We start from the raw sequence: 55,690 nt of genomic DNA on the forward strand, positions 1-55,690 counted from the left end.
CCAGCCGGCGCGCCCGCCGCCAGCCGCGCCCCGGTGGTCAGCGAGCCGGACGCCACCGAGGCCGCCAAGCTGCGCGGCACCACGGAGAAGCTGTCCCGGCTGCGCAAGGTCATCGCCACCCGGATGGTGGAGTCGCTGCAGGTCTCCGCGCAGCTCACCGCCGTGGTCGAGGTGGACGTGACCCGGGTGGCCAACCTGCGGCAGCGGGCCAAGGCGGACTTCAAGGCCCGCGAGGGCGTGAACCTCACGTTCCTGCCGTTCTTCGTGAAGGCCGCGGTGGACACGCTCAAGCTGTTCCCCCGGCTGAACGCCTCGCTGGACACGGAGAAGGCCGAGGTCACCTACCACGACGCCGAGCACATCGGCATCGCGGTGGACACCGAGCGCGGCCTGGTGGTGCCGGTGATCCACGATGCGGGCAACCTCAACCTGGCCGGCATCGCGCGGTCCATCGCCGACCTGGCCGGGCGCACCCGCAACAACAAGGCCAAGCCGGACGAGCTGGCCGGCGGCACGTTCACGGTGAGCAACATCGGTTCGTTCGGCTCGCTCACCGACACGCCGATCATCAACCAGCCGCAGGTGGCCATCCTGGGCACCGGCGCGGTGGTGAAGCGGCCGGTGGTGATCACCGACGACCTGGGCCAGGACAGCATCGCCATCCGGTCCATCGCCTCGCTGGTGCTCACCTACGACCACCGGCTGGTGGACGGCGCGGACGCCGGGCGCTTCCTCTCCGCCGTCAAGCGGCGCATCGAAACCGCCGCCTACGAGGCCGAGCTGGGGCTCTGACCCCGGGACCGGGTCCGCGGCTCAGAGCAGCGCGCGGACCCGGTCCAACCGGTCCCGCCACCAGCGCACCCGCTCCGGGTCGGGGTGGGTGAACCGGTCCAGTAGTTCCGGGTCGGGCGTGGGCGAGTGCCGGGGCACCGGTAGGAAGCCGTCCACGAGCTTCGGCGGCTCCGCAACCAGGTCCCCGTCGAACAGCGACTGGGTGCCCAGCCCGCAGGCCAGCTCCAGGCCGGGCAGCGCGCCGGCCAGCGCCAGCTGTGCGGCCATGCCCACCCCGGTCTCCAGCGCGGACGACACCACACACGGCAGGCCCGCCGCCCGGACCACCCCCAGCGCCCTACGCACCCCGCCCAGCGGTGTGCACTTGATGACCGCGTAGTCCGCCGCGCCGGCCAGCGCCACCCGGGTCGGGTCCTCCGCGCGGCGGATGGACTCGTCGGCGGCAATCGGCACCCGCACGAGCCGGCGCAGCTCGGCCAGCTCCTCGACGCCCGGGCACGGCTGCTCCGCGTACTGCAGCCCGCCGGCCGCGCGGTCCAGCTCGGTCAACCGGCGGACCGCCGTCGGCACGTCCCAGGCCCCGTTCGCGTCCACCCGGACCGCCCCTTCCGGCCCCAACGCGGCGCGCACGGCGGCCACCCGGGCCACGTCCTCGGCCGGCGAGCAACCCGGGTCGGCCACCTTCACCTTGGCGGTGGCGCAGCCCGAAGCGGCGACCAGCTCACCGGCCCGCTCCGGGGAGACCACGGGCACGGTGACGTTCACCGCGACCCGCTCGCGCACCGGCTCGGGCCAGCCCAGGGCGGCCTGCTCGACCGCGGTGGCCAGCCAGCCGGCCGCCTCGGCGTCGTCGTACTCGGGGAACGGGCAGAACTCGCCCCAGCCCAGCGGGCCGGGCAGCACCATGCCCTCGCGCACCTGGATGCCCCGGAACCGGGTCCGCAGCGGGATCGCGTAGACCCGGGCCGCGCCGAAATCCACCCGGGCCGCCGCCCGCCGTACCTCCTCGGAGATCGTCACCCGCATTTCATACCGGAAGGGCGCCCCGAGTTGTCCCGGGCGCCACGGGTGCGAAAGCATCACCCGCATGCGCGTCATGATCGCCGGTTCCTCCGGTCTCATCGGCACCGCCCTGGCCACCCACCTGCGCGGCACCGGGAACGAGGTGCTGCGCCTGGTCCGCCACGAGCCCCGGGCCGCCGACGAGCGCGGCTGGGACCCGCCGGCCGGCCGCATCCAGGACGGCGCGCTGGACGGGGTGGACGCCGTGGTCAACCTGTGCGGCGTCGGCATCGCGGACCGCCGGTGGAGCGGCGCGCGCAAGCAGGCCCTGCGGGACAGCCGGGTGGAGCCGACCGAGGTACTCGCCGCCGCCGTCGCGGCCGGCGGCATCCCCACCATGGTGAACGCGTCCGGGATCAACTACTACGGGGACACCGGGGACACCCTGGTGGACGAGACCGCCGCCAAGGGCCCGGGGTTCCTGGCCGATCTGTGCCGGGACTGGGAGGCCGCCACCGCGGCCGCCGCCCAGGCGGGCAGCCGGGTGGTGCTGCTGCGCAGCGGCGCGGTGCTGGCCCGTTCCGGCGGCCTGCTCGGGCCGTTGCGCCTGCTGTTCTCCCTGGCCCTGGGTGGGCGGCTGGCCGGCGGCCGGCAGTACATGCCGTGGATCTCCCTGGACGACGAGATCGGCGCGATCGCCTTCCTGCTGACCCACCCCGAGGTCATCGGCCCGGTGAACCTGGTCGGCCCCCAGCCGGCGACCAACGCCGAGTTCACCGAGGCGCTGGGCAGCGCGGTGCGCCGGCCCACGCCGTTCCCGGTGCCGGCGTTCGTGCTCAAGGCGGTGCTCGGCGAGATGGCCGAGGAGCTGGTGCTGACCGGCGCCCGCGCGGTTCCGGCGGTGCTCACCGAGCACGGCTACCAGTTCCGGCACGCCACCCTGACCGAAGCGATGGCCGCCGCGATCCCCCGATAGCCACCGGCCCGGCGTAACGTGACCTTGTGACCCTCACCAGCACCCTTTCCTGCCGGGCCAGCGCCGATCCGCTGGTCGAGCAGCGCCTCGGCACGATCGAGTACACCGCCGCCTGGGACCAGCAGCGCGCCCACGCCGCCGCCCGCGCGGACGGCACCGGGCCGGACGTGTTGATGCTGCTCGAGCACCCGTCCGTGTACACCGCCGGCCGGCGCACCCGGGACTGGGAGAAGCCGATGGACGGCACTCCGGTGGTGGACGTGGACCGGGGCGGCAAGATCACCTGGCACGGCCCGGGCCAGCTGGTCGGTTACCCCATCGTGAAGCTGGCCGACCCGATCGACGTGCTGGAGTACGTGCGCCGCCTGGAGGAGGCGCTGATCACCGTGTGCGCGGAGTACGGCCTCACCGGCTACCGGGTGGACGGGCGCACCGGCGTGTGGCTGGCCGCCGACGAGCTGCGCATCGAGCGCAAGATCGCCGCGATCGGGGTGCGGGTGCAGCGGGGCGTGACGCTGCACGGGTTCTCCTTCAACTGCAACCCGGACATGGGCGAGTGGAACCGGATCGTGCCCTGCGGCATCACCGATGCCGGGGTCACCTCGCTCACCGCCGAGCTGGGCCGCCCGGTCGAGGTGGCCGAGGTGATCGACCGCACCGCCGCCGCCGTCACCGACGCCCTCAACGGCCGCCTCCCGGTGACCGACCACTCCCTCCGCTGAGCGTTTCGGCGGCGCCGGTTCTTTTCGAACGTCTCTGAGTGAGCATCTTGGAACTCGGCTTCGCTCGGTGGGGGTGCTGTGGGGGCCGGGCTGAAGGTTGAGCGGCGGTTTGAAGATCAGCTTGGACGGCGGGAGTTGGGCTGGTCTGCCGCGGCTCGGGTGCCGCTCGTTGCGTTTGGTCGACGGGGGCGTTTCATGGTCACGTAGCGGTGAGAGACCCTTTGACGACTGGAAACGTCTCTCGCTGCGACATGACCATGAAACCAGGGCCGAGCACGTCCAGCTCGTCACTTCTGTTTCACGAGGGGTACATGGTGGGGGTTGGGGCAAGATCGAATCCCTATGCGCCGACGGGCGGGCGAGGGTAGCCGTGAGTGTCTGACCAGCCTCACTACCGACGCTCACCTCCAGAGCGCGGCTACCCGGGCGGGTTGTCCTTGCGCAGGCCCTGCATCATGCGCGAGATGACCAGCTCGAACTCCTCGCGCACCCGTGCCGGGTCGGGCGCCACGCCCATCGCGGTGGCGGCGCCGGCCAGCGCGCCGGAGATGGTGCGGGCCAGCGGGTCGATCGGCAGCCGCTCGATCACGCCGGCGTCCATCAGCTTCTCCATCATGGAGGCGATGAGGCCGAGCGAGTACTGCTCCTCACACCGCCACCAGTCGCCGAAGCCCATCACGTGCGGGCCGTCCTGCCAGACCACCCGCCGGTAGGCCGGCTCCAGACACATGTCCAGGAAGGCGCGTAGCGCCTCCCGGCAGGCGTCCCACGGCCCGTTCCCGCTGGCCGCGACCACGCGCGCCACCAGCCGCTCGTGGACGTCCCGCTCGATCTGGTCGAACGCGGCCGCGAACAGCGCCTTCTTGCCCCCGGGGAAGTGGTGGTACAGCGCGCCCTTGGTGACCCGGGCGGCGGAGGCGATCGCCTCCAGCGCGGTGTCCGCGTATCCGTGCTCCGCGAAGAGCTCGAGCGCACTCGCCACCAGCGCCGCGCGGGTGGTCTCGGAATATTCCTCGCGGCGGGAGCGCCGTTCCACCTGGTGGCGAGACCTCATCGTCGGCATGACGCGGATCATATTACCTGGCGTCCCCGGTCCATACCGCTGGTATGTTGAATGTCATCCGGTACGGAACGTGCCGGTGGCACGGACCTCCCGGTCCACCGACCCTCAGGGGGTAGGAACCATGACTACCAAGGTGAACCCCAGTTATGCCGAGCTGAACGCCGTCCTCGACCGGGTGGCTCAGCACCCCGCCGCCGTCGCCGAGGTGACCGAGCCGCAGCTGCTCGGCCTGCAGCGCCGGTGGGTCACCGCGCTTTCCGCGCGGCTGGACGAGGCCATCGAGTTCGCCGGCGCGGTGCCCATGGTGGACGCCGTGGCCATCTCCTGGCGCGCCCTGGCCGACCAGCACCGCACGCTGCGCGAGGTGCTGGACACCCGCGCCGCCGACTCGCCCGCGCTGGTCGGCGCGCTGGCCAGCGAGCACCGGATGCTCGCGGTCGGCGCCGGGATCGCCGGGCTGGACGCGCCGGTCGAGGAGGCCCGCCGGCTGGGCCGGGCCTACTACGAGCTGATCCGCTCCGGCCGCACCGAGCTCACCGACGACCTGGCCCGCGAGCTCACCCTCGCCTAGCGCGGAACGCGCTTGCCGAGCGTGCGCCCAGTCAGGCGCACGCGGGAGACGCCAGACACCGCATGGTTGCCCGGCCGCGAGTTACAGTGGCCGGGTGACCATGACGCAATCGGGAGAGCGCAAGCTGCTCCGGCTCGAGGTTCGCAACTCGGAGACCCCGATCGAATCGAAGCCGCCGTGGATCCGTACACGGGCGAAGATGGGCCCCCAGTTCACCGAGCTCAAGAGCCTGGTGCGCACCGGCGGGCTGCACACGGTGTGCGAGGAGGCCGGTTGCCCCAACATCTACGAGTGCTGGGAAGACCGTGAGGCCACCTTCCTGATCGGCGGAGAGCAGTGCACCCGGCGCTGCGACTTCTGCCAGATCGACACCGGCAAGCCGGCCCCCCTGGACCGGGACGAACCCCGGCGGGTCGCCGAGTCGGTGCGCACCATGGGCCTGCGCTACTCCACCGTCACCGGGGTGGCCAGGGACGACCTGCCGGACGGCGGCGCCTGGCTGTACGCGGAGACGGTCCGCCAGATCCACCAGCTGAACCCGGGCACCGGCGTCGAGCTGCTGGTCCCGGACTTCAACTCGGTGGACGACCAGCTCGCCGAGGTGTTCTCCAGCCGCCCCGAGGTGCTCGCGCACAACCTGGAGACCGTGCCGCGCATCTTCCGGCGCATCCGCCCGGGGTTCCGCTACGAGCGCTCGCTCGAGGTGCTGACCAAGGCCCGGCGGGCCGGGCTGGTCACCAAGTCGAACCTGATCCTGGGCATGGGCGAGACGCCCGACGAGGTCACCGAGGCGCTGCGCGACCTGCACGAGGCCGGCTGCGAGATCGTCACCATCACCCAGTACCTGCGCCCGTCCAAGCGGCACCACCCGGTGGAGCGCTGGGTGAAGCCGGAGGAGTTCGTCGCGCACTCCGCCGACGCGGAGCGCATCGGTTTCTCCGGCGTGATGGCCGGTCCGCTGGTGCGTTCCTCGTACCGGGCCGGCCGGCTGTACGCGCAGGCCGTCCGCCGGCGCGGCGAGGAGCTGCCCGAACAGCTGGCCCACCTGGCCGACGAGGGACCCGCCCGGCAGGAAGCCGCGTCCCTGCTGGCCCGCTGATCTTCCCGGCGCCGTATCCTGGAAATATGGCCGCCCAGTCAGCAAAAGCCCAGAAGGACAAGGCCGCGCGCGCGGAAGCCAAAGTCGCGCGCAAGGCCGCCTCCAAGCAGCGCCGTCAGCAGCTGTTCCAGGCGTTCAACATGCAACGCAAGCAGGACAAACTGCTGATCCCGCTCATGGCGGGCTCGGTGGTGCTGTGCACCGCGCTGGCCTTCGGCATCGGGCTGATCTTCTCGATGCAGTGGCTGCTGCTGCCGCTGGGCATCGCCACCGGCATCCTGCTGGCCATCTTCATCTTCGGCCGGCGCATCCAGCGCACCGTGTACAGCCAGGCCGAGGGGCAGCCCGGCGCGGCCGGTTGGGCGCTGGACACCATGCGCGGCCAGTGGCGGGTCACCCAGGGCGTCGCCGGCACCACCCACCTGGACGCGGTGCACAGGGTGATCGGCCGGCCCGGGGTGATCCTGGTGGCCGAGGGCGCGCCGCACCGGGTGCGCCAGCTGCTCGCCCAGGAGAAGAAGCGGGTGGCCCGGCTGATCGGGCACATCCCGATCTACGACATCATGGTCGGCGACGAAGAGGGCCAGGTCCCGCTGCGCAAGCTGCAGACCCACATCGCCAAGCTGCCGCGCAACATCACGCCCAAGCAGATGGACATCGTGGAGGGCCGGCTGGCCGCGCTCACCGCGCGGGCGGCGGCGATGCCGAAGGGGCCGCTTCCGCAGGGCGCGAAGATGCGGAACGTCCAGCGGGCGGTTCGCCGGCGCTGACCGGGCCGGGCCTGCCGGGGCGAGCACGCGGCCGCACGCTCACCAGCAGCACGCCCAACCCGCCGAGGGCCAGCCCGACCAGCTCCAACCGGGTCAGCACCGCCCCCAACAGGAGCCAGGACATCACGGCGGTCACCGCCGGCGTGAGAAAGAACAGCGCGCCGACCTGGCTGGCCGTGCCGGTGCGCATCATCAGGTTGAGCAGCACGAACGTGCCGATCGAGTTGACCACCACGATCCACGCCAGCGCGGCGCCGAACGAGGGCCAGTCGGTCACCCCGGTGTGCTCGGTGAGCAGCGAGGCCAGCCCGACCAGCGGCGCGCCGGCCAGGAACTGCACGGCGGTGCCGGCGAACACGTTCATGTCGGCCACGAACCGCTTCTGGTAGATCGTCCCCACGCTCAGCCCGAGCAGCCCGAACACCGCGAAGATCACCGCCGCCGGCGCGAAGGACCAGCGGTCGGACACCGCCAGCAGCACCCCGGCGGTACCGATCCCGAATCCCCACCACTGCAGGCGGCGGATCCGCTCCCCCAGCAGCGGCGCGGCGAGCAACGCGATCAGCGCCGGGTTCAGCCCCTGCACCAGCGCCACCACGCCGCCGGGCAGGCCCTTGGCCATCGCGGTGTACATGGTCCCGAACTGGACCGCCTGGATCAGCAGGCCGCTCACCGCGACGTGCCCGAGCTGCCGGCCGCGCGGCCAGCGTGCCCGGGTCAGCACGGCGATCAGGGCCAGCAGCCCGCCGGCGCCGGCGAACCGGGCGAAGGTGAGCAGCAGCGGCGGCGCCGCCCCCACCCCGATCACCGCAGCCACGAACGCGCTGCTCCACAGCAGCACGAACGCCGTCGGCGCGAACCTGCGCAGTGCCCCACCCTCAACCGTCACGTCTCCGAAGCTAGGTCGGCGGTGAGTAACCTGTCAAAGGGGTTATGATGAAGGTCATGCGTTACGAACTCGGCTCCGGCAACGTCGCGTTGGACCTGGCCGGCACGGTCAGCCACCGGCACGCCGAGGACCGCCACGACCGGCTGCCCGACCCCGCCGCACTGGCCGCCTGGACGGTCCGGACCGGACTGGTGGACCAGGCTCCCCCGGCCGACGCGGCCGGCCTGGCCGCCACCACCGAGCTGCGCGAGGCGGTGTACCGACTGGCCAGGGCAACGCTCGAGGGGCGCACCGGGGAAACCGGCGACCGCGAGCTGGTCAACCGGGTCGCCGCGCTCCCCCCGGTCCGGATACGCCTCTTGGGAGGCGGCGGACTGGCCAGGGAGGGCGACCTCACCGCGGTCCGCGCCACCGTGGCCATCGCGGCGATCGAGCTGCTCGGCGGCCCCGACGTGGCCCGACTGAAGGCCTGCGGTGCCCACCCGTGCAGCCGGCTCTACGTGGACCGCTCCCGGCGCGGCGACCGCCGCTGGTGCGACATGTCCGGCTGTGGCAACCGGGCCAAAGCCGCCGCCTACCGCCGCCGCAAAGCCGCCGCTGAGACGGGCCGGGCGGTCGGCGCGTGACTTGTGGATCTTTCGGGTGGTCGGGCGCGGGTCTAAAGATCAGCTCAGACGGCGCGGCCCAGGGGTCCTCCGGCCGGGGTGCCGCCTGTCACCTCGGGTTGCGGAACGTCGCCAGGTGCCCCGGGTTCGAATTCATCGAGTGGCAGCGCCGCGGCTCGGCCAGCCGGCGCACTCAGGTGAGCGACCACTCCGAGTGACCGTTGCGTGATAGGTGGGACATATGTGGCGACAGGTCGGCGACGCCGGTCCGCCCTGTGCGTCGAGGGCAAGCTGAGTCCGGCCTGGTCGCGCCGGCCACCGGACTGAGCTTGCGCTCGGCGGCGAGGGCCGAGCACGTTCGGTAACCAACGGATCGGAACGGGCGGCACCCCGGCCGGGCAGAAACCCGGGCCGCGCCGTCTGAGCTGATCTTTAAACCCTCACCCGCCCACCCGAGTCAGCGGGTGCGCACGACCACCGTGCCGACCAGGCGGTCGTGGATGCCGCGCCCGTCGGCGTCGTTGATCACCGCCGGCAGGATGAAGAACAGCAGTGCGGTGCGCAACAACGCGCGCGGCACCCCGACGTATTTCGCTCCACCCAACCGGGCCACCCGGAGCCCGAACACGGTCATCCCGGGCGTCATGCCGAACACCGAGGTGGGAATCACGGTGAGCAGCGCCCAGGCCAGCAGGCTCCAGTTCCCGGGCACCGCCGGCGCGGTGAACCCCCACGCCAGTGCGGCGCTGAGCAGCAGGTCCACGGCGAACGCCACTGCCCGCCGGCCCAGCCCGGCCACCGACTCCGGCCCGTGTTCCGGCAGGCCGAGCCGCTCGCCCGGGTAGCCGTCCTCGGCCGGTGACGGGCCGGCCCCGGGTAGCCACGATTCGGTCCACCTCGACACGGAAACAGCCTAGTCGGGCGGCCGTGGAGGTATTGTCACCGGTTGAGCGGCGCCGGCCGTTAACACGCGTGAAACCTACGAGTGATGAACGGGCAACACGGCGCACATACGTTCGCCGCAGTTCGGCCGAGGGCGCACGCCGGTGTGCGGGGCCTCGGCGCGTCCAGCACTGACGAGTCGAGTAACGAGGGAGCCAGCGAGAGTGTTCAGCAACTCCGACGAGGTCTTGCGCTTCATCGCCGACGAGGAGGTGGAGTACGTAGACATCCGGTTCTCCGACCTGCCCGGCGTCATGCAGCACTTCACCGTGCCTGCCTCCGCGTTCACCCAGGATGTCTTCGACGAGGGCCTCAACTTCGACGGTTCCTCGGTTCGCGGCTTCCAGTCCATCCACGAGTCGGACATGGCGCTGTTCCCGGACACCGCCACCGCGCGGCTGGACCCGTTCCGCAAGGCCAAGACGCTCAACGTCAACTTCTTCGTGCACGACCCGCTGACCGGAGAGCGGTACAGCCGCGACCCGCGCAACGTGGCTCGCAAGGCCGAGGAGTACCTGGCCGCCTCCGGCGTGGCGGACACCGCCTACTTCGGCGCCGAGGCCGAGTTCTACATCTTCGACTCGGTGCGCTTCGGCTCCGACCCGCACCAGCAGTACCACCACATCGACTCCGAGGAGGGCTGGTGGAACACCGGCGCCGAGGAGGGCGGCCGCAACCTCGGCTACAAGGTCAACTACAAGGGCGGCTACTTCCCGGTGCCGCCGGTGGACCACTACGCCGACCTGCGCGACCAGATGACCACGAACCTGATCAAGAGCGGGTTCACCATCGAGCGCGGCCACCACGAGGTGGGCACCGCCGGCCAGGCCGAGATCAACTACCGGTTCAACACCCTGCTGCACGCGGCCGACGACCTGATGCTGTTCAAGTACATCATCAAGAACACCGCGTGGGAGGCCGGCAAGACGGTCACCTTCATGCCCAAGCCGCTGTTCGGTGACAACGGCTCCGGCATGCACTGCCACCAGTCGCTGTGGAAGGACGGCTCGCCGCTGTTCCACGACGAGTCCGGCTACGGCGGCCTGTCCGACACCGCCCGGCACTACATCGGCGGCATCCTGCACCACGCGCCGAGCCTGCTGGCGTTCACCAACCCGACGGTGAACTCCTTCCACCGGCTGGTGCCGGGCTTCGAGGCGCCGGTGAACCTGGTGTACTCGGCCCGCAACCGGTCCGCCTGCGTGCGGATCCCGCTGTCCGGCAGCAACCCGAAGGCCAAGCGCCTCGAGTTCCGCTGCCCGGACTCCTCCGGCAACCCGTACCTGGCCTTCGCCGCGATGATGATGGCCGGCCTGGACGGCATCCGGAACAAGATCGAGCCGCCGGCCCCGATCGACAAGGACCTCTACGAGCTTCCCCCGGAGGAGGCCGCCGAGGTGCCGCAGGTGCCGGCCAGCCTGGAGGCTGTGATCAACCGGCTGGAGGAGGACCACGACTACCTGCTCGAGGGCGGCGTGTTCACCCCGGACCTGATCGAGACCTGGATCAGCCTCAAGCGGGAGAACGAGATCGACCCGCTCCGGCTGCGCCCGCACCCGTACGAGTTCTCCCTGTACTACGACGTCTGATCGACCCGGTCGGCCGTTCGCCCGGAGACCCGGCACCCCGTTCGCGGGGGCCGGGTCTCCGGCATTTCAGGCGCCGATGTCGAGTGCGTCCAGGTCGTCGATGGCGTGGGTCATCCGGCGGATGAACTCCCGGGACGCGGCGGGCGGCTGCATCTTCGGCGCCTCCGGCGGCTGCCCCAGGGTGCCGGTCCACCAGGCGAGCGCGTTGAACAGGTTCCGGCGGTAGAGCCGCCAGGCGGTGTCGAAGTCCACCTTCGGCGCGCCGGCGGCGTGCAGCCGGTCGACATAGTAGGCCACCAGGTCGCGCTCCCAGGCCCGGCGGTTGTCCACCGACAGCGCGGTGGAGATCCCGTAGGCCAGGTCGCGGCCCCAGTTTCCCTTGCAGGCGCACTGCCAGTCGTTGAGCCCCATCTCCCCGTCGGCGTCGATGTACCAGTTCTTCAGGTGCACGTCCGAGTGGATGAGGGTGCGCGGCAGCCCGGCGTGCTCGGCGACGCTGTGCAGGGTGGCCGGCCAGATCTCGCCGGCCCGGGCGAACAGCCTCGGCGGGATGACGTCCTCGGCCTGCCGGAACCCGCGCGCGCAGGCCGGCCCGAAGCCGGCGGCGTCCACGGTGATCGCGAAGTAGTCCTCCCAGGTGTTGTACTCGTGCAGCGCGGTGGTCAGCTCCGGGCTGTCGTAGTACCGGGCGTGCAGCCGCGCGAGCTGCCGCAGCTGGCTCTCCACCTGGTCACGGGTGAGGTCCAGCTCGTGCGAGCCGAAGGTCACCCGGTCGGCGAGGTCGCGCATGATGATGATCGAGTTGAAGTTCTCCGGGTGGTGGGCGACGAACAGCGGGTGCGGGGTGCGCACGTCCAGCGTGGGCAGCACGGTGTTGTAGAAGACCGCCTCGGCGGCGATCCCGCCGTTCATACCGAGCAGGTAGCGACTCTCCAGCGTCATGGTGCTCTTGCAGAACACGCTGGCCGGCAATTCGGCGGCCCGGCCGGCCTCGTTCCACTCGAGGAAGATGTGCCGCCGGCTGGAGGTGCCCTCGTCCTCCTCCCCCAGCCGGTGCGCGGTGACCTCGGCCCCGGGGGCGTCCGCGGCGAGTACGGCGGTCAGCCAGGCCGGGGTGATCTCCGCGTAGCTCAGCGGAAGCTCGTCGGGCCGGCCGAGCGTGCGGCCCCGGGCCTGCTCGACCTCGTCGGCGTAGCTCTTCTTGATCTGGTCGAAGGTGACGGTCATCTGGCCAGGTTGGCGAACGGGCGCCGGATGCTCCATGGCCGGCCGGCCAACGCTCGCCGCCGCACGGATAGGCAACGCTCCCGAAAGGACGGTTGTGCGGCCGGCGCTATCCGTGCTGGAGTATTCGCGTTGTCCAATTCAGCGCAGACCAAGGACGAGGTTCGCCGGCTGGCCCGCGAACTGCTCCCGCGTGCCCTGGACATCTCCGCCCGGGTCACCGAGCACGTGTTGCAGGCCGTGCCCGAGCTCGCGCCGGCCGGGACACCGGACGCGGTGCGCCTGGTCCGGGAGAGCACCGACCAGAACATCGGCGCCATGCTGTCCACGCTGGGCTTCGGCATCACGCCGACCACCATCGAGGTGCCGGCCGGGACCCAGGACCTGCTGCACAACCTGACGGCCGGCGGCGGCGACGTGACCCACCTGCTGCGCGCCTACCGCGTCGGGCACCAGCTGCTCTGGCACCTGTGGAGTGAGCACGTCACCGCCGAGATCCGGGACGCCGCCGCGCTCGGCCCGGTGCTGGACGCCTCCTCCACGCACCTGTTCGACTTCATCGACCGCACCTGCCAACGGATCGTGCGGGGCGCACCCGAAGCCTGGCCCGGGCGCCACCCGGCCGCACCCGCCGACCGGCGCCAGGTGGTGCGGTCGCTGCTCGGGTCCGCGCCGATGGACGTGCGGGGCGCCGGCGCCGGGCTGGGCTACGACATCAGCCAGCACCACGTGGCGCTGCTCGCCGCGCCGGTCACGGCGACCGCCGACGTGCGCGGCGCGCTCGACCGGCTGTTCTCCGGCGTCCCGGCACGCCCGTTCGTGATCCCGTCCGGCGACGGCAGCTGGTGGGCCTGGCTCGGGTTCCCGGCCGCTCCCGGCGCCGATACCCTCGCCGCGATCGCCACCGCGCCGGTCGACTCCGTGCTGGTCGGCATGGGTGAACCGGGGCGCGGCCGGGACGGGTTCCGCCGGTCGCTCGCCCAGGCCCGGGAGGCCGAGCGGATCGCCCGGCTGCCCCAGCGGGTGGATGCCGGCGTCACACGGTTCCGGGACATCGAGATCGCGGCGATGCTGTGCGGCGACCCCGACCGGGCCCGCGCGCTCGCCTCGGACCGCCTCGGCGCACTCGCCGGCCGGGACGAGACCGGCCGGCGGCTGCGCGAGACGCTGCGCGCGCTGCTGGCGAACGGGTACAACCGCGGCCAGGCGGCGCGGGCGCTGCACATCCACCACAAGACCGTCGCCTACCGCATCAACCAGGCGGAACAGCTGCTCGGCCGGCCGATCACCGAGGACAGCTACGCCCTGGAAACCGCGCTGCTCATCGACCACACGCTGCACGGGCCGTGAATCCGGCGAAATTGACGCTGGGAGTTGTCGGGGTGGGGAGCTAGGTTACTCGCCGTGAGTACCGCCACGATTGATGATGCCTTTCGTGATCAGGTCGAACCGCTCCGGCGGGAGATCACGGCACACTGCTACCGGATGCTGGGCTCCGTGCACGAGGCGGAGGACCTGGTACAGGAGACCTACCTGCGGGCCTGGCGGGCCTTCGACAGCTTCGAAGGCCGGTCCTCGGTGCGTACGTGGCTGTACCGCATCGCCACCAACGCCTGCCTGACCGCCCTGGAGCAGTCCCAACGGCGCCCGCTCCCGACCGGCCTCGGCCAACCCAACTCCAGCCCGGTCGGCGAGCTGGAGAGCCGCCCGGAGCTGCCCTGGCTGGAGCCCCTGCCCGACTCACTGGTCTGGGGCGAGCCGGACGTCGACCCGGCGGAGCAGGCGGTGACCAGTGACAACATCCGCCTGGCCTTCGTCGCGGCGCTGCAGCTGCTCACCCCCAAGCAGCGGGCGGTGCTGATCCTGCGCGACGTGCTGGCCTGGCGGGCCAGCGAGGTCGCCAAGGCACTGGAGATCTCCGAGGCGGCGGTGAACAGCGCCCTGCAGCGGGCCCGCGCACAGGTCGCGGAGCATGCCCCGGAGCGACCCGAGCTGCCCGACGACGACCGTTCCCGGCAGCTGCTGGACCGCTACCTGGCCGCGTTCCACGACTACAACGTGGACCGGATCGTGGAGCTGCTCACCGAGGACGCCGTCTGGGAGATGCCGCCGTTCACCGGCTGGTTCCGGGGCCACAAGGACATCCGGCACCTGATGACCGCGCAGTGCCCGGCCAAGGGTCCGGGCGACATGCGGCTGCTGCCCACCTCGGCCAACGGGCAGCCCGCGTTCGGCGCCTACCACCGGGGGCCGGACGGGGTGTACCGGGCGTTCCAGCTGCAGCAGCTCAGCATCGGCCCCGACGGAATCGACCACGTAGCCTGCTACTTCGACCTGACGCTGTTCGCCAAGTTCGGCCTGCCGGAGGCGCTAGCGGAGGAGTAACGGCGCGAGGTCGCCGAGCAGCCACCAGCCGCCGAGGACCAGTGCGCCCAGTGCCACCAGGGTGAACACGCCGACCCAGAACCAGGCGGGCAGGCCGGTCAGCCGGGCCAGCTGGTCGGCGTCCGAGTCCAGCTCGCGCCTACCTCGGCGGAGCTGCCATCGCCGGCCGGCGGCCAGCTCGCGCACCGCGCGCAACCCGCCGAGCAGCAGGAACCAGGCCAGCGCGGCACAGAACAGGCGCTGCGGCGGCGGGGAGCCGTACCAGGCCACCGCGCCGACGATCCCGCCGGTCACCAGCACCGCGAGCACGCCGAACACGTTGCGCACGTACACCAGGGTGGCCAGCAGGAACAGCACGCCGGCCCACAGCAGCACGCGGGTGAACCGCTCGGTGACCAGCCAGGCGGCGAGCAGCCCGACCAGCGCCGGGGCGGGGTAACCGGCGAAGCTGGTGAACACCATGCCCGGTCCCCTGGTCCGGCCGACCGAGACCGTCACGCCCGAGGTGTCCGAGTGCAGCCGGATACCGGACAGCCGGCGCCCGGTGAGCACCGCGGCGATCGCATGCCCGCCCTCGTGCGCGATGGTCACCGCGGTCCGGCAGATCCGCCACAGGCCGCCGTGCGCCACCAGCACCAGCGCGACCAGCGGGGCCACCAGGGTGGAGAGCTGTTGCGCGGCCAACGTCAGGTCGCGGCCGGATCGCGGCGCACGGTCTCGGGGCTGAACGCGGGCAGGCACACCGCCACGTACTCGCAGCCCACCACGCCCGGCGAGCTGTACCGCACCCACTCCCCCGGCGCGGTGTGCACCGCCTGGCCGGCCCGCACGGTGAGCGTGCCCCGCTCGTGCTCGACCACCAACTCGCCGCGCAGCACCACGGTGAACTCGTCGAAGAGCGGGCGCTGCCCCGGCTCGACCCAGCCGGCCGGGCTGTGCATGTGCGCCACGGACAGGCGTGACTCGCCGGTGTTGACCCGCCCGACGAACTCCTCGATCGTCTTCGGCGGCTGGCCAGCGGCGTCGACCCTGCTCGGGCTGGCGATGAGCGTCGGCATGGATTCCAGTGTGCCGGGCCCGCGGGGCCGACGATCAACGACCTGCCGAGAACGCTTAGGGTGCCTCATTTCGCGATAGCGAACGACTCGTCCGGACCGGGGTCGACGCGCCCGCCGGGCGAACACAATTGCTACGTGATTCGCCCAGACGGTCCGGACCGGATCTCCGTGCGTGACGGCCTGGACACCGACCACGACGGCCGCCCGGACACCGTGGCGTTCCGGCTCGGCGAGGACCCCGCCGTGGCCGCCGACACCGACGGGGACGGCTACGCCGACCTGATCATCCGATTCGGCCCGGACGGCGGCGCAATCACCTACGAGCTGGACGGCGAGCTGTGGGACGTCCCCCTCGGCGACGGCTGGACAGCCGCCGACCTGCCCTAGTGCCCTGAGGACGCTAGCGCTCCGCGCGCCCGGTGACCGCCAGCCCGACACCGAGCCCGATCATGGTCAGGCCGCCGGTGCCGCCCAGCACCGCCAGCCGCCGGGGTGAGCGGGCCAGCCAGGTCCGCGCCGTGCCGGCCATGATGCCCCACAGGCTGTCCAGCACCAGGGCGGCGAGCACGAACGTCAGGCCGAGGACCACCATCTGCACCGGCACCCCGCCGGCCTCGCGGTCCACGAACTGGGGCAGCACGGCGCCGAAGAACACCAGGGTCTTGGGGTTGGTCAGCCCCACGACGAAGCCCTGGCGGAACACGTGCCCGGCCACACCGGCCGGGGCCGCTCCGCCGATTCCCGCGCCGATCGCCTCGGACAGCCGGCCGCGCTCCCGGAAGGTGCGCACACCCAGGTACACCAGGTAGGCCGCGCCGGCCAGCTTGATCGCGGTGAACAGCAGCACGGACCGTTCGACCAGGCTGCCCAGCCCGAAGGCGACCAGCAGGATCACCACACAGACGCCGGCCGAGTTGCCGACCACACTGCCCAGCGCGGCCCGGCGGCCGTGCGCGATGGCCCGGCTGACCACGAAGAGCACGGACGGTCCCGGGATCAGCACCAGCACCACCGAGGCGACCGCGAACGCGAGGAGGTTGTCCAAGGGAGGCACACCACCAACCTAACCGGCCGGGCCACCGGGTTTAGCTGTCGTAGAAGATGCGCTCGACCACGGCGCGGGCCCGCCGGGTGATCCGGCGGTACTCGTCGATGAACTCACCGGGATCTCCACCGGCCGGGTAGCCCAGCGCGCGGGCCACGGCGGCCAGCTCGCGGCCGGACCGGGGCAGCTGGTCGGACGGCTTGCCGCGCACCAGGGTGACCGCGTTGCGGGCCCGGGTGGCCATGGTCCAGCCGGCGGCCAGGGCCTCCGCGTCGGACTCGCCGACCAGGCCGGCCTCCGCACACTCGCGCAGCCCTTCCAGGGTGGACGTGGTCCGCAGCTCGGGCACGTCCGCCGCGTGCTGCAGCTGCAACAGCTGCACGGTCCACTCCACGTCGGCCAGCCCGCCGTGGCCCAGTTTGGTGTGCGTGGCCCGGTCCGCACCCCGGGGCAGCCGCTCCGCCTCCACCCGGGCCTTGATCCGGCGGATCTCGATGACCTTGGCCGCCGCCAGGCCGCCCTCCGGGTAGCGGATCGGATCGATCATTCGCCGGAACCGCTCACCCAGCTCCGCGTCGCCGGCCAGCGGGCGGGCGCGCAGCAGCGCCTGCGCCTCCCACACCTCGGACCATTTGGCGTAGTAGGCGCGGTAGGACTCGGCGGTGCGCACCAGCGGGCCGTTGCGGCCCTCCGGGCGAAGGTCGGCGTCGATCTCCAGCGCGGGGTCCGGGCTCGGCGCGCCCAGCAGCCCGCGCACCCGCTCCACGATCCCGGTCGACCAGCGCACCGCCTCGTGCTCGTTCGCTCCGCCGATCGGCTCGCAGACGTACAACACGTCCGCGTCCGAGCCGTAGCCCAGCTCCGCGCCGCCCAGCCGGCCCATGCCGATCACCGCCAGCCGCGCGCGCGGCTCACCCGGCGTGGCCCGGACCACCGCGTCGAGCGCGGCGCGCAGCACCGCGGACCAGACCTCGCTGAGCGCCGCGCACACCCCGGCCTCGGGCAACAGGCCGAGCAGGTCGGCGATGGCCACCCGGAGCAGCTCGTGCCGGCGCAGCGAGCGGGCCGCCGCCACCGCGGCCGCCGTGTCGTCGTAGCGTCCCACCGTGGTGCACAGCGATGCTGCCACCTCCGCCGGATCCCTGGTGGCCAGCGGCGCCCCTTCGGAGGTGTCCGCGAGCAGCCGCAGCACCTCCGGCGCGCGCACCAACAGATCCGGTACCAGCGCCGACGTGCCGAGCACGAACATCAGCCGCTGGGAGACCGCGCCCTCGTCGCGCAGCAGCCGCAGGTACCACGGGGTGTCGGCGAGCGCCTCGGAGACCCGCCGGTAGGCCAGCAGGCCCCGGTCCGGGTCGGCCGTGTCGGCCAGCTGCTCCAGCAGCACCGGGAGCAGCGTGCGCTGGATGGCCGCCGCCCGGGACACGCCGCCGGTCAGCGCGCGCAGATGGGTCAGCGCACCCTCCGGGGACGCCCAGCCCAGCGCGGACAACCGGCGCGCGGCGGACTTCTCGGACAGCCGCAGCGCCTCGCCGGGCAGCTGCGAGACCGCCTCCAGCAGCGGCCGGTAGAACAGCTTCTCGTGCAGCCGCCGGACCCGCTTGGTGTTGGCCCGCCACTCGGAGAGCAGCACCCCCACCGCGTCCCGCCGGCCGTCCGGGCGCAGCTTCGCCGCCCGGGCCAGCGCGCGCAGCTCGGCGGTGTCCGTCTCGGCCGGCAGCAGGTGCGTGCGCCGCAGCCGGGCCAGCTGGACCCGGTGCTCGAGCAGGCGCAGGAACCGGTAGGAGGCGGCCAGGTTGGCCGCGTCGTCGCGGCCCACATAACCGCCGGCGCCGAGCGCGGCCAGCGCGGCCAGCGTGTTGGGCGAGCGGATCTCCGGGTCGGCCCGCCCGTGCACCAGCTGCAGCAGCTGCACCGCGAACTCCACGTCCCGCAGCCCGCCCCGGCCCAGCTTCAGCTCCCGTTCGGCGTGCTCCGGCGCGATGTGCTCCTCCACCCGCCGGCGCATCGCCTGCACCTCGGCGACGAAGTCGTCCCGGTCCGCCGCCGCCCACACCATCGGGGTGATGGCCTCGGCGTACGCGGCCCCCAGCTCCGGGTCCCCGGCCACCGGCCGGGCCTTGAGCAGCGCCTGGAACTCCCAGGTCTTGGCCCAGCGCCGGTAGTAGCTCAGGTGGCTGTCCAGGGTGCGCACCAGCGCGCCCTGCCGGCCCTCCGGGCGCAGGTTGGCGTCCACCGGGAAGCAGGCCTCCCCGGCCACCCTGGTCAGGGTCGAGGCGAGCCGGGTGGTCACCGGGTCGGCCGGTTCCGCCACGAAGATCACGTCAACGTCGCTGACGTAGTTCAGCTCGTTGCCGCCGCACTTGCCCATGCCGATCACCGCCAGCCGGGGCGCGTCCCCCGGCGGCAGATCGGCCGGCAGCACCTCGGCCAGCGCCACCGCGTGCGCGGCGCGCAGTGCGGCGCACGCCAGGTCGGCCAGCTGGCCGGCCACCACGTCCACGCTGAGCACCGGCAGCTCCGGCTCGCACACGGCGGCCAGGTCGGCGGCGGCGATGTCCAGCAACGCGTCCCGGTAGGCGTCGCGCAGCGCCTGCACGGCGTCCTGGCCGGTCAGCTCGGCGCGGGCGGCGCCGGCCGGGGCCGAGGGGTCCCCGCCGACCGCGCGCAGCAGCTCCTCGGTGCGCTCGGCCGGCCCGGGCCCATCGCCGGTCGGCTCCGGGTCATCGGAGGCCAGCCGGGACCACCGGTCGGGATGGGTGATCAGGTGATCGCCCAGCGCGGTGGAGGCGCCGAGCACGGACACCAGCCGGCCGCGCAGGCCGACGTCCGCGCGCAGCGCCGCCTCGCACGCCGACCAGCCCTTGCCGGCCGCCTCGGCCAGTCGCTCCAGCGCGCGCAGCGCCTGGTTCGGGTCCGCCGCCCTGGCCAGTGCCCACATCACCGGTTCGGCGCCCGGCGCGGGCTTGCCGTCCCGCCACCAGCCCAGCCGGGCGAGGGTCTGCTCGCTCCACGGCTCGGTGAGCCCGAGCCGGACCAGCGAGGCCGACCTGCGCCGCTCGGTTACCGGTTCGGACACTGGTTTGGACACGCCCTAGTGACCGAAGACCCCGACCAGGGTGGCACGGGCCAGGGTGTGGCCGAACAGGTTGAACCCGAGGAACGCCGGCGTGGCGGTTTCCGGCACCTCGAGCTTCGGCACGTCCACCGCGTGCACGGTGAAGTAGTAGCGGTGGTCGCCGTGCCCGGGCGGCGGGCCGGCCCCCACGAAGCCCTTCATGCCCGCGTCGTTGGCCAGGGTGAGCGAACCGGCCGGAAGATCGGAGCCGCCCGGGGCCCCGGCCCCGGTGGGCAGCTCGGTGACGTCGGCGGGGATGTTCAGCACCGCCCAGTGCCAGAACCCGCTGCCGGTCGGCGCGTCCGGGTCGTAGCAGGTGATCGCGTAGCTGTGCGTGCCCTCCGGCGCACCGGACCAGGCCAGCTGGGGTGACACGTCCTCGCCGCCCGGCACGCCGAACGCGCCGCTGCGCTGGCTGGGCGCCAGGGTGCCGCCGTCGGTCACATCGGTGCTGGTGACCGTGAACGACGGCACCTCCGGCAGGAAGTCGTGCGGACCGGGCGGCCTGCTCATTACGTGCCTCTCCTCCTGTGCGGGTACAGCCTGCGCCCGGCAACCTATCGCGTCCGGAGGCGCCCTGCCCAGGAGGAGAGGACCGGACAATCAGGCCACGATCAGGTACACGCCGTAGATCACGACGAGTCCGAACACCACGAAGCAGATACCGGCAACCGCGGTCGCCATCCCCGAGGAGAGCGGCCCGCGCGCCCCCTCGGGGGCATCGCCGTCCAGCACGGCCGAACGCGCCGCGAGGCCGGTGATGCCGAAGGCGAACAGCACCACCAGCGCCACGGTCAGGCCCACACCGATCAGGAACACCTCGAGCAGGGAACCCCAGGCAATGTTCATCGGATGTCTCCCCTCAGACCGTCGCGGCCGGCTGCTCGGCCGGTGAAGGCACGTCGTTGACGTTGCTCGCGGTGACCGGCTGGCGCCGCGAGGCGATGTAGAACCCGAGGCCCACGGCCACGCCGGCGGCAGCGACCAACACGGTGCCGACCACGCCGCGCTCCGCCACCAGGCCGGCCAGCGCACCGACGATCGCGGCGGCCGGCAGGGTGAGCAGCCAGGCCATGACCATCCGCCCGGCCACGCTCCAGCGCACGTCGGCCAGCCGCTTGCCGGCGCCCGCGCCGAGGATCGACCCGGAGGCCACCTGGGTGGTGGACAGCGGGAAGCCCATGTGGCTGGACACCAGGATCACCGCGGTGCTGCTGGTCTCCGCCGTGAAGCCCTGCGGGGTCTCCATCTCGTAGAGGCCCTTGCCCAGCGTGCGGATGATCCGCCAGCCGCCGAGGTAGGTGCCCAGCGCGATCGCCAGGCCGGCGCTGATGATCACCCACAGCGGCGGGGCGGAGCCGCTGGGCAGCAGGCCCCCGGCGACCAGGGTCAGGGTGATGATGCCCATGGTCTTCTGGGCGTCGTTGGTGCCGTGCGCCAGCGAGACCAGCGACGCGGAGACGATCTGGCCGGCCTTGAAGCCCCGGGCCACCACGTCCGGCCGGGACCGTGCGGTGATCTTGTAGGCGCAGAAGGTGGCGGCCAGCGCGGCGAGCCCGGCCACGACCGGCGCCGCGACCGCCGGCACCAGCACCTTGGCCACGACGGCGCCGAACTTCACCGCGTCCGCGCCGGCGGCCACCCAGGTGGCCCCGATCAGGCCGCCGAACAGCGCGTGCGAGGAGCTGGACGGCAGCCCCACGTACCAGGTGGCCAAGTTCCACAGGATGGCCCCGACCAGGCCACCGAAGATCACCGTTGGGTTGATCTTGGAGTCGTCCACCAGCCCGCTGGAGATGGTCTTGGCCACCTCCACCGAGAGGAAGGCACCAACCAGGTTCAGCACCGCGGAGACGGTGACGGCCACCTTCGGCGCCAACGCCCCGGTGGCCACGGAAGTGGCCATGGCGTTCGCCGTGTCATGAAATCCGTTGGTGAAGTCGAAGATCAGCGCGGTCGCCACGACCACGACGATGATCAGTGAGATGTCCACCGGTTTCCCCTCGGACGGGAGTTATCCAATCACCCGGCAGAGTGGAACGCGGAGATGAATTCCCCATGAACAGGGAGCGTCAGAGCACCGGCAGGTACGTGGCGAGTTCGTAGGGGGTCACGTTGCGCCGGTAGGCGTCCCACTCCGAACGCTTGTTGCGCAGGAAGAAGTCGAAAACGTGCTCGCCGAGGATCTCCGCCACCAGCTCGGAATGGTCCATCACGCTGAGCGCCTCGGTCAGGTTCTGCGGCAGGGTTTCGTAACCCATCGCGCGCCGCTCGATCTCGGTCAGCGACCACACGTCGTCACCGGCCGGCTCGGGCAGCTCGTAGCCCTTCTGCACCCCGGTGAGGCCGGCGCCCAGGATCGCCGCGAACGCCAGGTACGGATTGCAGGCGCTGTCCAGGCTGCGGATCTCCACCCGGCGGGAGGAGGCCTTGCCCGGCGAGTACATCGGCACCCGGACCAGCGCGGACCGGTTGGCGTGCCCCCAGCACACCGTGGTCGGCGCCTCACCCCCGATGACCAGCCGCTTGTACGAGTTCACCCACTGGTTGGTGACCGCGGTGATCTCCCGGGCGTGCCGCAGCACGCCGGCCACGAAGGCCTTCCCGGTCTCGGAGAGCTCGTAGGGGTCGCTCGGGTCGTGGAACGCGTTGCGGTCGCCCTCGAAGAGGCTGAAGTGGGTGTGCATGGCCGAGCCGGGGTGCTCGGTGAACGGCTTGGGCATGAACGAGGCGCGCACGCCCTGCGTCATGGCCACTTCCTTGACCACGTAGCGGAAGGTCATGATGTTGTCCGCCATGGTCAGCGCGTCCGCGTAGCGCAGGTCGATCTCCTGCTGGCCCGGCGCGCCCTCGTGGTGGCTGAACTCCACCGAGATGCCCATCGACTCCAGCGTCTCGATCGCGTTCCGGCGGAAGTGCGGCGCGGTGTCGTGGCTGGACTGGTCGAAGTACCCGCCGGAATCGGCCGCCACCGGCGGCCGCCCGTCACTGGGCAGGTCCTTGAGCAGGTAGAACTCGATCTCGGGGTGCACGTAGCAGGTGAACCCGGCCTCGCCGGCCCGGCTCAGCGCCCGGCGCAGCACGTGCCGGGGATCGGCCCAGGACGGCGAGCCGTCCGGCATCGTGATGTCGCAGAACATCCGCGCCGAGTAGTGGTTGCCGTCCGGCGTCTCCCAGGGCAGCACCTGGAACGTGCCCGGGTCCGGCTTGGCCACCATGTCCGACTCGTACACCCGGGCAAAGCCCTCGATCGCCGAACCGTCGAAGCCGATACCTTCGGCGAAGGCCCCCTCCAGCTCGGCCGGCGCGATGGCCACCGACTTCAGGTAGCCGAGCACGTCGGTGAACCACAGGCGCACGAAGCGGATGTCCCGCTCCTCCAGCGTGCGGAGCACGAACTCCTGCTGACGATCCATGTCCGAAGCCTAGGAACGCCGTGTTACATCTATGTTTCCGGCCTGCTCAGCACGGGTTTCGATGCCGAGGACAATCATCACTCGATCGTGGAAATCCAAGGGCCTCTCGGCCTCCCGCCGGGGGTCGGGTCCGTGCGGCGACGGCGGCCAGAACTAGCGGATCTCGACCGGTCAGCTCTCCGGCTTGACGAACTGCTTCGGCGCACCGGAGTCCTTCGCCCCGCCGCATTTCTGGTCCACCGAGACCTCCTTGCCGCCGTTGAAGGTCATGCCGACGAACACGTTGTCGCTGAAGGTGTTGTTGCAGCCCGAGGCCTCCGTGCCCGTGATCACGTGCGTCTGGAAGCCGTCCACCAGGTTCGTGCTGCTGCCGCTCGTGGTGTTGTTGGTGATCTCGTAGTTCGTGCCCTTCACGTCCAGCACCGAGTCGGCGTAGTTCTTCCCGGAGACCGCCGAGCCGTCGAACTTGTTGCCCGCGATGAGCCCGCCGCTGGTCTCCTCCTTGACGTCGATGTTCTCCGCCGTGATCGACTTGAAGGTGTTGTTCAGCGCCTTGTTGTTGTTCGACCGGTCCGGCTTCCCCCCGGACTTCTTGCCCCAGTTGGATTTCGCCGTGCCGAAATAGACCCCCTCACCGAACTCCGGGCTCTTCGTCCCGGTGTTGTGGATCAGCGAGTCCTGCACCACGTTGTCCGAGCTGAAGTTGAGGAAGTGCACCGCCTCCATCTCGGTGTTGCCGACGGACAGCCCGGAGAGCACGGTGTGGTTGGTGCGGTCGGCCATGACGCCCTTCTGTCCCCCGGTCACGCTGAACCCGACCAGCTGCCAGTGGTCGGCGCCGTCCAGGTGCAAGGTGTAGCCGGCGCCGGAACCCCCGTCCAGCACCGCCTTGCGGGAGCCCTTCAGGGTGATCGGGCCGTCCTCCTGCCCGGCCACGTTGGCCACGAACCGGCCGGTGTAGGTGCCGTCCGCCAGTTCGATCGTCTGGCCTGGCTTCGCGCCGCTGAGCGCCTGGCTGAGCGAGCCGGCGTCGGTGACCTTGACGGTGTCGCCGTTGCCGGCGCGAACCGGGACGGACCGCAACGACCCGTTGCCCGGCGCCCGGGGCGCCGACGAACCGCTCTCAGGGGCCGCCTGGTCGGCCGGGGCGGAGGTGCCGGCCCCGCCGTTCGGGTCCGGAACCACGATGATGATCGCGCTCAGCGCGGACAGCACCACACCCAGCCCGGTCACGGCCCGCCCTGCGGCTTCGGGCCCTCGTAGCCCTCTTTCGAGTTCTCCGACATGCCGACGGCGGCCTTGATCCCGCCACCCAGGATGTTGGCCTTGACCTTCGCGCCGGTGGAGTTGATGTCCAGCCCGATCGCCTTGTCGGCGTTGCCCTGGAACTCGTTGTTGTTGATCGTGATGTTCTGGATCGCCTCGATCATCAGCCCCTGCGAGGCGCCGAACTGGCAGTAGTTGTTGCTGATGGTCCAGTTCTCCGACTTGCCGGGACCGCCGCCCCCGTCGCCGACGTCACCCGGCCCCTCCGCCATGATGCACTGGTTGTCGATCTTCTCGCACTTGTTGCCGTCAACGATCAGGTTCGAGGTGGGCGGCCCGCCGCCGCTGGTGAAGGTCTGCATGCAGTCCGCGTGCGCACCGCCGGTGTTGGTGATGTTGGTGATCGTGTTGTGCAGGATCCTGAGGTTGTCGCCGAAGAACCGGATGCCGTCGTAGTCACCGCCGGTGGGGTGGCTCACCGTGTTGTTCTGCACGGTGATGTTCTTCCCCTTGATCTCGATACCCGGAGCCTTCGGCCCCTCCATGGTGAACCCGTCCACCACCACGTTGTCCGCCTCCACGGTGAGGCCCTTGACGGCGGTCTTGCCGTTGCCGATGACATACACCGGCTTGTCGGCGGTGCCGCCCTTCTTGATCTCCAGGCGGGCCGCGCTGGCCTGTCCGGACACGCAGATCCGGTCTCCGGCGGCCGCACCGCTGACCGCCTGGTTCAGCTCGGCGCCGGTGACCTGCTTGGTGCAGTTGACCTGCTTCGGGGTGCTGGCGCCGGGTGGGCCGCCCGGCGCGTCCGCCGGGAGACCCTTCACCGCCCCGGTGCCGCCCGGGCTCCCGGTGCCCCCGCCGGCTCCCCCGGTACCGGTCCCGCCGGTGCCGGTCGACTCGTTGCTGGCCTTCTCGTTGGTGCTCTTCTCGCTCGTGCTCTTCTCGTCGCCGCTCTTCTCGTCGCTGCTCTTCTCGTCGCTGCTCTTCTCGTTGGTGGTCTTCTCGCTGTCGCTGTCCTTGCTGTCGCTGTCCTTGTCGCCGGACTCGCTGTCGCCGCTCGGCTTCCGGGTGGAGCTGGGGCTGGAACGGGAGCCGCCGTTGGAGCTCTCGCCGGACCCGGCGGACGCCCCGTCCGACTTGTTTACCTCGGGCAACACCCGGCCGCCCGACTCCGGACGCGACGTGGGTTCCTCGGTTGCCCGGGGCTTGGCCTGTTCGGTGCTCGGCGTGCTGTTCGAGCCGCCCGGCGGGAGCACCCGCGCGGTCGGCGCCGGCGGCTCGGGCCGTCCGAGGTTCCCGCGCACACAGATCACGTCGTTCGGCCCGGCGGTGGCGAGCGCATCCTTCAGCCCGGCCTCGTCGCTGACCTGCTTGGTGCAGTTGATCTGGGCGATCACCCCGTTGCCGGGGTTGGCCGGCTGGGCCGGGGCGCCCGCGGCGGGGGTCTTGGGGGTCGTCGGGCCGGACTCGGTGTTGGCCGGCGCGCCGCCCGACTCGGTCGTCGCGCCGCCCGTGTTGGTGGATCCGCCGGGCGTGTTCCGGCCGCTCGGTCCGGCGCCCGGGGAGTTGTCCGAGTCCGACGACGTCCCGGATGAGCTCGACGAGTCGCTCGAGCCCTTGTCGCCCTTCTTGTCGTCCTTCTTGTCGCCGGAGTCGGAGTCCTCCGAGTCGGAGTCCTTCGAATCCGAGTCGCCGGAGTCGGAGTCCTTCGAGCCAGAATCCTTCGAGTCGGAGTCGGAGTCCTTTGAGTCCGAATCCTTTGAATCCGAGTCCCCGGAATCCGAGTCCTCGTCGTCAGAGTCCTTTGAGTCCGAGGAGTCGCTGTCCTTGTCGTCGTCGCTGTCCTTCTTGCTCAGCGCGCCGAAGTAGCCGCCGCCGGCCGGGTGCCCCTGCTCCGCGCCCGGCCCGACGACCGCCGTGAGCGTAGCCAGGAAAACCACGATCGCCGTGAACACACCTCCGGCCACGGCAGCCTTGCGCGCCATCCCGCCCTGTTCCAGGCGTAACGGGATCCCGGCGCGTCGCATGCCGAACAGGGAACACCCGTTCGTGGCCGTGCTGAACAGGTTCGGGCATGATCGTGTGCGATCGCAAACGCATTTCCGGGTCGACCACCCGGATGGCAGGCAGGCGCGGCTGAGTGACGTGCCGCTGCCTCGGTGCGCCGTGGCCGATCGTGATCGCCGTCTATGGCGCTTTAGCGTCGATTTTCGAGGCTAAAGCGCCACAAACAGCGATCAATCCGGGGCTACTTCCGGATTCCATGATCATCAGGGCGTCACGGGTGACCCAGAGGTCAGCTGGGCGCCACCTGGCACTGCGCGCCCTCCGCCGGCAGCTTCAGGTCGACCAGGTAGGCGGACACGATGTCGTCCACGCACGGCGTGCCCTGCAGGGCGACGGTGTGCTGTGAACCCTGCACCGACAGCAGCCGGGCGTTCAGCCCCTTGGCCAGGTTCACCCCGGCCTGGTACGGCGTCGCCGGGTCGCCGGTCACCGAGACCACCATGACCTGGGGCAACCCCTGGACGTGCGGCTCGTGCGGCTCGCCGGTGTTGGGCACCGGCCAGAACGCGCAGTAGTCGCGCGCCGAGTTCGGCCCGTGGCCGTCGTCCCGGAACGGGGCGACCTGGCGCGCCCGCTTGTCCGCCTCGAGCACCTCGGCCGGATCGGTGACCGGCTTGTCGTCCACACAGCCGATCGCGGTGAAGGCGTCCAGGGTGAACTGGTACGAGCCGTCCTCCTGGCGTCCCTCGTAGGCGTCCGCGAGGAACATCAGGATCTCGCCCCGCCCGGCCGCCAGGTCGGAGAGGCCGCGCTGCAGCACCGTCCAGTACTGCTCGGTGTACAGCGCCTGGATCACGCCGGTCATCGCGTCGTTGTAGGACAGCTTCCGGCCGTCCGGCAGTGCCACCGGCTTCTCGATCAGGGGCAGGACCAGGCGCTTGTACGCGTCCGTGGCTGCCTTCGGGTCCGCGCCGAGCGGGCAACCGGGCTTGGTCGCGCAGGAGGCGGCGAAGGCCTCGAACGCCTTCTGGAAGCCCTCCGCCTGGGCCACCGCGCGGTCCAGCAGCTTCTGGTCCGGGTCCAGCGCGCCGTCCAGCACCAACGCGCGCACGTTGGCCGGGAACATCTCGGCGTAGGTGTAGCCCAGCCGGGTGCCGTAGGAGTACCCGAGGTAGGTCAGCTTCTGGTCACCCAGCGCGGCGCGCAGGATGTCCATGTCCTTGGCCACGTCCCGCGTGCCGGCGTTGGCCAGCAGCTCCAGCCCGGAGCGCTGCGCGCACTTGTTGTTGTAGTCCTTGTTCTTGCCCTCGATCCGGGCGACGCCGGCCGGGGAGCTGTCCACCTCGACGTCCAGCCGGTCCGCGTCCCGCTCCGGCGGGGCGAAGCACTGGATGGCCGGCTTGCTCGCGCCGACCCCCCTCGGGTCGAAGCCGACCAGGTCGAACCGCTGGCCGATGGCGCCCTGGGAGATGTCCCGGGACATGCTGGCCGCCGCCTCGGTGCCGGAGGCGCCCGGGCCGCCCGGGTTCACCAGCAGCGAGCCGATCCGCCGGTCGGGCTGCGTGGCCTTCTTGCGCAGCACCGCGATCTGCGCGGTCTTGCCGTCCGGCTGGTTGTAGTCCAGCGGCACCTGGAGGTAGGTGCAGTCGAACTGCGGCGAGCTGAACGTTTCCTTGCCGTCCGAGGACGGCGCGAACGGCGCGCAGGGGCCCCAGCTCAGCTTCTGGGCGTAGAACTTGCGCAGGTTGTCCGCCACGGCCGGGTTGACGGCCACGTCGGAGCCACCGCCGGTGGAGCAGGCCACCGCCGGGACGGCGACGGCGGCCAGCGCGACCAGGAGCAGAAGGGGGCGGCGCCAACCCCAGGCTGTGAGCTTCATCGCCCGACAGTCTGCCCTGCCCGTCGACGGGGGTGAAACCGCGGGTCAGTTACCGGCGCGCCTGGCTGACCCGCTGGCCCGAACGTGGGTCGGCGGTGTAGGCCGACCGGGTGCGCGATGATGGAGCCATGGCCCACCTGCGGATCGCGTTGGCTCAGATGGACACCTGCGTCGGGGACCTCACCGGCAACGCGGACAAGATCGTCGACTGGTGCCGGCGGGCGGCCGAGGCCGGCGCGCACGCCGTCGTCCTGCCGGAGATGGCGCTCACCGGTTACCCGGTGGAGGACCTGGCGCTGCGCGAGTCCTTCCAGGCCGCCTCGCTGGCCGCGCTGGACCGGCTGGCCGTCCGGCTCGCCGAGGCGGGCTGCGCGGAGCTGCTCGCGGTGGCCGGCTACCTGGGCGCGGACCCCGGCGAGCCGGGCGGCGGCCCGCGCAACGCGGCCGCCCTGCTGCACGGCGGCCGGGCGGCGGCCACGCAGTACAAGCACCACCTGCCCAACTACGGGGTCTTCGACGAGCGGCGGTACTTCAAGCCCGGCGGTTCGCTGGCCGTGGTCCGGCTGGCCGGGGTGGACATCGGCCTGGTGATCTGCGAGGACATCTGGCAGGACGGCGGTCCGGTGGCCGCGCTCGGCGAGCTCGGCGTGGACCTGGTGCTCTCCCCCAACGCCTCCCCCTACGAGCGGAACAAGGACGACCAGCGGCTGCCCCTGGTGGCCAGGCGCGCCGCCGAGGCCGGCGCGGCGCTGGCCTACTGCAACCTGATCGGCGGCCAGGACGAGCTGGTCTTCGACGGCGACTCGATGGTGGTCTCCGCCACGGGCGAGCTGCTGGCCCGGGCGCCCCAGTTCGTGGAGCGGCTGCTGGTGCTGGACCTGCAGCTGCCGGGAAGCTCGTGGCGCGGACGCGACGGGGTGGCCGGGTTCCGGGTGGACCGGGTGGTCCTCTCCGAGCACCCGCTGCCGGCGGTCCCGGACGTCGAGGCGGGCGAGCTGGCCGAGCCGCTCGCCGAGGAGGCCGAGGTATGGGGCGCGCTGGTCACCGGCCTGCGCGACTACGTGCACAAGAACGGCTTCCGCTCGGTGGTGCTCGGGCTCTCCGGCGGGATCGACTCCGCGCTGGTCGCGGCCCTGTCCGTGGACGCCCTGGGCGCGGACTCGGTCTACGGGGTCTCCATGCCGTCCGGGTACTCCTCCGAGCACTCCCGCAACGACGCCGCCGACCTGGCCGGTCGCACCGGGCTGCACTACTCCGTGCAACCGATCGGCGACATGGTGGACGTGTTCGTCAAGCAGCTGGCCCTGTCCGGGCTGGCCGAGGAGAACGTGCAGGCCCGCTGCCGGGGCGTGACGCTGATGGCGCTGTCCAACGCGCACGGGCACCTGGTGCTGGCCACCGGCAACAAGTCCGAGCTGGCGGTCGGCTACTCCACCATCTACGGGGACGCGGTCGGCGGCTTCGCGCCGATCAAGGACGTGCCGAAGACGCTGGTCTTCCGGCTGGCCCGGTGGCGCAACGCGGAGGCGGAGCGGCGCGGCGAGACGCCGCCGATCCCGCCGAACTCGATCACCAAGCCGCCCTCGGCCGAGCTGCGGCCGGGCCAGCTGGACACCGACTCGCTGCCCGACTACGACCTGCTGGACCGGATCCTGGACGAGTACGTGGAGGCCGACCGGGGATTCACCGCGCTGCTCGCCGCCGGGTTCGACGCGTCCCTGGTGGAGGAGATCGTCCGGATGGTGGACCGGGCCGAGTACAAGCGGCGCCAGTACCCGCCGGGCACCAAGATCAGCTTCCGGGCGTTCGGCCGGGACCGCCGGCTGCCCATCACCAACGGCTGGCGGGAACGCCGCCCCTAGGGTGCCTTCCGCCACGTTGTGAGGCTCGTCGCAGGTGTGGCCCGTTCGGCCGTATCGGGTGCGACGCTGGTGCGCACCAAGCCGGAGACGACCCGGGGACCCGCCAGGCGGGCCTCGAGGGAAGGACGGTTGACGATGACGTCACCCGCAGCGGGGCCCGAGCAGCTCGCGCCCTACCGCACCGGACCAGCCGAGACGCCCACCGCCCCGGTGAAACGGGTCCGGATTCCGCAACTGCGCGCGTTCAAGGAACGCGGCGAGCGCTGGCCGATGCTCACCGCCTACGACACCTACGCCGCCGAGATCTTCGACCAGGCCGGCATCCCGGTACTGCTGGTCGGCGACTCCGCCGCGAACAACGTGTACGGCTACGACAGCACCCTGCCGATCACCGTCGACGAGATGTTGCCGCTGGTCCGGGCCGTGGTGCGGGCGACGAAACGGGCACTGGTGGTGGCCGACCTGCCCTTCGGCAGCTACCAGGTCGGACCGGCCCAGGCGCTGGAGACCGCCACCCGCTTCCTCAAGGAGGGCGGCGCGCACGCGGTCAAGCTCGAAGGCGGTCGCCGGTTCGCCCCGCAGGCCGAGGCGCTGGTCGGCGCGGGCATCCCGGTGATGGCGCACCTCGGTTTCACCCCGCAGAGCGAGCACACCATCGGCGGCTACCGCGTGCAGGGCCGGGGCGAGAGCGGCGAGGCGCTGATCGCGGACGCGCTGGCGATGCAGGGGGCCGGGGCGTTCGCGGCGGTGCTGGAGATGGTGCCGGCCGACGTGGCCAAACGGGTCACCGCCGAGCTGCACATCCCCACCATCGGCATCGGCGCCGGGCCGGACTGCGACGCGCAGGTGCTGGTCTGGCAGGACATGGCCGGGCTGAACCGGGGCCGCACGCCGAGGTTCGTCAAGCGGTACGCCAACCTGGGCGACGAGCTGCTGCGGGCCGCCCAGGAGTTCGGCGCCGAGGTGCGCGACGGCGCCTACCCCGACCCGGAGCATTCCTACTCCTGAGAATCCGGGTGCCCGGGTGCAACGCCGGCCCTCGGCCCGGCGATAACCCCGGAGCACCCCCCTAGCTGTCCCGCGCGGGCGCGGCGACCCCGTGCCCGCGCGGAGACTCCCAACCTTGATAGATAGCGTCCGCGTATGCGCGATTGCTATCCGCCGATCGAGCCGTACGAGCAGGGCGTGTTGGACGTCGGCGACGGCCACCGGCTGCACTGGGAGTGCTGCGGCAACCCGGACGGCAAACCGGTGGTCTTCCTGCACGGCGGCCCGGGCGGCGGCTGCAAACCGGACCACCGCCGCGCGTTCGACCCGGCCCGGTACCGGGTGGTGCTGGTGGACCAGCGCGGCTGCGGCCGCAGCACCCCGAACGCCGGCGACCCCGACCCGGGCGTGGCGCGCTCCGCGCTGCGGGCCAACACCACCGCCCACCTGGTCGCCGACCTGGACCGGCTGCGCGGCCACCTGGGCATCGACCGGTGGATGCTGTTCGGCGGTTCCTGGGGCTCCACGCTGGCGCTGGCCTACGCACTGCGGCACCCGGAGACGGTCACCGAGCTGGTCCTGCGCGGCATCTTCACGCTGCGCGAGTGGGAGCTGGACTGGTACTACGGCGGCGGCGCGCAGGCGATCTTCCCGGACCGCTGGGCGGAGTTCCTGGCCCCGCTGCCCCGGGAGCTGCACACCGCCGGCGCGGTGGCCATCATCGGCGGCTACCACCGGCTGCTGCACGACCCGGACCCGGCGGTGGCCGGGCGGGCGGCGGTGGCCTGGAGCGCCTGGGAGGGCGCCACGATCACCCTGCTCCCCCGGCCCTCGGTGGCCGACGCGTTCACCCAGCCGGACTTCGCCCTGGCGTTCGCCCGGATCGAGAACCACTACATGCGGCACACCGGTTTCCTCGCCGAGGGTGAGCTGCTGCGGAACGCGGCCCAGCTGGCCGGCATCCCCGGCGTCATCGTGCAGGGCCGCTACGACGTGTGCACGCCCATGCGCACCGCCTGGGAACTGCACCGGGCCTGGCCGAACTCCGAGCTGATCGTGGTCGACGACGCCGGCCACGCATTCAACGAGCCGGGCATCCAGGACGCACTGGTGAAAACCACCGACCGCCTGGCCGGTTGAGCACCCGGATCGGGTGATTCCCCTCCCCTACCCGCGCGGGCACTGGTTCGATCAGAGGCAAGATCCTTTTGAACCCGTGGAGGGCTCGTGACCAGGTTCGCCGTAGTCGTCATCGCGCTGGCCGCGCTCGTTGTCCCCGGCGCTGCCCAGCTTCAGGTGACCGATCCGGCGACGGCCCAGGCACCGGCCGTGTCCACCGCCGCTTCCGCCACCCAGTTGCTCGCCGCCGACGACGACGGAAAGGGCGAGGGAAAAGGTAAGGGGAAAGGTAAGGGCAAGGGGAAAGGCAAAGGTAAGGGCAAGGGCGGGGACAAGCCCGGCATCGAGCTCTAGCTGATCGCTGTCTCCGGCGGTTCGGCGTCGAAATTCGGGGCTCAATCGCCACGGACGACGATCACCCCCAGCCACGACCCCGCGTCAGGTTCGGGCCGACGATGCGCCGAGCTGGGCCAGCAGCTTCGCGCGGGCACCCACCAGGGAGGGGCCGCACCAGGTGAGCAGCCGGCCGTCCAGGAACGCGCACCGGGCGCCCGGGAACGCCTCCGGGCCGTCCCCCGGGTGGAACGGGTAGGGCTCGTCGGGCAGGGCCACCAGGTCCGCGCGCCGGGCCTCGAGCAGCGCGGTCAGCTCGGCCAGGGGTGGCCGGGGGTAGCGGTCGGCGTGCCCGGCGTAGGCGTTGGCCACGCCCAGCCGGCCCAGCACGTCGCCGGCGAAGGTGTCCCGGCCCACCAGCACCCAGGGCCGGCGCCACACCGGCACGATCGCGGTCGCCCACACCCGGGGCGGCGGGCCGGCCCACTCCCGCTCGGCGGCGGCCAACCAACCCGGGTCCACGCCGAACGCCCCGGTCAACAGCTTGCGCATCGAGCGCAGCCCGACCGGGACGGTGGCGGCCGCCTCGGTCACCCACACCGGGATGCCCTCGGCCCGCAGCGCGGCCACGTCCTCCGGGCGGTTCTCCTCGGCGTTCGCCAGCACCAGGTCCGGCCGGGTGGCCCGCGCGGCGTCCAGGTCCGGGTACTTCGAGCCGCCCACCCGCGCCACGTCCAGCCCGGCCGGATGGATGCAGTAGTCGGTGGCCCCGGCCAGCACCCCCGGCACGCTCAGCGCGACCGCCTCGGTGATCGACGGCACCAGGGAGACCACCCGCTCGGGGGCGCCGGCCAGCCCGACCGGCTCGCCCAGGTCGTCGGCCAGCGCCCGGGCCGTCACGGCAGGTCGGTGATCCGGATGCCCGCGTGCGTCTTGTAGCGGCGGTTGATCGCGATCAGGTTGGCGGTGAGCGCCTCCACCTGCCCGGCGTTGCGCAGCCGCCCGCCGAACACCCCGCGCACCCCGGGGATGGTGTCGGCCAGCGCGCGGACCTGGTCGGTGGCCTCGCGGTCGTCGCCGAGCACCAGCACGTCCAGGTCGATCTTCTCCACCGAAAGGTCGGCCAGGGTGACGGCGGAGACGTGGTGGAACGCGGCGGTGACCCGGGAGTCCGGCAGCAGCGCCTCGGCCTGCTGCGCCGCGCTGCCCTCCTCGACCCGCAGCGGGAACGGCCCCTGCTTGTCGAAGCCGAGCGGGTTCACGCAGTCGATCACGATCTTGCCGGCCAGCTGCTCACGCAGCGAGGTGAGCAGCGCGTCGTGGCCCTCCCAGGGCACCGCGACCAGCACCAGGTCGGCGGCGGCCGCGCAGCCGGCGTTGTCCGCGCCGCTCACCAGGTCGGACCCGGCCAGCCCGGCCTGTTCGGCCAGCTCGGCGGCGGCCTGCTCGGCGCGCTCGGCGCTGCGCGAGCCGATGACCACCTTCAGCCCGGCCCTGGCCCAGCGCAGCGCCAGGCCCTTGCCCTGCGGGCCGGTGCCGCCCAGCACGCCGATGGTCTGCCCGGTCAGCTCGCTCACGTCGTCCTCCAGGTACTCGAGATCAGCCCACCTTAATGCCCTGGCGGGCCACCCCCGTGGCCGCGGTTTAATGCCGCGCGTGACCCCGAAGCCGCCGGTTCCCCGCCCGTTCCCCCGCCGTTTCGCCCCCGCGCTGGTCGCGCTGGCCGTGCTCGGCCTCTCCGCGTGCAACGACGAGGGCAGCATCAGCCAGAACAACTCCAGCTCCACCTCCTCCAACTCCTCGGACGGCACCTCGACGGACGGCACTGCCGGCGCGCACACCGAGACCAACCGCTACGAGATCACCGACAAGGTGGCCCAGCTGCACCTGGAGGGGAAGGCCGGGAAGGTGTCGGTGGCGGCCGGGGACGGCCCGATCTCGGTCACCGAAACGCTGGTCTACACCGACAGCAAGCCCACCACCAGCCACAACGTCACCGGTGACACGCTCAACCTGCGCAACGACGGCTGCCCGGAGCAGACCAGCGTGGTGAACCGGCGCTGCCAGGTGGGCTGGGAGATCCGCGTCCCGGCCGGCACCAACCTGGACCTGAACACCCGGGCCGGCGGCATCGACCTGGCCGGCATGGCCGGCACGGTCACCGCCAACACCCACTCCGGCGGGGTGGACGGCAAGGACCTGCGCAGCAAGGCGGTCACCGCGCAGACCCACTCCGGCGGGGTGGACCTTCAGTTCCGCGAGGCCCCGGACCAGGTGAAGGCGGTCACCAAGGCCGGCGGCGTGGACATCCAGGTGCCCGCCGGCGTGCGCTACGCGGTGCGCACCGACACCAGCGCCGGCCGCCCGGAGGTGGAGGTGCAGCAGGACAACGCCTCGCCGCACAAGATCGACGCGTCCACCGGGGCCGGCTCGATCGACATCACCAACGGCAACGACTGAGCTACCCGTGAGTGGCGAGTGTGGCCATAGCCACACCCGCCACTCACGGGTCAGCGGGTGACCAGGCCGGCGTCGTAGGCGCAGAGGCCGGCCTGGGTGCGGTTCTCGCACTCCAGCTTGACCAGGATGCGGGACACGTAGCCCTTCACCGTGGTCTCCGACAGGAACAGCCGCTTGGCGATCTGGGCGTTGGACAGCCCCTCGCCGAGGCAGGTCAGCACGTCGGTCTCCCGGTCGGTCAGCTCCTGGATGAGTGCGACCGCCCGGTCCCGGTTGGCGTGCTCGTCCGAGGAGGCGGCCACCAGCCGCCGCGCCGCCGCCGGGGAGAGCACGGTGTGCCCGTCCGCGGCCACCCGGACCAGGCCGATCAGGTCCTCCGGCGGGGTCGACTTGACCAGGAATCCGGCCGCCCCGGCGCGCAGCGCCCGGATCACGTACTGGTCGGCGTCGAAGGTGGTGAGCGCGACCACCGAGGGCGGCTCGGGCAGCGCGGCGATCCGGGTGATCGCGGTGAGCCCGTCCACGCCGGGCATGCGCAGGTCCATCAGCACCACGTTGGGGCGGTGCCGCACGACCGCCTCCACGCCGGCCGCGCCGTCGTGCGCCGCCTCCACCACCTCGATGTCCGGCGCGGAGCCGAGGATGGTGCGCAGGTGGGCGCACACCATCGGCTCGTCGTCGACCACGACAACCTTGATCATGCGATCCCCCGTACCCGAGGCAGCTGCGGCGGGATGCTGGGTTCGTCCCTGGTCGGCACGTAGGCCGGCAGCGTGGCGTCCACCTGGAACCCGCCGTCCTCGGTGGCGCCCGCGTGCAGCGTGCCGCTGACCAGCTCCACCCGCTGGCGCAGCCCGAGCAGGCCGGTCCCCGAGCCGCTGGCGGTGAGCGCGGCGTCCACCCGCTGGGTGGGCATCGAGTTGCGCACGGTGAGGCGCACGCGGTCCGGCTCGTAGCGCATGGTGACCCGGGCGGCGGCGCCCGGCGCGTGCTTGCGCACGTTGGTCAACGCCTCCTGCACGATACGGAACGCGGTCCGGGCCACCACCGGGGAGGCCAGTGCCGGGTTGCCCCGCTGGTCCAGGTGCACCGGCACGCCCACCGACTCGGACTCGCTGAGCAGCTCGGTGAAGTCGGGCAGCGCCGCCTCGCCGCCGGCCCTGGGCGGCACGGTGTCCTCGATCATGTCCCCCGGTGAGGAGCGCAGCACCCCGACCAGGTCGCGCAGCTCCTCGAGGGCCTGGCAACCGGCCGCGCGCAGGTCCTCGGCGGCGGCCCTGGTTGCCGGGTCCTTGGCGGTCACGCCCAGCGCGCCGGCCTGCAGCACCATCAGGCTCACCCGGTGGGTGACCACGTCGTGCATCTCGGCGGCGAGCCGCACCCGCTCCTCCGCCCTGGCCTCCTCGGCCAGCCGGTGCTGTTGCCGCTCGGCCCGCTGCACCCGCTCGTTCAGGTTCGCCACGTAGTGGCCCAGCGCCGCGGAGATGCCCAGTATCACGACCAGCCCCACCAACCGTTCCAGCAGCACCGGGTCGCCCGGGCGCGTGGCGACCAGGAAGATCACCGCGATCATCAGCCAGGCGCGACGCCGGTCCGGGCTGTAGGCCAGCGCGGCGTACACCGCGAACGGCACGGCCAGCACGATCCAGCCCTGGTTCAGGTCACCGACCATGCCGGCCATCAGGTCGGGCTGCCAACGCCCGAGGAAGTACATGCCGACCGAGCTGGCCAGCATCACGAACAGCACGCTCAGCGGCGTCAACCGGCGGAACAGCAGGAAGAACGCGCAGGCCGACTGGATGAGCAGGCCCTCGGGCCCGTGCAGGTGCAGCGGCGCCCAGAGCACCACGACCAGCGTCGCCTGCACACCCAGCATCAGGGCCAGGTCGAACATGGCCTCCCGGCGTGACGCCCACCGCAGGCCACGCCGTTTGACCCTCCCCCTTGTGTTCACCAGTCGCACGTTACCCATCCTCGGCCCATCGACCATTCCTCAATCAGCGGAAACACCCCGGTTGGAACGGCACCATGCGACGAAAGTCGCAGCGCCGCCACACGGAGGCAGCAAGCGAACCCCTTTAGCCCTGGACATCCAGGCGTCGGCGGTTCAGCCTTGAAAGGGGACGCCAGTGTTTCCCGCGCGCGCCAAATTGGGCGCACGCTGGCAGGCGCGTCCCGCCTAGTTCCGGAACTGATCGGGAGGCCGTGATGAAGCTCGGAAAGATGCTCTCCGTCGGCGAAGTGGTGGAAGAGGCGCCGGCACCCGAGCCGAGCGCACCCCCGGCCGACCAGCCGGTGGTCACTGTCCGCGCGGACCTCGACGAACTGGTTGACGCGCCGGCTGTCGCGCACGCCGAACGGTAATCCGCATGGCTGGTTGGCCGTCCAGCCGCCGCACACCCAAGGAGCGCCTCTCCACGCCGCTGGTCGGCTACAAGTTGGCGCACCCGATGGTGTCGGCGGACGGAACTCAGGGCGGGTTCTGCGGGGTCACGCTCGGCCGGGCGAGCGTGTACCGGGTGGTTGCGGACGCCGAGTGCGCCCAGGGCGGGCGCCACAGCAGCCCGTCCCGCTGGTGCGACTGCGGGTTCTACTGCGTGAACACGCTGGACGATGCGCGGGCGCTGGCCTGCGATCCCGACTACCGCTACGCGGTGGTGCTGGAGGTCGCGGTTTCCGGTCGGTTCCTGCGCTACGAGAAGGGGCTGCGCTACGCCCGGCAGCGGGTCGGCGCCGTGCGGGTGGGCCGGTGCGGCTGCGGGCACGCCGGGACCGTGTTCGTGGAGGCCGGCGCCGGTACCGTGGGTTGGCGCCGGCTGGTCGCGGTGTGCACATCCTGCGTCGGCAACCGGCCGAGCATCACGATGGCCGAGTTCAGCCGGCTGTTGGACGGCACGCCGGTGATGCAGGACGATATGGCGCGCCCGTACGACCCCGTCCGCCCCTACGACCTGAGCGGGGCGTCCGCCGGGGAGGACGAGGCGCCGGCCGACACCCGCGACCTGGACCAGGTGGACAACGCCGCGCTGGTGCCGCTGCTCACCGCCGAGGTGGCGCTGCTGCAGGCTCGGTTGGACGAGATCCAGCGCCAGCTGGGGCGGCTCACCGAGCGGGGCTAGCCGGTTTCTCCTTGCGGCAGGTGTTGCGGCACTCGCCCACGCCGGCGATGCGGGTGGTGAGCACCGCGCCGTCGGTGAGGTAGCGCGGGGGCTTGCGGGCGTGGCCGACACCCCCGGGGGTGCCGGTGGCGATCACGTCGCCCGGGTTCAGCGTGATGATCTCGGACAGGTACCGGACCAGGGTGACCGGGTCGAACACCAGCTGGCCGGTGTCCGAGCGCTGCATCACCTCGCCGTCCACCTCGGTGCTGATCTCGGCTGTGATGCCGGGGCCGCCACCGGGCAGCTCGTCCGGGGTGACCAGCGCCGGACCGAGCGGCGTGGTCGCCTCGAACATCTTACCCTGCAGCCACTGCAGCGTGCGGTTCTGATAGTCGCGCACGGACACGTCGTTCAGCACGGTGTAGCCGCCGATGGCGGCCGAGGCGGCGGCCTCGTCGCAGTGCCGGGCCGGCGCACCGATGACCACCGCCAGCTCCGCCTCCCAGTCCACCGCCTCGGAGACCGTGGGCAGCCGCACGTCGTCGTACGCGCCGACCAGGGTGGGCGGGAACTTGGCGAACAGCGTCGGGTACTCCGGGGGCTGGCGGCCCATCTCGGCGATGTGGTCGCGATAGTTCATCCCGACACAGATGATCTTCTCCGGGGCCGGCACCAGCGGCGCGTAGTCCAGCCCGGCGACCGGGTGCGCCGGGCCGTCGGCGACCGCCGCGCGCGCCCGCCAGCCCGGGTCGCGCAGCAGCGCGCCGACGTCGGCGTGCCCGGTCTCCACGGCGGTGTCCCCCGCCAGCCGCACCGCTCGGGTGCCTTCCGATGTCCGAACCGTCGCCAGCCGCATGCTGATCAAATTACAGTGCGGCGTACAGCGCCCTCTCGTAGTCCTGGTACATCTTCACCGCGCGGGGCTCCACGAACGGCAGGAACTGGGTGTAGATCGCGCCGGTCACCCCGTTGCGGGGGTCCACCCAGAAGTGGGTGTTGAAGATCCCGGCCCAGGCCCCGCTCCACGCGGCCCGCGCGCCCGGCTGGTCCTCGCTGTTCAGCAGCAGCCCGAGGCCCCACTTCAGGCCCGGCCCGAGGTTGCAGTCACAGGTGAAGCTGGGGTCCGAGGTGGGGATCTCCGCCGGGAAGTCCAGTGCGCCGATCTGATTGGTGAACGCCTCGGCCACCGTCTCCGGGTTCAGCACCTTCGCGTCGCCCAGGGTGCCGCCGCCGAGCAGCATCCGCTGGAAGGCCAGGTAGTCGCGCGGCGTCGAGTAGAGCCCGTGGCCGCCGGCCCACCACTCCGGCTCCTGGTTGAAGTCCGCCTCGGTGGCCACCCAGTTGCCCGACTCGTCACGCATGTGCACCGGCACCGAGTTGGCCCTCTGCTCGGGCGTCATCAGGAAGGTCGTGTGGTGCATGCCGAGCGGGCCGAGCACGTTCACGTCCAGGTAGGCGTCCAGCGACTGGCCGCTGACCGCTTCCACCACCAGTCCCAGCCAGTCGGTGTTGATGCCGTAGTCGAACCGCGTTCCCGGGTCCGCGACCAGTGGTGCGGTGAAGATCGCTTTCAGTCCGGAGTTGACGTTCGGTGTCCCGGTGACCGCCTCCCAGCGCTTCAGTTCCGGGCTGAAGAACCAATACCCGAGACCGGAGGTGTGGGTGATCAGCTGCCGCACCGTGGCCCGCCCGCCGGCCGGGCGCAGCTTCGGGGTGTCCCCGTCGAAGCCCTCGAGCACGCCGAGGTCGGCGAATTGGGGCAGGTAGGTGTCCACCGGGGCGTCCAGCTCCAGGTTGCCGCGTTCGGCCTGCTGCAGGGCGGCCACCGTGGTCACCATCTTGGTCATCGAGGCGATGCGCAGCGACGAGTCCGGGGTGATCGGGTCGTCCTCGCCGACCGCCCTCGGCCCCGCTGCGCCCTGGTACACCGGGCCGTCCCGGTCGGCGGCCATGGCCACCACGTTCGGCACGTCACCGGCCGCCACGGCCGCGCTGAGTACCTCGTCGATCGCTGCTTCACGCATCGGCTTCCTCCGTTGGACGGCGTGGGGTGTGGTGCTGCTTACCCTCGCAATCACTTAATCCCGAGTCAACGGCGACAAAAGCGCGCTAACCCTCTCGACTAAGCCACTCGCGCGATGCAAGCTGTGCCAATGTCGCTCGGTTCCGTGCTCACCGCCGTCGTCACCCCGTTCGACGACAACTTCGACGTGAACGAACAGGCCTTCGTGGACCTGCTGCACCACCTGGCCGCGCACGGTTCCGACGGCTTCGTGGTCTGCGGCACCACCGGCGAGGCCTCCACGCTGGACGACACCGAGCACCTGCGGGTGATCGAGCTGGCCTGCCAGAACCGGCCGGCCGGCACCAGGATCGTGGCCGGCACCGGCTCCAACAACACCCGGCACGCCTGCCACCTGACCGAGCGCGCGACCGAGCTGGGCGCGGACGCGATGCTGTCCGTGACCCCGTACTACAACAAGCCGAACCGGCGGGGCATCGTGACCCACTACCGGGAGGTCGCGGCGGCCACCGACAAGCCGGTGGTGCTGTACAACATCCCGTCCCGGGTGGTCATCGACCTGCCCAACGACCTGCTGGCCGAGCTGGCCCAGATCGAGCACATCGAGTACGTCAAGCAGGCCAACAACGCCAACCTGGCGCCGATCGACGGGCTGGGCCTCTACGCGGGCAACGACGAGATCTTCGCCGCCACCCTGGACATGGGCGGGCACGGCGTGATCTCGGTGGCCTCCCACGTCATCGGCGACGAGATGCGCCGCATGGTCGACGAGCCGGAGCGCCGCGCCGAGATCGACGCCTCCATCAAGGCGGTGCGGGACGTGGTCAACGTGGGCAACCCGATGTCCGTGAAGGCCGCGCTGAACCTGCTCGGCCACCGGGTCGGCGGCCTGCGCCTGCCCATGATCGAGGCCACCCCCGAAGAACAGGCCGCCATCCGCGCCGCGCTGGTCCGGCACGGCCTCCTGGACTAGCGCCCCCCCGCGCGCCTCACTGGGCGCGCGCTCAGCGAGCGCGTTCCGCGCTAGGTCAGCTCGGTGTAGAGGCTGAGCACGTTGCCGTCCGGGTCGGCGAAGTCGCAGTAGTCGACCGCGTCCGGCACGTGGATCAGCGGGCCGACCTCGACGCCCAGCCCGATCAGCCGTTCCCGCTCGCCCTTCGCGTCCGCGACGCCGAAACGGGTGATCACCTGGGCGCCGGAGCGCTCCGCCGGCTGCTGGCCGAGCTGCAGCCAGATCGGGCCGAGCTGGAACTCCACCACGCCCTCGGCGGGCTCCAGGTCGGGTTCCCCGAGGTCGAACACCCGCCGGTACCACTCGGTCGCCCGCGGCAGGTCGCTCACCGGCAGCCCGACCGTCACACTCGCCAGCTCCATGCGCGCCATCCTGCCGCGCGCCGCCGGAGCGGGGAACTTGTTTACGCAACGCGTGTTGCGTATGCCCGCGTCACTTCAGCCCCGCCCGCATCTGGCCTCCTTCGCTGGTCACGGGCCGTAGTCGTCGAGGTCTCGCTCGGCCCGATCCCGCCGGTTGCGGATGTCGAGATGGACAGGGCGCACGTTCGATCATGGAAGAAACGTGCGCCATGTCCGTCTCGACGAAAGCGCGCCTCCGACGATGCCAGGACCCGCCTACGCTCCGTAACCACAGCCGAGAAGCGGGCCGACGGCTCCCGCCGGCCGGTCGCTCAAGCCGCGGGAGACCGGCCCAGCTCCGCCGTCCAGGCCGCTCTACAAGCCCACCCACCCCATACGCAACACGCGTTGCGCAAACCGACCTAACCGGGCTCGTCCAACTGAGCGGCCAGGCGCTTCGGAGCGACCATCCGGAAGGCCTCGCGGACGAGTTCGTCCACCTCGGTCCAGTCGACGTCGGGCACGTCCAGGTACACGCCCAGCCAGCCCCGGACGCCGACGTACGGCGGCACGAAGAACCGGTCCGGGCGCTCGGCGACCAGGGCGTCCCGCTCCTCGGCGGTGGCCGCGCACCAGAATCCCACCCGGTCGTCGTGGTGGCGGCCGGCGAACATGACGAACACCTTCTTGCCCCGGACGAACCAGGTCGGCTCGCCGTGGCTGAGCCGCTCGGTCGCCTCCGGCATGGCCAGGCACAGCGGGCGCAACCGGTCCAGCGCCCCGGCCTGAACTGGGTCGGTCACCGGTCCACCCGGTTGCGCATGGGCCGGCCGGCGCGGAATGCGGCCAGGTTCTCCGCGACCAGCAGCGCCGCGTCCCGGGGGCGGCCGCCGGCCGCGTGCGGCGTGATGATCACGTTCGGCAGGTCCCAGAGCGGTGACTCGGCGGGCAGTGGTTCGACGCGGAACACGTCGAGCGCGGCGCCGGCGATCCGCCCGGCGCGCAGCGTGTCGGCCAGCGCATCCTCGTCCACCGTGCTCCCCCGGCCCACGTTGACCAGCCACGACCGCGCCGGCATGCGCGCGAGCAGCTCGGCGTCCAGCGCGTGCCGGGTGTCCGGGGCGTGCGGCAGGATCATCACCAGCACGTCGGCGTCGGGCAGCAGCTCGGGCAGCGCGCTTGCCGCGCGCACCGGGTAGCCGGCCCGTTCCCCGTCCGCCCGCGCAACCCCGGTGACCCGCGCGCCGAGCGCGGTGAGCAGCGGCGCCAGCGTCTGGCCGATCTCACCGAAGCCCCAGATCAGCACGTTCGCCCCGTGCAGGGTCTCCAACCGGCCGTCCGCCTGCTCCACCCGGATGCCGCCGAGGTCGGTGCGCCAGTTGTGCTCGGGCTGCGCGGCGACCAGCTGGTGGATGCCCCGCAACCCGGCCAGGATCAGCGTCAGGGCGTGCTCGGTGACCGTGGCGTTGTGCAGCGAGCGGCCGGTGGTGATCGCCACGTGCTCGGGGAACCCGGCGGCCAGCACGTCGTCCGGCCCGGCGGCGAGGCCCTGCACCCAGCGCAGCTTGGTCAGCTGTCCGGCCGCCTCGCGCAGCAGCGGGACCGTGCCGCCCCAGGAGACCAGCACCTCGGCGTCGTGGTGCTCGGCCGGGATCGGCTGGCGAGGGTCGTAGTCGACCACCGTGACGTCCTCGGGTACCTCCGGCCGGCCGGCGACATTCGTGGGATAGAGGAGCTTCACCCCGACGAGATTAGTCGTCGTAGTCGATCGTGACCTCCGCGCTGGTGGGCTGGGCCTGGCAGGTCAGCACGTAGCCGGCGTCCAGGTCGGCCCGGCCGAGCGCGAAGTTGTGCTCCATGGCGACCGTGCCGCGCACCAGCTTGGCCCGGCAGGTGCCGCACGCCCCGCCCATGCAGGCGTAGGGCGCGTCCGGGCGCACGGACAACGCCCCGTCCAGCACGGACTGCCCGGCCGCCAGCTCGACCACGTCCTCCCGGCCGTCCAGCCGGACGGTCACGCTGCTCGCCACGCCGACGTCCTCCGCCGGTGCCGAGGCCGGTACGTGGAACAGCTCCGCGTGCACCCGCTCGGCGTCCACCCGGTGCGCCAGCAGGGTCCGCCGCGCGTCCTCCACCAGCCCCGACGGGCCGCACAGGTACCACTCGTCCACATCCGCCGGGGCCAGCCGCTCGGCGAGGAGCCGGCCGAGCAGCGCCTGGTCGATCCGGCCGGTGTAGGGGCTCGCGCCCCGGTGCGGCTCGCGGGACAGCACGTGCAGGATCTCCAGCCGGTCGGAGAAGCGGGACTCCAGGGCGGCCAGCTCCTCGCGGAACATCGTGGAGTGCCGGGTCCGGTTGCCGTAGACCAGGGTGCACCGGCTGTCCGGCTCCACCTCCAGCGCGGTGGCCAGGATGGACAGGATCGGCGTGATGCCGCTGCCGGCCGCGACGGCGGCATAGTGCCGGCGGCCGGCCGGGTCCAGCGCGGGACCGAACCGGCCGGTCGGGGTCATCAGCTCCAGCTCGTCGCCGACCGCCAGCCGCTCCGCCACGTACGAGGAGAACACCCCGCCGGGGATGCGCTTCACCGCGATGCGCAGCGGCCCGCCGGTGGCCGGCGCGCAGATCGAGTAGTTCCGCCGCACCCCGTTCGCCTCGGACCGCACGGTGACGTGCTGCCCGGCCTCGAACCGGAACCGCTCGGCCAGCCGGTCCGGCACGTCGAAGGTGATCGCCAGGCTGTCCTCGGTGAGCCGGTCCAGGGCGGCGACGGGCAGCCGGTGGAACTCCGCGTGGCTGGCGGAGGAACCGCGCGGCCGCGTGACGGGGCCGACCCGGGCCAGCGCCGAGTCCAGCTCCCGCCAGGTCCGGTACTCCTCGGTGGTCAGCTCCCGGCCGAACGCGGTCATGATCGCCGCGTCCCGCTCCAGGTAGGCCTCCTCGTTGCGCTTCCACGCGGCGATGTACCGGTAGAACGGGATGGACGGGTGCAGGTGGTGCACCAGGTGGTAGTTCTGGTAGAGCAGCACCGGGGTGAGCAGCCACTCCATGCCGACCCGGATCCGGGTGGCCCGGTAGCGGTTCTCCCGCTGCGTCACCTCCAGCCCGTGGTGCGGCAGCCAGTCGAACCACCAGGCCAGCACGCCCAGCGCGATGCGGGACGGGATCAGGTACACCAGCGCGACCGTCCACAGCGTGCCGGTGAGCGCCGCGACCGTGACCCCGGCCAGGAACAGCAGCACGATCCCGGCCGTCTCCGCGATCTCCCGGCCGGACCGGCGGCCCAGGTGCTTGAGGTAGAAGCAGGCGTACCAGAAGTCGATGGTCAGCCAGCGGAACGGCAGCTGCCACCAGGGGCCGTCGGTGGCCCAGGCGTCCGGGTCGGAGTCCAGCTCCTCGTTGGTGTTGCGGTGGTGCTCGATGTGGATGAAGCCGAACAGCGGCGCCGAGGCGTACGGCACCACGAACGGCACGGTCAGCCGGCCGAGAACCGCGTTGACCCAGCGACGGCGGCTGATCGAGTAGTGCACCGCGTCGTGCAGCACGGTGAACATCATGAAGCTCACCGCCGCGTGCACCGGGATGGTCAGCCACGGCGACACCCCGAGGCCGAGCAGCGCCCAGGTGGCCAGCCCCCACACGACCAGCGAGCCGGCGAACAGCCCGACCGTGGGCCCGGCCAGGGCCGGCACCGGCTCGACCGGGTCGGGTAACGCGGTGCGCGGGGTTACGGCACGGGCGGCGGCGTCGGCGCTGGTCATGGCGACCAGGGTGACGCTCCCCGGCGATCGGCACCATGTGCCTGGCTCCCAGATTCGGCGATCGCGTTTGGAGCCGGCTCCAAACACTCCCGGCTCACTGGTCCATGACCGCCCGCCGCAGCGCCCACCACAGCTCGAACTGGACCAGCGGGTCGCGCAGCTGCGCGCCGGCGAGCACCTCGAACCGGGCCAGCCGGTAGCGCAGCGTGTTGGGGTGGATGTGCAGGCGCTCGGCGGCGGTCTCCACATGCGCCCCGGCGGCGAGGTACTCGCGCAGCGTGGCCTCGATCTCCGGGCCCGACCCGGACTCGGCCAGCGGGGCCAGGTAGCGGCGGCACAGCGCGTCGCCGACGTCGGCGTCGGCGACCACGGCGGCGTGCAGACCCAGCTGGGCCAGGTCGCGGGTGCCGGCCAGCCGGAACGCCCGCATGGTGTGCAGTGCCCGGCTGGCCAGCCGGAACGACTCGGCCAGCCGGTCGAGCGGCACCCCCGGGCCGACCCCCGCGCGGCCCGGCGACGCGTCCCCGGGCGGGTCCCGCTGGAAGCCGGCCAGGTCGGCGTCCACCAGCACGCTCATCCCCCGGCCGTCCCGGGCCGCGTCGGTCAGCCCGATCGCCCGGTCCACCTCCCGCCAGGACTCCCCGGCGGCCGGCTGGGCCCGCACCGCCCGGTACTGCCCCTCCGGGTCCAGCCCGTACGTCTTGGCCCTGGCCCGCAGCTCGGCCGGGTCGCCCGTGCCGAACAGCAGCGCGCGTACCAGCGACGCGCGCCGGTCCTGCGCCTCCCGGTCCCGCTCCAGCTCGGCCCGCCGGTGCGCCCGGGCCGTGGTGATCATGCCGACGTCGCCGGCGGCCATGGTCACCCGCACGAAGGCCAGCCGCTGGTCGTCGCCGAGGCCGAACCCGGGCGCGGCCGCAACGCCCCGTTCCACCAGCACGTCGACGCCGATCCGCCAGGCCAGCAGCATCTCGTCCACCGGCGCGCCCAGCACCGCCTGCGCCTCGCCGACCTGTTCCAGCACCTTGGTCTGCCGCCGGGAGAGCCTCGGCACGTCCGCCCGGGCCAGCGCCACGGCGCACTCCATGGCCGCCGCCACGTGCCGCTCGAAATCCTCGATCGGGATGTCCCGGTACACCGAGAGCCGGCGTTGCATCCGCCGGCTGATCTCGGCGGCCAGCTCCGCGCGCTCGGCCAGCAACACGTCCAGCAGGAGATGCCACGGCGGCGGGGCCATCCAGGGATTCTAGTGTCGCGAGTCGGCGTCCCGTACAGCTCGCCAGCGGCGCATCATGGCCGGTGACTCGCCCCGGACGAACTCGAAGAAGCGCCGGGTGTCCTCCAGCCGGGCGCCGGCGGCGGTGTCCGGGCCGGCCGCCTTGACGCCCTCCCCCATCAACCCCGCCCACCGGGTGTACTGCCGGTCCTTGCGGTCGATGGCCTCGTACCACATGTCCGCCTTGAGCTGGTACCGGTCGCGGCGCTCCCCCGGCACCCGTTCCTTCACCACCAGTTCCAGCTGGCCCAGGTAGCGGACCGCGCCGGACACCGCCGCCGGGCTGATCCGCAGCAGCCGGCCGATCTCGGCGGCGGTGGCCCCGCCGGACTCGGTGGCGAGCAGCGCGACCAGCACCCGGGCCGCCATCCGGGGCATCCCGGCGTCCGCCAGCTCGACCGCGAAGCGCTCGACGAACCGGGCCATCGCCTCGTCGTCGCGATCCTCCATGACCGGACCCTACCCAGCAAACACAACTTTCACAAATTTGTGAAAAGAGAGTAGGTTGCCGGGCATGACCATCACTACCCCGTCCGACCAGGCCCTCCCCCTGGTTCGACCGCTCGCCGACCCCGCCGCCGACCTGGCCCAGGTGGGGGGCAAGGGTGCCTCGCTCGCGCGACTGGCCACCGCCGGGCTGCCGGTGCCCACCGGTTTCCACGTGACCACCGAGGCCTACCGGCGGTTCCTCGCCGAGGCCGGCCTGGAACGACCGGTCCTGGCCGCCGTGGCCGCCGTCGACCCGGCCCGCCCGGAGACCCTGGATGCCGCCTCGACGACCATCGCCGCGCTGTTCGCCGAGCACCCGATCCCGGCCGACACCGCCGCCGCGATCACCGCCCGGTACCGCGAGCTGGGCGCCGACGCGCCGGTCGCGGTGCGCTCCTCGGCCACCGCCGAGGACCTGCCGGAGCTGTCCTTCGCCGGCCAGCAGGACACCTACCTGAACATCCGGGGCGAGGCGGCGCTGCTGCGCGCCGTCCGCCGGTGCTGGGCTTCGCTGTGGACCGCCAGGGCGATCGGGTACCGCGCGCGCACCGGCATCGCACCCGACCAGGTCGGCCTGGCCGTGGTGGTGCAGGAGCTGGTGGCGGCGGACGCGGCCGGCATCCTGTTCACCGCCAACCCGATGACCGGCGCGCGGGACCAGATCGTGATCAACGCGAGCTGGGGCCTGGGCGAGGCGGTGGTCGGCGGGCAGGTCACCCCGGACACCGTGGTGGTGGACCGGGCCACCGGCGAGCCGGCCGAGCAGCGGGTCGCGGACAAGACGACGATGACCGTGCGCACCGAGACCGGCACCGCCGAGGTCCCGGTCCCCGAGGAACTGCGCCGGGAACCGGTGCTGAACCGGGCCGAGACCGCCACCCTCACCGAGCTCGGCGAGCGCATCGAGAAGCTCTACGGCACGCCGATGGACGTGGAGTGGACCCGCCGGGGCGGCGAGTTCTTCGTCGTGCAGGCCCGGCCGATCACCACCCTGCGCACGCCGCCGGTGAAACTGCCGGACCACGACTCCACCGACGGCGGATACCTGGTCTGGAACGACAGCCTGGCCGGCGACTACCTGTGGACCTCGACCAACATCGGCGAGGCGGTGCCGGACGTGGTGACGCCGTGCGGCTGGTCGGCGCTGAAGATCTTCCTGGACGGCTCGCTGCCGATCGACGGGGCGGCCGGGCACAAGCTGGTCGGCAACATCGGCGGCCGGCTCTATCTCAACCTGAGCACGATCTTCGGCCTGGCCGACGCGTTCTTCATGGGCGAGAAGGCCAGGACCGGCACCGAGCAGGTGTTCGGCATCCTGCCCGAGGGCATGACCATCCCCGAGCTGCCCACGTCCCGCTGGCGGATCATGGGCACCGGCCTCACCCAGGCGATCCGGGCCCGGCGCAAGTTCGCCGCCGACCAGAAGGTGTTCGCCGACGTGGTGCCCCGGACCCCGGCGCGGTGCGCCGAGCTGCGCGGCCGGATCCGCGCGGCCCGGTCGACGGCCGAGCTGGCCCGACTGTGGCGTGAGGAGCTGGAACCGCTGCACCGGGGCGCGGCGGAGATGCTCGGCGCCGGGGCGCGCAGCGACGACAGCGCACTCGCGCTGGGCCGCAAGGAGCTGCGCAAGCTGGTCAGCGAGGAGGACGCCAACCTACTGCTCTCCGGGGCACAGGCCGACGGCGGCACCCTGGACAGCCTCGGCCCGGTGGTCGGCCTGGCGAAGGTGGCCCGGGGCGAGCTGACCCGGGAGGCCTACCTGGAGCAGTGGGGGCACCGGGGTCCGCACGAGCTGGAGATCTCCTTCCCCCGCCCGGCCGAGGACCCACACTGGCTGGACGCCCAGCTGGCCGGCCTGGCCGACGCCCGCCAGGACGCGGTGGCGCTGCTGGAGCGGCAGGACGCGGCGCGGCGGAGCGCCTGGCGGCGCCTCACCGAGGCCGACGCGGACCAGGCCGAGCGCCTTCGCGGCAAGCTGGCCACCTGGACCGGCGCCGCGCGGATGCGCGAACAGGCCCGCTCCGAGGCGGTGCGGGTGTTCTGGGTGGTGCGGGACTGGGTACTGCGGGCCGGCGAGCTCACCGGGCACGGCGAGGACCTGTTCTTCCTGTACCTGGACGAGCTGCTGGGCCTGCTGGACGGCCCGGACCTGGACGGCTCGGACGACCTGGACGGCTCTGGCGACGAGGCGCTGGCCCAGGTGGCGCCGCGCCGGGCCACGCACCACCGGTACGCCGCGCTGCCCCCGTACCCCTCCTACATTCGAGGCGCGTTCGACCCGTTCGCCTGGTACGCGGACCCGAACCGGCGCGGTGACGCCTGGCCTTCCGCCGCACCGGCCGAGCCGGCGGGTGACACGATCACCGGGTACTCGGGCGCGGCCGGCGTGGTGGAGGGCACCGCGCGCGTGCTGGCCAGCGCGGACGAGGGCGCGTCGCTGCGACCGGGGGAGATCCTGGTGACCACGATCACCAACGTGGGCTGGACGCCACTGTTCCCCCGGGCCGCGGCGGTGGTCACCGACGTCGGCGCACCGCTGTCGCACGCCGCGATCGTGGCCCGCGAGCTGGGCATTCCGGCCGTGGTCGGCTGCGGCGACGCGACCATGCGGCTGCGCACCGGCGACCGGGTGCGGGTGGACGGCTCACGGGGCACCGTCCAGGTGATCTAGAAACCGCGCTTGTTCAGCCATTCGGAGACCTCGTGGCGCATCCGGGGCGCGGTGCGCTCCAGGGTGAGGGCGTGACCGGTGTCGGGCAGGAAGATGTCGGTCACGTCCTTGCTGCCCACGAAGTGCGCGCGCTGCAGCCGGGTGCCGGCCGCGTTGTCCTGGAACAGCGCGTCGTTGTGCCCGTAGACCAGCAGCACCGGCACCTTCACCGTGGCCAGCAGCGCGTTGTCGCTGACCGCGTTCGGGATCGCCGAGCCCAGCCGGCCGCACGGGTCCTTCACCCGGTCCTCGGTGGCCGCCCTCGCCACGTCCGGGTCGGTGTTGTGCAGGTGGCCGGCCCGGTAGTCGGCGTCCGACTGGCCGAAGTAGGCGTAACCCCTGGTGTGCGGGTCGCCCTGCTTGGGGTCGCCGCCGAGGGTGCAGCGCACCAGGGTCTGGCCGGCGGTGGTCAGCAGCAGCGGGCTGAACCCCTGGTCGGCGAAGGCCATCACGATCAGCGCGTCGATGTCGTGGAACGAGTACGCCTCGGCCTGCGCGGTGAAACCGCTGGCCGAGTGGCCGGCCAGGGCGATCCGCTTGAACCGCACGGCGTCCTCGCCCTCGGCCCGGTACTCGCCGGAGCGCAGCTGGCCGACCATCTGGTGGATGATCGTGGCCTCCGAGCCGTAGCAGATGTCCTGCCCGTTGGGCACCGCGTCGCTGCGCCCGTAGCCCGGCAGGTCGAAGGCCAGCGAGGCGTGCCCGGCATCGGCCTGCTCGCCGATGTAGTCGTAGCCGGGCACCTTCGTGAACTCGAAGAAGCCCCTGCCGGTGTAGGCCAGGCCGTGCGAGTAGATGGTGAGCGAGGGGTTGTCCTCGTGCAGCACCCGGCGCGGCGCGGCCAGGGTGCCCTTGACGGTGTACCGCTTGCCGTCCGCCTGGCAGGCCACCTTCGACTCGTTCACGTTGGTGACCTCGAAGGACACCGGCACCTTGACCACGTCATCGGACTCTGGTGACGCAACGGCCGTACCCGTGACCAGCACGGCGGACAGTGCCACCGCCAGTCCGGAACCGAGAAGCAGACGTGCCGACCAGCCGCCCATGTGGCTCTCCAGTGATCGCCGGTGCGCAGCGCCGCGCACTCGTGGTGAGCAACGAGGTACGAAAAGTGACGGTGCGACCACCGGCCGGCGCTCGTCCGGATGAGTGACGTACGGCTCCCCGTTCAGGGGAGGCGGTCGCGCGGCGTGTGCTACCGTAAATTTGACTGAATCACTCAAGAATGGGGCGGAACAATGCCGGGTTGTTGTCGTTAGCCGACACCCCGCCGCACCCAACCGTCCGCCTTCGCGGTTTCATATCAGCAGTGCCGGTCACCGGCGGCGGACCATGTTCGTCTTCGAGGGGAAACACCGATGAAGCCCAAGCTCCGTGCCCTGCTGTTGCTACCCGCTCTGGCGGCGGCCCTGGTGATGTCGGCCTGCTCACCGCCACCCGGCGCCAGCTCCTCGGCGACGGCGGTGAAGATCGGGGTGGCGGACGCCAGCGAGGCCTACTGGCAGGTCTTCCAGCGCAAGGCCAAGGAGCGGGGCATCGACGTCGAGCTGGTCAACTTCACCGACTACAACCAGCCCAACCCCGCGCTGTCGCAGAACCAGCTGCAGCTGAACCAGTTCCAGCACCTGCAGTACCTGGCCAACTACAACGTGCGCAACCACGACACCCTGGTGCCGGTCGGCGCCACCGCCGTGTACCCGCTGCCGCTGTACTCGCGCAAGCACCGCTCGCCGGCCGACATCCCGTCCGGTGGCCAGGTGGTGATCCCGAACGACCCGACCAACCAGGCCCGGGCACTGCTGACGCTGCAGGCGGCCAAGCTGATCACCCTCAAGGGCGGCGGCAACACCCTGTCCACGCCGGCCGACGTGGACACCGCCGCGTCCAAGGTCACCGTGATCCCGGTGGACGCCGCGCAGACCGCCGCCAACCTGCCCAGCGTGGACGGCGCCGTGGTGAACAACAACTACGCCACGTCGGCCAACCTCTCGCCCCAGGAAGTGATCTTCTCCGACGACCCGAACAGCGAGTCCTCCAAGCCGTACATCAACGTGTTCGTGGCCCGCGCGGCCGACAAGGACAACCCCACCTATCTGGACCTGGTGCGGGTCTACCACGACCCGGAGGTGGAGGCCGCCGCCAAGCAGGACCTCGGCCCCACCACCGTGTTCAAGAACAACGACCCGGCCGAGCTGCAGGCGGTGACCAAGTCCCTGGAGGCGACCATCCAGAAGGCCGGCACCTGACGGTGACCCCGGTCATCAGCTTCCGCAACGTCAGCAAGGAGTTCCCCGGTGCCGGCGGCTCGCCGGTGCGCGCGGTCGACTCGGTGGACCTGGACGTGGCGAACGGCGAGATCGTCGGCGTGATCGGCTACTCCGGGGCCGGCAAGAGCACCCTGGTGCGGCTGATCAACGGCCTGGAGGTGCCGACCTCGGGCGAGGTCGTGGTGGAGGGCAGGCCGCTGTCCGGGATGGCCGAGCGGGACCTGCGCGCGCTGCGCGGCCGGGTCGGCATGATCTTCCAGCGGTTCAACCTGCTCTCCTCGCGCACGGCGGCCGGCAACGTGGCGTACCCGCTCAAGGTGGCCGGCTGGCCGCGCGAGCGCCGGGCCGCCCGGGTGGCCGAGCTGCTGGAGTTCGTGGGGATCTCGGAGAAGGCCCGGCAGTACCCGGCGCAGCTGTCCGGCGGGCAGCAGCAGCGGGTGGGCATCGCGCGGGCGCTGGCCACCGGGCCGGCCATCCTGCTCGCCGACGAGGCGACCAGCGCACTGGACCCCGAGACCACCAAGGACGTGCTGGCCCTGCTGAAGAAGGTGAACACCGAGCTGGGCACCACGGTGGTCGTGATCACCCACGAGATGGAGGTGGTCAGCTCGCTGTGCGACTCGGTGGCGGTGATGGAGGGCGGCCGGGTGATCGAGCACGGCCCGGTCTACGACGTGTTCGCCTCGCCCCGCGAGCCGGCCACCAAGCGGTTCGTGCAGAGCGTGCACGGCGACCGGCCCTCGCCGGAGACCCTGGCCCGGCTCCGCCACAGCTTCCCCGGCCGCATCGTCACCGTGCCCATCCGGGACGGCGGCACGGCAGCCGGCGAGCTGGCCGGCCGGTTCGCCGCGCGCGGGGTGCGGGCCACGATCATCTACGGCGGCATCGGCGAGCTGTCCGAGAAGCCGTTCGGCAGCCTCACCTACGAGCTGGCCGGCGCGGACGCCGACGTGGACGCGCTGCTGGCCGAGCTCCGGTCGCACACGCCGGTGGAGGAACTGTGAACAACTGGGCGCAGCTCTACCCGCAGCTGGTGCTCTCCTTCCAGCAGACCATCTACATGGTGGTCTGGACGCTGCTCATCGCGGGCGGCCTCGGGCTGCTCATCGGGGTGCTGCTCTACGCCACCCGGCCGGGCGGGCTGCTGCGCAGCCCGGTGGTGTTCCACCTGCTCAACGTGCTGGTGAACATCGTCCGGCCGATCCCGTTCATCATCTTCATCACCGCCGTCGGCCCGCTCACCCTGCTGGTCATGGGCACCACCATCGGCACGCAGGCGGTGGTGTTCCCGATGGCCACCATGGCCAGCTTCGTGATCGGCCGAGTGGTGGAGCAGAACCTGATCGCGGTGGACCCCGGGGTGATCGAGGCGGCCAGGGCGATGGGCGCGAGCAAGTCCCGGATCATCCTCACCGTGCTGATCCCGGAGGCGCTCGGGCCGCTGGTGCTGGGTTACACGTTCATCTTCGTCGCGGTGGTGGACATGTCCGCGATGGCCGGCTACGTGGGGGGCGGCGGGCTGGGCAACTTCGCCATCGCGTACGGCTACCAGCAGTTCAACTGGCCGGTCACCCTGGTCACCGTGGTGATCATCATCGTGGTCGTGCAGGCGGCGCAGCTGCTGGGCAACTGGCTGGCCCGCAAGGCTCTGCACCGATAAATCGAGCACCGGCAAGGCCACCTACAACGACGGCACGGCGGCCCGCTACCAGGCCGCGCAGACCGGGCTGCGCAAGTTCGAGGAGGCCGGCCCGCCCAAGCCGCCGCCCCGGCCGCGGCGGCTGGCCGTGCGACTGCCGCTGGCCGCCGGCGGGACCGATCCCGACGTCGAGCACCAACCGGTCGGTGACGAGCAGCCCGGGTCGGTGGCGCACACCGGAACAGCCCGGCTGGGCGCGCGGGTGCGACCCGGCTGGTTCCGGGGCGGCCGAGCAGCGCACCGAGACGCTCTCCGGGGGGCAGCGCGCTGGTGATCCGCGCCGACGGCGGCGTCATCGAGGCCGACCAGCCGGAGTGGTCCGGCGCCGCCTGACGCTAGACCAGCAGGAGCCCGGTCAGCACGCCGACGGCCGTCACCGAGATGAGCAGCACGGCCAGCCATACGTACCCCGGCCAGCTGAGTGCCGACGCGGTACGGGTGCACCGCATCCCGTCGTGCTGCGCGCGCCAGAAGGCCAGGTGGTCGCTGATCGTCAACCGGGTGTGCCGGTGCGCGGAACGGCGCAACCGCCGTCCGGCCCGCCGGCTGGCTTCGGTCGAAGTGGTCAACCATGCGGTGCGTTCGGAGGTACGTGCGGCGGCGTAGCGTTCCTGGTGCGCGTACATGATGGTTCGAAGATAAGTGTCATCAGTTCGCCGCACAGCCACCCACACGAGTTAAAGCCGCTCACCCGCTTATCGTCCTTGTCACACCGCTGAGCGCACATCGATGTCACTCCGCCGTGTGGGCGATCTTGCGAGGCCGGTTATCCGGTCGACACGCCGTTCAACAGATCGTTATCGATATATCGCAGCTAGCCGGCAAATGGTAGGCGGAAAGCGGCCCGCCGCGGGCGGCTTTGCCAGTCACCACAACATTCTGCCGACTCATGGGTCACTCCTGTTGCAAGTGTCACATGACGGACGTTGGGTATGTGAAATAAGTATCAGGATTGGGTCTTGTCGCCGGTCAGCGGGGCATGCAGGGGACCGCGCCGAGCTCCGCCAGCCCCTGGCGATCGCCCGGACCGAACCCGGTCAGCCCGGTGTACATCGGCGCCATCAGCTCGCCGGGATCGCTCACGTGGTCGAGCCCGACCAGATGCCCGAGCTCGTGCAGCAGGATCGCCTTCTGGATCAGCCGGCCGCTCCGACCGGTTGCGATCTTGGCCAGATTGTCCCGGAACAGCACGATCTGGCCGGACACGAACCGCGCCGACTCGGGTCCGCTCGGCATGCTCCAGGTGTTCAACGCGATGCCCTCCACGTCGCCGGCCTGCCCGGTGTCCCGGACCGGGAAGTCCGCGCGGTCCGCCCAGGCGATCAGGACCGGCGTCCAGTCCTGGGCGTAGCCGCGCGCCGCGTTCCGCCTCGGCCGGGGGACCTCGGACGTCACCCCGTCCATCACGAAGGTGAGCCCGGTCCGCTCGCTGACCTCGTCCACCGCCTCGCGGACCAGCTCCACCCCGTCCGGCGGCAACCCGTGGGCGCTCACCACGTAGTGGACCGGCCGGCACCGGTCGAAGCTGACCGGACGCCCACCGGGCGTGGTGCGCAGGAACGCGTACGACCCGACCCCCTCCGTGGCGGGTGACCGGATGGGCAGCACTCCGTCATCCGGCTCCCGCAACAGCTGGAACGCATCGGCGAACAGGTAAACCATGACGAGCAGCCCGACCAGGAACACCGCATAGACCGCCTCGCCGCCGGTCATCCACGGCGGCTTCCGTCCCGCCGGCTCGAGCCGCGGCGGAGGCGCCCCGGATCCCGCCGACACCGGCTCAGGATGCGCCGGCCCCGGCCGTTGCCACGGCTGCCCCGCTGACGGCTGCC

54 protein-coding genes are annotated in these 55,690 nt (G+C 71.9%); 23 read left to right on the forward strand and 31 right to left on the reverse strand.

Annotated elements, in window-relative coordinates; translation table 11 throughout:
- A partial coding sequence (locus tag ABEB12_RS27190; RefSeq protein ID WP_345703182.1) for a 2-oxo acid dehydrogenase subunit E2 occupies positions 1 to 792 on the forward strand: 792 nt, incomplete at its 5' end.
- A gap of 21 nt (positions 793 to 813) precedes the next feature.
- Here ABEB12_RS27190 and ABEB12_RS27195 read toward each other — a convergent pair.
- Complete coding sequence (locus tag ABEB12_RS27195; protein ID WP_345703183.1) at positions 814 to 1,812, reverse strand: o-succinylbenzoate synthase; 999 nt, start codon at positions 1,810 to 1,812, stop codon at positions 814 to 816.
- Between the two features lie 67 nt (positions 1,813 to 1,879).
- Here ABEB12_RS27195 and ABEB12_RS27200 point away from each other — a divergent pair, with 67 nt between their 5' ends.
- Both ABEB12_RS27200 and lipB read left to right on the forward strand, forming a co-directional pair.
- Positions 1,880 to 2,770: a TIGR01777 family oxidoreductase gene (locus tag ABEB12_RS27200; RefSeq protein ID WP_185065038.1), complete on the forward strand. Its 891-nt coding sequence runs from the start codon at positions 1,880 to 1,882 to the stop codon at positions 2,768 to 2,770.
- A gap of 26 nt (positions 2,771 to 2,796) precedes the next feature.
- On the forward strand, positions 2,797 to 3,492 hold the full coding sequence (gene lipB / locus ABEB12_RS27205) for a lipoyl(octanoyl) transferase LipB (protein ID WP_185065037.1): 696 nt from the start codon (positions 2,797 to 2,799) through the stop codon (positions 3,490 to 3,492).
- A 418-nt stretch (positions 3,493 to 3,910) separates the two neighbouring features.
- Here the strand turns inward: lipB and ABEB12_RS27210 are convergent, their stop codons facing one another.
- Complete coding sequence (locus ABEB12_RS27210) at positions 3,911 to 4,555, reverse strand: TetR/AcrR family transcriptional regulator (RefSeq protein ID WP_345703184.1); 645 nt, start codon at positions 4,553 to 4,555, stop codon at positions 3,911 to 3,913.
- 121 nt (positions 4,556 to 4,676) lie between these two features.
- Between ABEB12_RS27210 and ABEB12_RS27215 the strand changes: the two genes are divergently transcribed.
- The 3 genes from ABEB12_RS27215 to ABEB12_RS27225 all read left to right on the forward strand — a co-directional run bounded on the left by ABEB12_RS27215 (position 4,677) and on the right by ABEB12_RS27225 (position 6,995).
- The gene (locus tag ABEB12_RS27215; RefSeq protein WP_185065036.1) at positions 4,677 to 5,126 is read left to right on the forward strand and encodes a hypothetical protein; all 450 of its coding nucleotides are present in this window, start codon (positions 4,677 to 4,679) and stop codon (positions 5,124 to 5,126) included.
- Between the two features lie 100 nt (positions 5,127 to 5,226).
- A complete protein-coding gene (lipA, locus tag ABEB12_RS27220; protein ID WP_185066102.1) occupies positions 5,227 to 6,225 on the forward strand; it encodes a lipoyl synthase in 999 nt (332 codons plus the stop codon).
- A gap of 26 nt (positions 6,226 to 6,251) precedes the next feature.
- Positions 6,252 to 6,995, forward strand: coding sequence for a DUF4191 family protein (locus tag ABEB12_RS27225; RefSeq protein WP_185065035.1), 744 nt, complete (start codon positions 6,252 to 6,254; stop codon positions 6,993 to 6,995).
- Here ABEB12_RS27225 and ABEB12_RS27230 read toward each other — a convergent pair.
- A complete protein-coding gene (locus tag ABEB12_RS27230) occupies positions 6,907 to 7,884 on the reverse strand; it encodes an EamA family transporter (RefSeq protein ID WP_221498738.1) in 978 nt (325 codons plus the stop codon). The genes ABEB12_RS27225 and ABEB12_RS27230 overlap by 89 nt on opposite strands.
- Positions 7,885 to 7,940: 56 nt before the next feature.
- Between ABEB12_RS27230 and ABEB12_RS27235 the strand changes: the two genes are divergently transcribed.
- Positions 7,941 to 8,510, forward strand: coding sequence for an ABATE domain-containing protein (locus tag ABEB12_RS27235; protein WP_185065034.1), 570 nt, complete (start codon positions 7,941 to 7,943; stop codon positions 8,508 to 8,510).
- A 436-nt stretch (positions 8,511 to 8,946) separates the two neighbouring features.
- On the opposite strand, the gene ABEB12_RS27240 is transcribed toward ABEB12_RS27235, so the two are convergent.
- Entirely contained in the window at positions 8,947 to 9,393 is a 447-nt protein-coding gene (locus ABEB12_RS27240; RefSeq protein WP_185065033.1) for an RDD family protein, read from the reverse strand.
- A 202-nt stretch (positions 9,394 to 9,595) separates the two neighbouring features.
- Here ABEB12_RS27240 and glnA (ABEB12_RS27245) point away from each other — a divergent pair, with 202 nt between their 5' ends.
- Positions 9,596 to 11,020, forward strand: coding sequence for a type I glutamate--ammonia ligase (gene glnA / locus ABEB12_RS27245; RefSeq protein WP_185065032.1), 1,425 nt, complete (start codon positions 9,596 to 9,598; stop codon positions 11,018 to 11,020).
- A gap of 66 nt (positions 11,021 to 11,086) precedes the next feature.
- Here the strand turns inward: glnA (ABEB12_RS27245) and ABEB12_RS27250 are convergent, their stop codons facing one another.
- Positions 11,087 to 12,247: a phosphotransferase gene (locus ABEB12_RS27250; protein ID WP_185065031.1), complete on the reverse strand. Its 1,161-nt coding sequence runs from the start codon at positions 12,245 to 12,247 to the stop codon at positions 11,087 to 11,089.
- 129 nt (positions 12,248 to 12,376) lie between these two features.
- On the opposite strand from ABEB12_RS27250, the gene ABEB12_RS27255 reads away from it, so the two are divergent.
- Positions 12,377 to 13,594: a helix-turn-helix domain-containing protein gene (locus tag ABEB12_RS27255; RefSeq protein WP_185065030.1), complete on the forward strand. Its 1,218-nt coding sequence runs from the start codon at positions 12,377 to 12,379 to the stop codon at positions 13,592 to 13,594.
- 54 nt (positions 13,595 to 13,648) lie between these two features.
- The gene (locus tag ABEB12_RS27260) at positions 13,649 to 14,629 is read left to right on the forward strand and encodes an RNA polymerase subunit sigma-70 (protein WP_185065029.1); all 981 of its coding nucleotides are present in this window, start codon (positions 13,649 to 13,651) and stop codon (positions 14,627 to 14,629) included.
- On the opposite strand, the gene ABEB12_RS27265 is transcribed toward ABEB12_RS27260, so the two are convergent.
- On the reverse strand, positions 14,615 to 15,313 hold the full coding sequence (locus ABEB12_RS27265) for a M50 family metallopeptidase (RefSeq protein WP_221498736.1): 699 nt from the start codon (positions 15,311 to 15,313) through the stop codon (positions 14,615 to 14,617). The genes ABEB12_RS27260 and ABEB12_RS27265 overlap by 15 nt on opposite strands.
- Positions 15,314 to 15,315: 2 nt before the next feature.
- A complete protein-coding gene (locus tag ABEB12_RS27270; RefSeq protein WP_185065028.1) occupies positions 15,316 to 15,687 on the reverse strand; it encodes a cupin in 372 nt (123 codons plus the stop codon).
- Between the two features lie 135 nt (positions 15,688 to 15,822).
- On the opposite strand from ABEB12_RS27270, the gene ABEB12_RS27275 reads away from it, so the two are divergent.
- The gene (locus tag ABEB12_RS27275) at positions 15,823 to 16,074 is read left to right on the forward strand and encodes a hypothetical protein (protein ID WP_185065027.1); all 252 of its coding nucleotides are present in this window, start codon (positions 15,823 to 15,825) and stop codon (positions 16,072 to 16,074) included.
- A gap of 13 nt (positions 16,075 to 16,087) precedes the next feature.
- Here the strand turns inward: ABEB12_RS27275 and ABEB12_RS27280 are convergent, their stop codons facing one another.
- The 9 genes from ABEB12_RS27280 to ABEB12_RS27320 form a co-directional block, all read right to left on the reverse strand.
- On the reverse strand, positions 16,088 to 16,741 hold the full coding sequence (locus ABEB12_RS27280) for a LysE family transporter (RefSeq protein WP_185065026.1): 654 nt from the start codon (positions 16,739 to 16,741) through the stop codon (positions 16,088 to 16,090).
- A 31-nt stretch (positions 16,742 to 16,772) separates the two neighbouring features.
- Positions 16,773 to 19,811: a bifunctional [glutamine synthetase] adenylyltransferase/[glutamine synthetase]-adenylyl-L-tyrosine phosphorylase gene (locus ABEB12_RS27285; RefSeq protein ID WP_185065025.1), complete on the reverse strand. Its 3,039-nt coding sequence runs from the start codon at positions 19,809 to 19,811 to the stop codon at positions 16,773 to 16,775.
- A 15-nt stretch (positions 19,812 to 19,826) separates the two neighbouring features.
- Positions 19,827 to 20,363 carry a YbhB/YbcL family Raf kinase inhibitor-like protein gene (locus ABEB12_RS27290; RefSeq protein WP_185065024.1) on the reverse strand — a complete coding sequence of 179 codons (537 nt, stop codon included), beginning with the start codon at positions 20,361 to 20,363 and terminating at the stop codon, positions 19,827 to 19,829.
- A gap of 90 nt (positions 20,364 to 20,453) precedes the next feature.
- On the reverse strand, positions 20,454 to 20,699 hold the full coding sequence (locus ABEB12_RS27295) for a hypothetical protein (protein ID WP_185065023.1): 246 nt from the start codon (positions 20,697 to 20,699) through the stop codon (positions 20,454 to 20,456).
- Between the two features lie 13 nt (positions 20,700 to 20,712).
- Complete coding sequence (locus ABEB12_RS27300; RefSeq protein WP_185065022.1) at positions 20,713 to 21,843, reverse strand: inorganic phosphate transporter; 1,131 nt, start codon at positions 21,841 to 21,843, stop codon at positions 20,713 to 20,715.
- 79 nt (positions 21,844 to 21,922) lie between these two features.
- The gene (glnA, locus tag ABEB12_RS27305) at positions 21,923 to 23,266 is read right to left on the reverse strand and encodes a type I glutamate--ammonia ligase (RefSeq protein ID WP_185065021.1); all 1,344 of its coding nucleotides are present in this window, start codon (positions 23,264 to 23,266) and stop codon (positions 21,923 to 21,925) included.
- 171 nt (positions 23,267 to 23,437) lie between these two features.
- Complete coding sequence (locus tag ABEB12_RS27310; protein WP_185065020.1) at positions 23,438 to 24,499, reverse strand: right-handed parallel beta-helix repeat-containing protein; 1,062 nt, start codon at positions 24,497 to 24,499, stop codon at positions 23,438 to 23,440.
- The gene (locus ABEB12_RS27315) at positions 24,496 to 26,562 is read right to left on the reverse strand and encodes a right-handed parallel beta-helix repeat-containing protein (protein ID WP_185065019.1); all 2,067 of its coding nucleotides are present in this window, start codon (positions 26,560 to 26,562) and stop codon (positions 24,496 to 24,498) included. The genes ABEB12_RS27310 and ABEB12_RS27315 overlap by 4 nt, the downstream gene beginning before the upstream one ends.
- Positions 26,563 to 26,831: 269 nt before the next feature.
- Positions 26,832 to 28,421, reverse strand: coding sequence for an alpha/beta fold hydrolase (locus ABEB12_RS27320; protein ID WP_185065018.1), 1,590 nt, complete (start codon positions 28,419 to 28,421; stop codon positions 26,832 to 26,834).
- 128 nt (positions 28,422 to 28,549) lie between these two features.
- Between ABEB12_RS27320 and ABEB12_RS27325 the strand changes: the two genes are divergently transcribed.
- From ABEB12_RS27325 to ABEB12_RS27340, 4 genes are all read left to right on the forward strand, one after another.
- On the forward strand, positions 28,550 to 30,283 hold the full coding sequence (locus ABEB12_RS27325; RefSeq protein WP_185065017.1) for an NAD+ synthase: 1,734 nt from the start codon (positions 28,550 to 28,552) through the stop codon (positions 30,281 to 30,283).
- Positions 30,284 to 30,418: 135 nt separating this feature from the next.
- Positions 30,419 to 31,291: a 3-methyl-2-oxobutanoate hydroxymethyltransferase gene (gene panB / locus ABEB12_RS27330; RefSeq protein WP_185065016.1), complete on the forward strand. Its 873-nt coding sequence runs from the start codon at positions 30,419 to 30,421 to the stop codon at positions 31,289 to 31,291.
- Between the two features lie 135 nt (positions 31,292 to 31,426).
- A complete protein-coding gene (pip, locus tag ABEB12_RS27335) occupies positions 31,427 to 32,410 on the forward strand; it encodes a prolyl aminopeptidase (protein WP_185065015.1) in 984 nt (327 codons plus the stop codon).
- 87 nt (positions 32,411 to 32,497) lie between these two features.
- A complete protein-coding gene (locus tag ABEB12_RS27340; protein ID WP_185065014.1) occupies positions 32,498 to 32,743 on the forward strand; it encodes a hypothetical protein in 246 nt (81 codons plus the stop codon).
- Between the two features lie 84 nt (positions 32,744 to 32,827).
- Here ABEB12_RS27340 and ABEB12_RS27345 read toward each other — a convergent pair whose 3' ends face one another.
- On the reverse strand, positions 32,828 to 33,607 hold the full coding sequence (locus ABEB12_RS27345) for a helical backbone metal receptor (RefSeq protein ID WP_185066099.1): 780 nt from the start codon (positions 33,605 to 33,607) through the stop codon (positions 32,828 to 32,830).
- 11 nt (positions 33,608 to 33,618) lie between these two features.
- Positions 33,619 to 34,299 carry an NADPH-dependent F420 reductase gene (npdG, locus tag ABEB12_RS27350; RefSeq protein ID WP_345703185.1) on the reverse strand — a complete coding sequence of 227 codons (681 nt, stop codon included), beginning with the start codon at positions 34,297 to 34,299 and terminating at the stop codon, positions 33,619 to 33,621.
- A gap of 79 nt (positions 34,300 to 34,378) precedes the next feature.
- Here npdG and ABEB12_RS27355 point away from each other — a divergent pair, with 79 nt between their 5' ends.
- On the forward strand, positions 34,379 to 35,182 hold the full coding sequence (locus tag ABEB12_RS27355; protein ID WP_345703186.1) for a DUF4097 family beta strand repeat-containing protein: 804 nt from the start codon (positions 34,379 to 34,381) through the stop codon (positions 35,180 to 35,182).
- Positions 35,183 to 35,232: 50 nt separating this feature from the next.
- On the opposite strand, the gene ABEB12_RS27360 is transcribed toward ABEB12_RS27355, so the two are convergent.
- Positions 35,233 to 35,883: a response regulator gene (locus ABEB12_RS27360; RefSeq protein ID WP_185065012.1), complete on the reverse strand. Its 651-nt coding sequence runs from the start codon at positions 35,881 to 35,883 to the stop codon at positions 35,233 to 35,235.
- Positions 35,880 to 37,136 carry a sensor histidine kinase gene (locus ABEB12_RS27365; RefSeq protein WP_345703187.1) on the reverse strand — a complete coding sequence of 419 codons (1,257 nt, stop codon included), beginning with the start codon at positions 37,134 to 37,136 and terminating at the stop codon, positions 35,880 to 35,882. The genes ABEB12_RS27360 and ABEB12_RS27365 overlap by 4 nt, the downstream gene beginning before the upstream one ends.
- A 254-nt stretch (positions 37,137 to 37,390) precedes the next feature.
- On the opposite strand from ABEB12_RS27365, the gene ABEB12_RS27370 reads away from it, so the two are divergent.
- Both ABEB12_RS27370 and ABEB12_RS27375 read left to right on the forward strand, forming a co-directional pair.
- Positions 37,391 to 37,546: a hypothetical protein gene (locus tag ABEB12_RS27370; protein ID WP_185065011.1), complete on the forward strand. Its 156-nt coding sequence runs from the start codon at positions 37,391 to 37,393 to the stop codon at positions 37,544 to 37,546.
- Between the two features lie 5 nt (positions 37,547 to 37,551).
- The gene (locus ABEB12_RS27375; protein WP_185065010.1) at positions 37,552 to 38,301 is read left to right on the forward strand and encodes a hypothetical protein; all 750 of its coding nucleotides are present in this window, start codon (positions 37,552 to 37,554) and stop codon (positions 38,299 to 38,301) included.
- Here the strand turns inward: ABEB12_RS27375 and ABEB12_RS27380 are convergent.
- Both ABEB12_RS27380 and ABEB12_RS27385 read right to left on the reverse strand, forming a co-directional pair.
- Entirely contained in the window at positions 38,285 to 39,139 is an 855-nt protein-coding gene (locus ABEB12_RS27380) for a fumarylacetoacetate hydrolase family protein (RefSeq protein ID WP_185065009.1), read from the reverse strand. The two genes, ABEB12_RS27375 and ABEB12_RS27380, sit on opposite strands and share 17 nt — an antisense overlap.
- A 10-nt stretch (positions 39,140 to 39,149) precedes the next feature.
- Positions 39,150 to 40,307, reverse strand: coding sequence for a serine hydrolase (locus ABEB12_RS27385; protein WP_185065008.1), 1,158 nt, complete (start codon positions 40,305 to 40,307; stop codon positions 39,150 to 39,152).
- A gap of 129 nt (positions 40,308 to 40,436) precedes the next feature.
- Between ABEB12_RS27385 and dapA the strand changes: the two genes are divergently transcribed.
- Positions 40,437 to 41,279, forward strand: a complete 843-nt coding sequence (gene dapA, locus ABEB12_RS27390; RefSeq protein WP_185065007.1) for a 4-hydroxy-tetrahydrodipicolinate synthase — start codon at positions 40,437 to 40,439, stop codon at positions 41,277 to 41,279.
- Between the two features lie 50 nt (positions 41,280 to 41,329).
- On the opposite strand, the gene ABEB12_RS27395 is transcribed toward dapA, so the two are convergent.
- From ABEB12_RS27395 to ABEB12_RS27420, 6 genes are all read right to left on the reverse strand, one after another.
- On the reverse strand, positions 41,330 to 41,680 hold the full coding sequence (locus ABEB12_RS27395) for a VOC family protein (RefSeq protein WP_185065006.1): 351 nt from the start codon (positions 41,678 to 41,680) through the stop codon (positions 41,330 to 41,332).
- Between the two features lie 401 nt (positions 41,681 to 42,081).
- On the reverse strand, positions 42,082 to 42,405 hold the full coding sequence (locus tag ABEB12_RS27400; protein ID WP_185066096.1) for an MmcQ/YjbR family DNA-binding protein: 324 nt from the start codon (positions 42,403 to 42,405) through the stop codon (positions 42,082 to 42,084).
- 53 nt (positions 42,406 to 42,458) lie between these two features.
- Positions 42,459 to 43,400 carry an NAD(P)-dependent oxidoreductase gene (locus tag ABEB12_RS27405; RefSeq protein ID WP_185065005.1) on the reverse strand — a complete coding sequence of 314 codons (942 nt, stop codon included), beginning with the start codon at positions 43,398 to 43,400 and terminating at the stop codon, positions 42,459 to 42,461.
- 10 nt (positions 43,401 to 43,410) lie between these two features.
- A complete protein-coding gene (locus ABEB12_RS27410; protein WP_185065004.1) occupies positions 43,411 to 45,420 on the reverse strand; it encodes a fatty acid desaturase in 2,010 nt (669 codons plus the stop codon).
- A 94-nt stretch (positions 45,421 to 45,514) separates the two neighbouring features.
- Positions 45,515 to 46,654 (reverse strand): helix-turn-helix domain-containing protein, encoded by a 1,140-nt coding sequence (locus tag ABEB12_RS27415; RefSeq protein WP_221498735.1) that lies wholly within the window; start codon positions 46,652 to 46,654, stop codon positions 45,515 to 45,517.
- A gap of 9 nt (positions 46,655 to 46,663) precedes the next feature.
- Positions 46,664 to 47,143, reverse strand: a complete 480-nt coding sequence (locus ABEB12_RS27420) for a MarR family transcriptional regulator (protein ID WP_185065003.1) — start codon at positions 47,141 to 47,143, stop codon at positions 46,664 to 46,666.
- A gap of 64 nt (positions 47,144 to 47,207) precedes the next feature.
- Between ABEB12_RS27420 and ABEB12_RS27425 the strand changes: the two genes are divergently transcribed.
- Complete coding sequence (locus ABEB12_RS27425) at positions 47,208 to 49,853, forward strand: PEP/pyruvate-binding domain-containing protein (RefSeq protein ID WP_185065002.1); 2,646 nt, start codon at positions 47,208 to 47,210, stop codon at positions 49,851 to 49,853.
- Here the strand turns inward: ABEB12_RS27425 and ABEB12_RS27430 are convergent.
- Entirely contained in the window at positions 49,850 to 50,938 is a 1,089-nt protein-coding gene (locus tag ABEB12_RS27430; RefSeq protein ID WP_185065001.1) for an alpha/beta fold hydrolase, read from the reverse strand. The two genes, ABEB12_RS27425 and ABEB12_RS27430, sit on opposite strands and share 4 nt — an antisense overlap.
- Before the next feature lie 312 nt (positions 50,939 to 51,250).
- Here ABEB12_RS27430 and ABEB12_RS27435 point away from each other — a divergent pair, with 312 nt between their 5' ends.
- From ABEB12_RS27435 to ABEB12_RS27445, 3 genes are read left to right on the forward strand one after another with little or no spacing between them, the layout of a single operon-like run.
- Positions 51,251 to 52,138: a MetQ/NlpA family ABC transporter substrate-binding protein gene (locus ABEB12_RS27435; protein WP_185065000.1), complete on the forward strand. Its 888-nt coding sequence runs from the start codon at positions 51,251 to 51,253 to the stop codon at positions 52,136 to 52,138.
- 2 nt (positions 52,139 to 52,140) lie between these two features.
- Complete coding sequence (locus ABEB12_RS27440) at positions 52,141 to 53,163, forward strand: ATP-binding cassette domain-containing protein (RefSeq protein WP_185064999.1); 1,023 nt, start codon at positions 52,141 to 52,143, stop codon at positions 53,161 to 53,163.
- 56 nt (positions 53,164 to 53,219) lie between these two features.
- Entirely contained in the window at positions 53,220 to 53,819 is a 600-nt protein-coding gene (locus ABEB12_RS27445) for an ABC transporter permease subunit (protein WP_185066094.1), read from the forward strand.
- Between the two features lie 374 nt (positions 53,820 to 54,193).
- On the opposite strand, the gene ABEB12_RS27450 is transcribed toward ABEB12_RS27445, so the two are convergent.
- Together ABEB12_RS27450 and ABEB12_RS27455 are read right to left on the reverse strand one after the other, a co-directional pair.
- Positions 54,194 to 54,484 carry a hypothetical protein gene (locus ABEB12_RS27450; protein WP_185064998.1) on the reverse strand — a complete coding sequence of 97 codons (291 nt, stop codon included), beginning with the start codon at positions 54,482 to 54,484 and terminating at the stop codon, positions 54,194 to 54,196.
- A gap of 343 nt (positions 54,485 to 54,827) precedes the next feature.
- Positions 54,828 to 55,571 (reverse strand): matrixin family metalloprotease, encoded by a 744-nt coding sequence (locus tag ABEB12_RS27455; protein ID WP_185064997.1) that lies wholly within the window; start codon positions 55,569 to 55,571, stop codon positions 54,828 to 54,830.
- Positions 55,572 to 55,690: the final 119 nt, after the last annotated feature.

The sequence above is a fragment of the Actinospineispora eucalypti genome, assembly GCF_039543365.1.
In the GTDB taxonomy this organism is placed as follows: Bacteria; Actinomycetota; Actinomycetes; order Mycobacteriales; family Pseudonocardiaceae; genus Pseudonocardia; species Pseudonocardia eucalypti.

Excerpts from the sequence above, each read along its gene's own strand:
- ABEB12_RS27445 (WP_185066094.1), top strand. The coding sequence starts at position 53,220 with ATGGTGGTCTGGACGCTGCTCATCGCGGGCGGCCTCGGGCTGCTCATC.
- dapA (WP_185065007.1), top strand. The coding sequence starts at position 40,437 with ATGTCGCTCGGTTCCGTGCTCACCGCCGTCGTCACCCCGTTCGACGAC.
- ABEB12_RS27395 (WP_185065006.1), bottom strand. The coding sequence starts at position 41,680 with ATGGAGCTGGCGAGTGTGACGGTCGGGCTGCCGGTGAGCGACCTGCCG.
- ABEB12_RS27320 (WP_185065018.1), bottom strand. The coding sequence starts at position 28,421 with ATGAAGCTCACAGCCTGGGGTTGGCGCCGCCCCCTTCTGCTCCTGGTC.
- ABEB12_RS27250 (WP_185065031.1), bottom strand. The coding sequence starts at position 12,247 with ATGACCGTCACCTTCGACCAGATCAAGAAGAGCTACGCCGACGAGGTC.
- ABEB12_RS27385 (WP_185065008.1), bottom strand. The coding sequence starts at position 40,307 with ATGCGTGAAGCAGCGATCGACGAGGTACTCAGCGCGGCCGTGGCGGCC.
- ABEB12_RS27380 (WP_185065009.1), bottom strand. The coding sequence starts at position 39,139 with ATGCGGCTGGCGACGGTTCGGACATCGGAAGGCACCCGAGCGGTGCGG.
- ABEB12_RS27200 (WP_185065038.1), top strand. The coding sequence starts at position 1,880 with ATGCGCGTCATGATCGCCGGTTCCTCCGGTCTCATCGGCACCGCCCTG.
- ABEB12_RS27360 (WP_185065012.1), bottom strand. The coding sequence starts at position 35,883 with ATGATCAAGGTTGTCGTGGTCGACGACGAGCCGATGGTGTGCGCCCAC.
- ABEB12_RS27215 (WP_185065036.1), top strand. The coding sequence starts at position 4,677 with ATGACTACCAAGGTGAACCCCAGTTATGCCGAGCTGAACGCCGTCCTC.
- ABEB12_RS27420 (WP_185065003.1), bottom strand. The coding sequence starts at position 47,143 with ATGGAGGATCGCGACGACGAGGCGATGGCCCGGTTCGTCGAGCGCTTC.
- ABEB12_RS27425 (WP_185065002.1), top strand. The coding sequence starts at position 47,208 with ATGACCATCACTACCCCGTCCGACCAGGCCCTCCCCCTGGTTCGACCG.
- ABEB12_RS27295 (WP_185065023.1), bottom strand. The coding sequence starts at position 20,699 with ATGAACATTGCCTGGGGTTCCCTGCTCGAGGTGTTCCTGATCGGTGTG.
- pip (WP_185065015.1), top strand. The coding sequence starts at position 31,427 with ATGCGCGATTGCTATCCGCCGATCGAGCCGTACGAGCAGGGCGTGTTG.
- ABEB12_RS27400 (WP_185066096.1), bottom strand. The coding sequence starts at position 42,405 with ATGCCGGAGGCGACCGAGCGGCTCAGCCACGGCGAGCCGACCTGGTTC.
- ABEB12_RS27225 (WP_185065035.1), top strand. The coding sequence starts at position 6,252 with ATGGCCGCCCAGTCAGCAAAAGCCCAGAAGGACAAGGCCGCGCGCGCG.
- ABEB12_RS27375 (WP_185065010.1), top strand. The coding sequence starts at position 37,552 with ATGGCTGGTTGGCCGTCCAGCCGCCGCACACCCAAGGAGCGCCTCTCC.
- ABEB12_RS27370 (WP_185065011.1), top strand. The coding sequence starts at position 37,391 with ATGAAGCTCGGAAAGATGCTCTCCGTCGGCGAAGTGGTGGAAGAGGCG.
- ABEB12_RS27290 (WP_185065024.1), bottom strand. The coding sequence starts at position 20,363 with ATGAGCAGGCCGCCCGGTCCGCACGACTTCCTGCCGGAGGTGCCGTCG.
- ABEB12_RS27415 (WP_221498735.1), bottom strand. The coding sequence starts at position 46,654 with ATGGCCCCGCCGCCGTGGCATCTCCTGCTGGACGTGTTGCTGGCCGAG.
- panB (WP_185065016.1), top strand. The coding sequence starts at position 30,419 with ATGACGTCACCCGCAGCGGGGCCCGAGCAGCTCGCGCCCTACCGCACC.
- lipA (WP_185066102.1), top strand. The coding sequence starts at position 5,227 with ATGACGCAATCGGGAGAGCGCAAGCTGCTCCGGCTCGAGGTTCGCAAC.
- ABEB12_RS27455 (WP_185064997.1), bottom strand. The coding sequence starts at position 55,571 with ATGACCGGCGGCGAGGCGGTCTATGCGGTGTTCCTGGTCGGGCTGCTC.
- ABEB12_RS27325 (WP_185065017.1), top strand. The coding sequence starts at position 28,550 with ATGGCCCACCTGCGGATCGCGTTGGCTCAGATGGACACCTGCGTCGGG.
- ABEB12_RS27270 (WP_185065028.1), bottom strand. The coding sequence starts at position 15,687 with ATGCCGACGCTCATCGCCAGCCCGAGCAGGGTCGACGCCGCTGGCCAG.
- ABEB12_RS27410 (WP_185065004.1), bottom strand. The coding sequence starts at position 45,420 with ATGACCAGCGCCGACGCCGCCGCCCGTGCCGTAACCCCGCGCACCGCG.
- ABEB12_RS27235 (WP_185065034.1), top strand. The coding sequence starts at position 7,941 with ATGCGTTACGAACTCGGCTCCGGCAACGTCGCGTTGGACCTGGCCGGC.
- ABEB12_RS27315 (WP_185065019.1), bottom strand. The coding sequence starts at position 26,562 with ATGCGACGCGCCGGGATCCCGTTACGCCTGGAACAGGGCGGGATGGCG.
- ABEB12_RS27450 (WP_185064998.1), bottom strand. The coding sequence starts at position 54,484 with ATGTACGCGCACCAGGAACGCTACGCCGCCGCACGTACCTCCGAACGC.
- ABEB12_RS27430 (WP_185065001.1), bottom strand. The coding sequence starts at position 50,938 with ATGGGCGGCTGGTCGGCACGTCTGCTTCTCGGTTCCGGACTGGCGGTG.
- ABEB12_RS27210 (WP_345703184.1), bottom strand. The coding sequence starts at position 4,555 with ATGCCGACGATGAGGTCTCGCCACCAGGTGGAACGGCGCTCCCGCCGC.
- glnA (WP_185065021.1), bottom strand. The coding sequence starts at position 23,266 with ATGGATCGTCAGCAGGAGTTCGTGCTCCGCACGCTGGAGGAGCGGGAC.
- ABEB12_RS27435 (WP_185065000.1), top strand. The coding sequence starts at position 51,251 with ATGAAGCCCAAGCTCCGTGCCCTGCTGTTGCTACCCGCTCTGGCGGCG.